This window comes from Streptococcus sp. SK140, assembly GCF_000259525.1.
Taxonomy (GTDB): Bacteria; Bacillota; Bacilli; order Lactobacillales; family Streptococcaceae; genus Streptococcus.
In genome coordinates, this window is sequence record NZ_AJML01000022.1 from 57,672 (window position 1) to 115,342 (window position 57,671).

Here is a 57,671-nt window from a genome sequence, read left to right on the forward strand (position 1 = left end):
AAGGCGCACAAATTATTCTCTTGCCCGAGTTGTTTGAACGTCCCTATTTCTGTCAGGAACGTCAGTATGACTACTACCAGTATGCCCAGTCGGTGTCAGAAAATACGGCTATCCAGCATTTTAAAGTAATTGCCAAGGAACTAAAGGTCGTTTTACCGATCAGTTTCTATGAAAAAGATGGTAATGTCTTATACAATTCTATTGCTGTCATTGATGCTGATGGGGAAGTATTAGGCGTTTATCGAAAAACACACATACCAGATGACCACTATTATCAAGAAAAGTTCTTCTTTACTCCTGGAAACACAGGCTTCAAAGTTTGGGATACTCGCTATGCGAAAATTGGTATTGGGATTTGTTGGGATCAGTGGTTCCCTGAAACAGCCCGTTGCCTTGCCATAAATGGTGCAGAATTACTCTTTTACCCAACAGCCATTGGTTCGGAGCCAATTTTGGATACAGATAGTTGTGGACATTGGCAACGTACCATGCAAGGGCATGCTGCAGCTAATATCGTTCCAGTTATCGCAGCCAATCGTTATGGTTTGGAAGAAGTCACTCCTTGCGAGGAAAATGGAGGGCAAAGTTCTAGCCTTAATTTCTACGGTTCATCCTTTATGACCGACGAAACAGGAGCTATTCTAACTCAAGCCGAACGACAAGGAGACGCTGTTCTGTTAGCAACTTATGACCTTGACAAAGGTGCAAAAGAGCGTCTGAACTGGGGTCTGTATAGAGATAGAAGACCAGATATGTATAAAGATATTGTGAGATGATAACAAAAAGTAGCCCACTCAGGCTACTTTTTAAAATTCTTTGTAAACATAAGGATTCTCTGGTTTATCGACTTTTACAAAGGATTGAATCTCAAGAGTTGGGAGGACTTGATTGAGTTCCTTGTGATATTGGTTTCTAATCTTCCCTTTTACTCTCACCCAGGTGTTATTGTCATACTGATTGGTATTTCCTGTGGTCAAGAGGCCGAAAACTCCCGAATCAGCGATGCAGTGCATGATACCGAAACGAAAAACGAACTGACTATTGGCATGATTTGGATCGTTGTAGACAAAGCCAATAAACTCGATTTCCTTGCCTTCAAATTCATTTGGATAATCATAGATAGCTTCCATGACTTCCAAGTAATTTTCATCCTTGATAACAATACTAGATTGAGCTAAATACTTATCAGCACTCTTACGGACAGTGTCTACATAAGCTGTGTGTGAATAAAACCTACTGGTATCCGGCTTAAGATATTGACTGCTCGTACCTTCGCTTGCTTGGATTGCCTTGTCCGTTCCTTCTGACAGAGGGAAATAATAGCCTTTTGCAGATACAGTTTGTGAGTCTAGTGCAACAGTTGGAAAGGCAAATCCAACTAACAAAGGTAAACTTAGGAGGACAAAACTAGCAAGCTTGGCTGAAAAACTATGTAAGTGGCTGTGTTCTTTCAAACGCTTGAAGCAAATATAGGCTTGAACAATGGCTAGCAAGAAAGACAACACCATTGTGATATAAGCCAGATAAGAGTAGTGGAGGTTTAGATATTGATTGAGCTTACCTGATAGGTGCAAATAAAAGGTTAAGACAAAATAACTCATCAAAATAAGAAATCGTATCATAGCATCACCCCGACTAGATAAGAATAGACAAGAACAACAAGAGTTACAATCGTCATGAACTGCCAAATAAAGCGAGTTTTAAGATAATTCTTCATCATGAGTAGGTTTTTGACATCAAGCATTGGTCCAATAACCAGAAAGGCAAGGACTGGCGCAAATCCGAAACTAGAGAGCAACGAAGAGCCAATAAAGGCATCCGCTTCACTACAAAGTGATAGAATGAAGGATAAGACCATCAATAGAATAATAGCAAGCAGTGGGGTAGCGCTGATAGATGTCAAGATTCGAGTTGGTGCATAGACTTGGACTATGCTAGCAAAAATACAGCCAAAAACCAAGTAACGTCCCATATCAAAGAATTCATCAATAGCTTGGATAAAGACCTGAAGGATTTTTTGACTTTTACTCAAGTGAGAAAAATCATGTTTATGACAAGCTAGCCTATTTTCCTTTTGAATCGATCCCTCCCAGACAAAACCAAGCAAGATTCCCAATATAGTAGCAACTAGAATTGCGCCCAAAATTCTTAGGAAAACCATTTGAATAGAATTACCAAAGGCCGAATAGGTCGCAAAGAGTACGATAGGATTGATGATAGGAGCGGTTACTAGAAAGGGAACAGCTGTATAGCTTGGAACCTTCTTCTCCAAGAAACGGTTGATGATCGGAACAATTCCACACTCACAAGAGGGAAAGAGAAACCCTATAAATGTACCAAAAAAGATCCTCCCCAAACGATTTTTAGGGAGAAATCTATATACTTTTTCAGGAGTCACATAGACTTCAATAGCACCTGAGATAATACTACCACTCAAGACAAAGGGTAGGGCTTCAATGATGATTGATAGAAAAATAGCGCCAGCTTGTAACACACTAGAAGGTAGACTTTGAAAGAGTGTCATCTATTTTTTCTTTTCAGCCTTATCTTTCTTTTCTTTATCATCTGGAAATGTCATTTGCTTCAAATCAGGTAGTTTAGCGAACTCTTCGAACATCTTATCTAAGTCATCAGTTTTTGTAAATTTAACAGCCATTGGGCATACCTCGATTCTTATTGTTTTCTCTATTATACTATTATTTCAGCCAAAAGGTTTAATTTTAAATTGACAAGACAAATGAATTTTTATCTTCAACAAATACCAAGCTAACTGTGACATTAATGAAAACAAGCTTTCTTCCTTATGGTATAATAGTTTCATGAATAAAAAATATGAAAAAATTTCCCAAGATTTGGGTGTAAGCTTAAAGCAAATTGATACGGTCTTGTCTTTGACAGCAGAGGGAGCGACTATTCCTTTTATCGCTCGTTATCGGAAAGACATGACTGGTAGTTTGGATGAGGTGGCTATCAAAGCTATTATCGACCTTGATAAAAGTCTTACCAACCTCAATGACCGTAAGGAAGCTGTTTTGTCAAAAATCAAAGAGCAAGGTAAGTTGACCAAAGAGTTAGAAGAAGCCATCTTAGCTGCTGAAAAACTAGCAGATGTTGAAGAACTTTATCTTCCTTATAAAGAAAAACGCCGCACCAAGGCGACAATTGCGCGTGAGGCAGGGCTTTTCCCTCTTGCTCGCTTAATCTTACAAAATGTTTCTGACCTAGAAAAAGAAGCAGAAGCATTTGTCTGTGAAGGATTCGAGACTCCACAAGATGCTTTAGCAGGTGCAGTTGATATTTTGGTTGAAGCTCTCTCTGAGGATGTCAATTTGCGTTCGATGACTTATCAAGAGGTCCTTAGACATTCTAAGATTACTTCACAAGTCAAGGACGAAAGTTTGGATGAAAAGCAAGTCTTTCAGATTTATTATGATTTCTCAGAGACGGTTGCTAACATGCAGGGATATCGTACTCTTGCCCTTAATCGTGGTGAGAAGTTAGGCGTCTTGAAAATTGGTTTTGAGCATGCGACTGATCGTATTCAAGCCTTCTTTGCTGCTCGTTTTAAGGTTAAGAATGCTTATATTGACGAAGTTGTTCAGCAGTCTGTTAAGAAAAAAGTCTTACCAGCTATCGAGCGCCGTATTCGTACTGAATTGACAGAAAAGGCAGAAGAAGGAGCTATTCAACTCTTCTCAGAAAACCTCCGTAATCTTCTTCTGGTAGCACCGCTAAAAGGGCGCGTGGTTCTTGGATTTGACCCTGCCTTTCGTACAGGTGCCAAGCTGGCGGTCGTTGATGCGACTGGTAAAATGTTGACGACACAAGTCATTTACCCAGTAAAACCAGCTTCAGCTCGTCAGATTGAAGAAGCAAAGAAAGATTTAGCAGATTTGATTGGCCAATATGGTGTTGAAATCATCGCTATCGGAAATGGGACTGCCAGTCGTGAAAGTGAAGCTTTTGTAGCTGAAGTACTTAAAGATTTTCCAGAAATTAGCTATGTCATTGTTAATGAGAGCGGTGCATCTGTCTACTCTGCTAGTGAACTTGCCCGTCAGGAGTTTCCAGAGTTAACTGTTGAAAAACGTTCGGCAATCTCAATCGCTCGTCGTTTGCAAGACCCGCTTGCTGAATTGGTTAAAATCGATCCAAAATCCATCGGTGTCGGTCAATATCAGCATGATGTCAGTCAGAAGAAATTGTCTGAAAGTCTCGACTTTGTTGTTGATACAGTGGTTAACCAAGTCGGTGTCAATATCAATACAGCTAGTCCAGCCTTGCTTTCTCATGTCGCAGGGCTTAACAAAACTATTTCAGAAAACATCGTCAAGTATCGTGAAGAAGAAGGTAAGATCACTTCACGCGCCCAAATCAAGAAAGTTCCTCGTTTAGGTGCTAAGGCTTTTGAGCAGTCTGCAGGTTTCCTTCGTATCCCTGAAAGTAGCAATATCCTTGACAACACAGGTGTTCACCCGGAAAACTATGTTGCTGTTAAGGAACTCTTCAAACGTTTGGACATTAAAGACCTAAATGAAGAAGCGCAAGCCAAACTCAAATCTATTTCAATCAAGGAAATGGCCCAAGAGTTAGATCTAGGACAGGAAACTCTTAAAGATATTATCGCAGACCTTCTCAAACCAGGTCGTGATTTCCGTGATTCTTTTGACGCTCCAGTTCTTCGCCAGGATGTTTTGGACATCAAAGACTTACAAGTTGGGCAAAAGCTTGAAGGAGTTGTGCGCAACGTCGTTGACTTCGGTGCCTTTGTTGATATCGGTATCCATGAGGACGGTCTCATTCACATCTCTCACATGAGTAAGAAATTTATCAAACATCCAAGTCAAGTAGTATCGGTCGGCGATTTGGTAACCGTTTGGGTTAAAAAAATCGATGCTGACCGCGAAAAAGTGAATCTGTCGCTTCTTGCACCTAATGAATCTAACTGATTACGTTAAACAGGTTTCTATAGAAGATTTTGGAAAACCTTTCAAACACCAAGCTCAATGGAATACTCGTCTACGGTCGACAGGTGGGCGATTTTTCCCTAAGGATGGTCATTTGGATTTCAATCCCAAAGTATATCAAGAACTTGGTTTAGAGGTTTTTCGTAAAATTGTTCGGCATGAGCTCTGTCATTACCATCTTTACTTTGAAGGCAAGGGCTATCAGCATAAGGATTTAGCCTTTAAGCAACTTCTAAAAGAGGTCGACGGTCTCCGCTTTGTTCCTCCCTTATCAAGTGCCAGTCAAAAGCCAAGCTTAGTCTATACTTGTCAGTCTTGTCAGCAAATCTATCAAAGAAAGCGAAAAATCGATACCAAGCGTTATCGTTGTGGTCTCTGTCGTGGAAAGCTCCTCTTGTTAAATCGGCCTAAGGACTGATGTAGCAAATCTAGCTTAGTGCTATACTAAGATTAAGAAATCCGAAAGAGGAATAAATTATGAATACAAAATTTTATAAAATGAGAAGAAATCGCATGATATCAGGTGTTCTTGCAGGCCTATCTGATAAGTGGAATCTTGATGTAACCCTAGTTCGTTTCCTTTTTGCAATTTTTACAATCGCAAATTTTGGACTCGGGATTATTATCTACATTATCCTGGCTTCGATCCTACCAACAAAAGAAGATATCGAAGCTGAAATGTATGGAACAGGCCCACGCAAGATTAAAGAAGTCCAACCTATCAATGATGACGAAGGTTGGTTTTGGTAATTTAAATTAACTGTCTATATTTTGATAGCAAAAAAAGATACCGTTCGGTATCTTTTTTAAATACTAAACAACTGTCCGAATAGATAGGTAACTCCCATAGTCAACAAACCGATACAAAGGTTACGGATCATGGCTGTTTTGGTTGGAGCTTTCCCAAGTTTGGCACTGGTGTAACCTGTAATCAATAGAGAAATGGCAACGATAAAAACAGTAGCAGGGATTCGATAGTCATTTGGAAAGATGGTAATGGAAAGCATTGGTGGTAAACTACCAAGAACAAAAGCGATGAAGCTAGATGTAGCAGCATGCCAAGGATTGGTAAACTCTTCATACTCGATTCCGTATTTTTCCTCAACTAAGGCTTTAAGTGGATTTTTAAGAAAAGCTTTATTGACTAAAAGTTGAGCTGAAGTTTCACACTCGCCATTTTGAAGATAAGCAGCATAAAGAGATTTCTTTGCGGCCTCGATATCCTTATCCAAAAGTAATTGTTCACGAGCTACAGCGGCTTCTTCAGTGTCTTTTTGAGTGGATACAGATACATACTCGCCACCAGCCATAGAAAAGGCACCAGCAAGAATTGCGGCTAATCCTGAGAGGAAAATAATCCAGATATTACTTGTCGCACTGGCAACCCCGATAACAACACCTGCGATGGAAATAATCCCATCATTAGCTCCTAGTACACCAGCACGCAAGATATTTAAACGCCCTGCAAAGTTTGAATCAATTTCATGAGTAATTTCTGTCATAGTCTTCTCCTTCATATTCATTATACAGTATGGGAGAAGTGAAAACAAACATTCTAAACTATCTGAAAAAAGTTCTACAATTCTAATAAAAGATTGCTATTTTTATCTATCAGGCATAGCTATTGCTTATGCCAATATATAACAAAGTTGTATTTGTAACCTAGTGAAATAGGTGATACAATAAACCTAATGAAATCTTTGGAGGTCTGATGATGACTCGTGAATTTAAATTTGAAACTCTGCAATTGCATGCAGGACAAGTGGTAGATGCTACTACCAAATCTCGTGCTGTACCAATTTACCAAACAACTTCCTTTGTATTTGAAGATACACAAGAAGGTGCAGAACTGTTTGCACTTCAGAAGGCTGGTAATATCTATACTCGTATCACTAACCCAACAACTTCAGCCTTTGAAGAGCGTATTGCAGCACTAGAAGGCGGAGTAGGTGCACTTGCTACAGCTTCTGGGATGGCGGCTCTTACTTATACTATCCTTGGACTTGCTCATGCAGGAGACCACGTGGTTGCAGCTTCAACTATCTACGGTGGGACCTTTAACCTTTTGAAAGAAACCCTTCCTCGTTACGGAATCACCACAACTTTTGTTGATATCGATAATCTAGAAGAAGTAGAAGCAGCGATTAAAGATAATACCAAACTTGTCTTGATTGAAACATTAGGTAATCCAGTTATCAACATTCCTGATATTGAAAAGATTGCTGAAATTGCTCACAAACATCAGATTCCTTTGGTTGCAGACAATACCTTTGCAACACCTTATCTCATCAATGTCTTTTCTCATGGTGTAGACATTGCGGTTCACTCAGCAACTAAGTTTATCGGTGGTCATGGTACAACTATCGGTGGTGTTATCGTTGATAGTGGGAAGTTTGACTGGGCTGCTTCAGGGAAATTCCCTCAATTAGTCGAAGAAGATCCAAGTTACCACAATATCAGCTATACTCGTGATGTTGGTGCTGCAGCTTTTATCGTTGCTGCTCGTGTTCAATTGCTTCGCGATATGGGAGCTGCCCTTTCACCATTTAACTCATTCTTGCTCTTGCAAGGGCTTGAAACACTTTCTCTCCGTGTAGAACGCCATGTTCAAAATGCTGAGAAAATCGTTGATTTCCTTGTGAACCATCCAAAGGTTGAAAAGGTCAACTATCCAAAACTTCCAGATAGTCCTTACCATGCCTTGGCTGAAAAATACTTACCAAAAGGTGTTGGTTCAATCTTTACCTTCCACGTTAAAGGTGGAGAAGCAGAAGCACGTAAAGTGATTGACAACTTGGAAATCTTTTCGAACTTAGCCAATGTAGCAGATGCTAAATCATTGGTCGTTCATCCCGCGACTACAACACATGCTCAGTTGTCAGACTCTGATCTAGAAGCAGCAGGAGTAACTAAAAATCAAATCCGTCTCTCAATCGGTCTTGAAAATGTCGATGATTTGATTGAAGATTTGCGACTAGCGCTTGAAAAAATCTAAAAATAACTAGTTTTTATTGAATTAATCATCCTTCTCACGAATAATAAAGTGAGGAGGATTTTTATGTACAGTATTTCATTTCAAGAAGATTCGCTCTTGCCAAGGGAACGCTTGGTGACAGAAGGAGTAGAGAGTTTGAGCAATCAGGAATTACTAGCCATTTTATTACGAACAGGAACTCGTCAATCTACCGTTTTTGAAATTGCACAGAAAGTATTGTCTCAATTGAACAGTTTAACTGAGTTAAAAAAAATGACCTTGCAAGAACTGCAGAGTTTATCAGGTATCGGTAGAGTGAAGGCTATTGAACTGCAAGCAATGATTGAGCTTGGAAGTCGTATTCACAAACATGAAACCATTGAGGCAGAGAGCATTCTTAGTAGTCAAAGACTGGCTAAAAAGATGCAACAAGAATTGGGAGATAAAAAACAAGAGCACCTAGTGGCGCTCTATCTGAATACACAAAATCAAATTATTCATCAGCAAACCATTTTTATTGGATCTGCTACTAGAAGTATTGCGGAACCAAGAGAAATTCTTCACTATGCCTTAAAGCATATGGCTACATCCGTGATTCTTGTTCATAATCATCCATCTGGTGCTGTTATGCCTAGTAGAAATGATGACCATGTTACGAAACTTGTTAAAGAAGCCTGCGAATTAATGGGTTTGGTCTTATTGGACCATCTCATTGTTTCACATTCCGATTATTTTAGTTACCGTGAGAAGACGGACTTGATATAGGTTTATTTTTTAAATTTTAGGGGACCCTGATCAATCTCTTGTAAAGCATAGGATTCTACTTGAGTCATATCTATGACAGGAAGTGGAGCTAATGTAGGGACTAGCAATTTTTCTTGCACGATAAAATCAACAATAGCATTAAAATCTTTTATTTTATAATACCTTTTTTTATGGATGAGGATATCCCTGTAAAAACCGACCGATGAGCGAAATTTACCTTTTAATTTAGCATCTGTTTTTTTACAAAATGGTTTTGCCTTTTTAGACCACTCTTTGAGTTGCTTTTGTTTTTCTTTTTGAGATAGTTTATCAAGATTCTCTTTATCCTTAGAAAATGCTTGATAGCTTTCGGCTGTTAAAAGTCTGTATAGATTAGAAAGTTGAAAATAAACTTCTATTTCCTTGCTCTTAAGAAAAGTGAAAATATTAGCTTCTAAATCTCTCAAAATATCATGAGTAGAAGGTGTTTTAAGTTCATTCACGATTTAATAACCTATTAGTAGCTTTAGAGTTCATTGACGACATAGTCGAAAAGTGTTTTATCTTTGGGGCGATTTTCAAAGAGAAATTCTGGATGCCATTGAACACCGAGGAAAGGGAAACCATCCGTTGTTGTAACAGCCTCGATAATTCCATCTTTAGGATCATGAGCTACAACCTTTAGATTTGGAGCTAGGTCCTTAATACTCTGATGGTGGAAAGAGTTGATATGGGAGATTTCTCCATAGATATCTCGAAGAATAGTATCAGGCTCGGTGACTAAACGTTGAGTTGTATACTCGGCTGAAGTATCCTGCCAATGGTCTTCAATATCTTGATAAAGAGATCCTCCCATAGCCACATTAAAGAGCTGGGTGCCTCGACAAACAGAAAAAATGGGTTTCTTCTGTTTAATGGCTTCTTTTATAAGAGCTAGCTCAAAAATATCTCTCTGAAGGTGGTAGTCATCGCTATCGATCTTTTTAGGCTCACCATAGAACTTTGGATCGACATTTTGTCCACCAGTTAAAATGAGTTTATCAATCAAGCCAATGTAGTAACTAGCCATTTCTTGATCACCAATTGGTAGGATAATGGGAATTCCCCCAGCTTCCTTGACTCCTTCAACAAAGCCTTTCGCAGCATAGCTCATCATAAGCTCATCATCAGGATGAGCTTTTTCGTTTCCTGTAATCCCAATAACTGGTTTTTTCATAAATGCTTTCGCTTTCTAATCCTCTTTTCTCATGAAATAGAGGAGAGTTTGCAATTCACTAGTTAAATCTACATACTGAGCTACCACATCTTTTGGTAGTTGGAGATGAACGGGTGAAAAGCTTAAAATTCCTTTAATACCTGCTTCGACAAGGAGATTAGCTACTTCTTGTGATTTGACACTCGGAACTGTTAAGATTGCAGTTTTAACATCTGCATTCTTTATTTTATCCTTGATTTGGGAAATTCCATAAATTGGGATTCCATCAGGAGTTTTTGTCCCAACTTCAGGATGATCATCCAAATCAAAAGCCATAATGATTTTCATTTTGTTTCGTTCGTGGAAACGGTAGTGAAGGAGAGCGTGCCCCATATTACCAATACCCACCAACATAACATTTGTAATAGAATTATCATTTAGAAGATCAGCAAAAAACGTCATTAGTTTTTTGACATCGTAGCCAAATCCACGGCGACCAAGTTCACCAAAGTAGGAAAAATCTCGTCTAACAGTAGCAGAGTCAATACCAATGGCCTCGGCAATTTGTTTTGAGTTGGCTCTTTCAATTTTTTCTGCATGAAATCTTTTAAAGATACGATAATAAAGAGAAAGTCTCTTTGCTGTTGCTTTTGGAATAGCAGACTGTTTTTCTTTCACAAAATCACAACCTTTCTAAATACTATTTTATAGAAAGATTGTGAAAAAATCAACAAAAACAAGAAAAAACTAAGAAAAATCTTAGCTTATCTTCGTAAAATCATAGTGAGATAGAAAACGATAGAGATTTCCCAGAAGCCCCTGATAGATTTCTTTTTCATTATAGGTCAGAGAAGTAATGACAGTAGTATCTGGAAGAGTCACACAACCTGAAAGTGATAGCATGAGTGCTTCATAATCTTCGTATTCTAAAACGCGATCGACTTGATAGGTGTCTTTGTAAGTTAATCGAAACATAATTGCCTTCTATCTTTCGCTTTTAGTAAAGACATCACGTTCAACAAGACTATCCATCAAGAAGTAAAATTTCTCTTGGTGGATATGAGTTTCTTCTGACTTAAAGATATCGACTAAACGTAGACCAAATTTATCAGTGATGTTGATTTTTGCACCTGTTAAGTCTTTGTTGATGATAATCTCAAGTTGGAAACCTTCCCCACTATTTGGAACTTTTTCAAGAAGACGTGTTAGTTCATAGTTACCAACCTTAGTTTCAAAAAAAGTGTTATCTTTTAGAGTGAACTTTTTGACGGTTGGGCTAAGTGTGTAATCATAACGGCAATTTTTAAGACTAATGGTTTTTTCGAATGCCATTGAGTTAACCTCCAATGATTTCTTTTAGAGTTTGTGCGAGAGTGATTATTTCTTGCTCTGTATTTTGAGGTGAAATGCTGACGCGAACGGATTCGTGTAAGCGAGGAGAGTCTTCACCGTAGAAAGCCTGAAGAACATGACTAACCTGAACGACACCTGCAGTACAAGCAGAGCCAGTTGAAATAGAAATACCTTCAAGATCTAGACGAAGGAGTAGTAGATCATTACGTTGACCTGGGAATCCAATATTAAGGACATAAGGTAGCTGGTCTTTCCCTTGATTGAGATAATAGTCTGTGTCAGCCATTTCCTTTAAGAATGTTTCTTTTAGTTTTTGAACCTTTTTAAAGTTTTGTTCTTGGTTTTCAAGATCATCCTTTAGAGCTGCTACCATTCCCACAATGGCAGGAAGATTTTCTGTTCCTGCTCTTTTTTTCTGCTCTTGATCGCCACCATGAAGGTAGGAGTCAAAATCTGTAGATGCAGCATAGAGAAAACCAACTCCTTTTGGACCATAAAATTTGTGTGCAGAAGCGCTAAGAAAATCAATTCCCAATTTTTCGGGAAGAATCTCAAATTTACCAACTGCCTGAACCGCATCGACATGATAGACGGCTGGATGATTTTTTAGAACTTCACCAATTTTAGCAATAGGTAAAAGTGTACCAGTTTCATTGTTTGCAAACATAGTAGAAACAAGAATGGTATCTTCACGCAGTGCATTTTTGACTTGGTCTGCAGTGATTTCTTGATGTTCAGGATGTAAAATAGTCACTTCAAAACCGAAATTTTCAACCAAGTATTTGATGGGTTCTAGAACAGCATGGTGCTCAATCGCAGTAGTGATAATGTGCTTTCCACGATTTTGATGGCGAAGGCAGTAGCCGATGATAGCAGTATTATTGCTTTCAGTACCACCAGTGGTAAAAAATATATGTTGTGGCTTTGTTCCTAGTAAACTTGCAAGTTCTTGACGAGCTTCTCGTAATAGTTTACCTGCTTGGCGCCCATGGCCATGAATACTAGAAGGGTTGCCATAAGTTTCTTGCATGACTTGAGTCATTGCTGAGATAGCTACTGAAGACATCGGAGTCGTTGCAGCATTATCCAAATAAATCAAAAACTCACCTAATTTCTATTTAAATAGTGGACTAACTGGTTTTCTTTCATGAATACGAACCATAGCATCACCAATCAATTCACTAGCAGTGATGTATTGTACGTTTTTAGGTTTTCTACTTTCTGTCACAACAGAATCTGTAACCAAGATCTCCTTGATATTTGTTGCATCTAATAACTCTGCAGCACCGTTAACGAATAGTCCATGACTTGAAACTGCATAGATTTCAGTTGCGCCGTCACGTTCTAAGATTTTAGCAGCTTCAGAGAAGGTACGGCCAGTATTCAGAATGTCATCGATTAAGATTGCTTTCTTACCTTCAACCTCCCCAATAATGTAACCTTGGCTACGTTCAGAATCATCTTGTGCATAATCAATGATAGCAATCGGAGCATCTAGGTATTCTGCAAGACTACGAGCACGTTTTACACCAGAGTTTTTAGGACTAACAACAACCACATCTGAACCAGTCAAACCTTTATCGCAGTAATGTTTTGCAAAAAGTGGAATTGTATAGAGGTTATCTACAGGAATGTCAAAGAATCCTTGAACCTGAACGGCATGGAGGTCAAGAGTCAATACACGACTAACTCCAGCTTTCACCAACATATTTGCAACCAGTTTTGCAGTAAGTGGTTCGCGTGAAGAAGCGATACGATCTTGGCGAGCGTAGCCGAAGTATGGAAGTACAACGTTAATGGTATTAGCACTAGCGCGAACACAAGCATCAACCATAATCAAGAGTTCCATCAAGTGGTTATTTACTGGATAACTAGTTGATTGGATGATATAAACATCATATCCACGAACACTTTCTTCGATGTTAACTTGGATTTCACCATCTGAAAATTGGCGTGAAGATACTTTTCCAAGTGGAACACCTGCAGCATCTGCGATTCTTTGAGCAATTTCCTGGTTGGAAGATAGTGCGAAAAGTTTCATGTTTTTTGTATCTGACATCGATAAACCGTCCTCTTTAAACTAAGTGAATCGCTGTAGTGAAACACTTTTAGTGATAAATGCTCTCTACAACAGATTCTATTATTTTTCATCCCTTTTATTTTATCAAAAAAAGAAGATTATTTCAGTATTTTTTCATATTTTCTATAAAACGAACCAATTTTGAAGGAGCTTTTTTGTAATGGATTTCATTGGCTTGTAAAAATTCTTGGAAATCAAGACTACCTTGGTTGCCATCTTCCACTTCTAATTCAAGCTCATAGTCAACAATATCAAAGTATTGGCTTTGATCAAGTGCCATGAGTCCGATAGGAGTTTGCTTTTCGTAGCGAACAGTAGTTAGGCAACCTAAAACTACCCAACCACTGGTTGAAAGTCCACGGCTAGTCAATTCGTCAAGAATCATTCCTTGCGGAAGTTTACATTCTTTAAGACAATGGTTTGCTTCCTCGAGGCTTAGATCTTGATTGTACTCCATATTTCCAACTTTTTGTGGGATTTTTATGGTCAATTCAGCGCTATTTTCAAAAGTACGAATGCGCATAGCGATTTTATGTTTGCGAAGGTAAAAATCTGGCGTGTCTAGGTAGTAATTTTTTTGTGTAATAGGTGTGACTCCTGAAAAGTGATCCTGCAATCTTTGATATTCATCCTTGTTTAGAAGTGTTTTCATTTCAATTTCTAAATGTTTCATTTTTTTTACTTTTTCCTTATCTTTGAAAGCGATTGTATGGTATAATAAGCATTGTATTTATTGTATAAGATTTTTCCTAGAAAATCAAAAACTAGATAAATCGAAGTGTATAGAGAATTGGATGAAAAAGATATATGATTACAGAATGGGAAGAATTTTTAGATCCTTACATTCAGGCTGTCGGAGAGCTGAAGATAAAACTCCGAGGTATTCGAAAACAATACCGCAAACAAAATAAACATTCTCCAATTGAGTTTGTAACTGGTCGAGTCAAACCGATCGAAAGTATAAAAGAAAAAATGGCTCGTCGAGGGATTGGATACGATACGTTGGAACAGGACTTGCAAGATATTGCAGGTTTACGCGTCATGGTTCAATTTGTAGATGACGTGAGCGAGGTTGTTGCCATCCTTCGTAAGAGGCAAGACATGAGAGTGGTACAAGAACGTGACTACATTACTCATCGAAAGGCTTCAGGCTATCGTTCTTACCATTTGATTATTGAGTATACAGTTGATACGATCAATGGGGCAAGAACGATTCTGGTGGAGATTCAGATTCGTACTTTGGCTATGAATTTCTGGGCTACCATCGAGCATTCTCTCAATTATAAATATCAAGGGGATTTTCCAGAAGAAATTAAGAAACGCTTGGAAATCACAGCAAGAATCTCTCACCAATTGGATGAAGAAATGAGTAAAATTCGTGATGATATCCAGGAAGCACAGGCACTCTTTGATCCATTGCATAGAAAGTTAAATGACGGGGTAGGTAATAGTGACGATACCGATGAAGAATACAGGTAAACGAATTGATCTAATCGCTAATCGCAAACCTCAAAGTCAAAGAGTCTTATATGAATTAAGAGATCGACTAAAAAAGAATAACTTTATATTAAATGATAAACATCCCGATATCGTGATTTCCATAGGTGGGGATGGGATGCTTTTGTCTGCTTTTCACAAGTATGAAGACCAGCTGGATAAGGTTCGCTTCGTTGGTGTTCACACAGGTCATTTAGGCTTCTATACGGATTACCGTGATTTTGAACTAGATCAATTGCTTACTAATTTACAGTTGGATACTGGGGCTCGTGTGTCTTACCCGCTTTTAAATGTAAAGATATTTTTGGAAAATGGAGAAGTGAAAATTTTCCGAGCTTTGAATGAGGCTAGCATTCGGAGAGCTGATAGGACTATGGTTGCCGATATTATCATTAACCAAGTGCCATTTGAACGTTTTAGAGGAGATGGCCTGACGGTATCGACGCCAACCGGGAGTACAGCCTATAACAAATCTCTTGGTGGAGCTGTTTTACATCCTACTATTGAGGCCCTACAATTGACAGAAATTGCGAGTCTTAACAATCGTGTCTACAGAACCTTAGGTTCTTCTATCATTGTGCCTAAGAAGGATAAGATAGAATTGATACCAACTCGTAATGACTACCATACGATTTCTGTTGACAATAGCATTTATTCTTACCGTAATATTGAAAGAATAGAATACCAGATAGACCATCATAAGATTCATTTTGTAGCAACACCAAGCCATACTAGTTTTTGGAATCGTGTCAAAGATGCCTTTATTGGTGAGGTGGATGAATGAGGTTTGAATTTATTGCTGACGAACACGTCAAGGTAAAGACATTTTTGAAAAAGCATGAAGTTTCTAAAGGATTGCTTGCCAAAATCAAGTTTCGAGGCGGAGATATTCGCGTAAACGGTCATCCACAAAATGCAACCTATCTCTTAGATATAGGGGATGTGGTTGTCATCGACATTCCTCCTGAGGAAGGTTTTGAGACACTGGAAGCAATTGATTATCCACTGGATATTCTGTTTGAAGATGATCATTTCTTAATTCTAAACAAACCCTTTGGTGTGGCCTCGATTCCTAGTGTCAATCATTCCAATACCATTGCCAACTTTATCAAGGGCTACTATGTGAAACAGAACTATGAAAATCAGCAGGTTCACATTGTAACCAGACTAGATCGCGATACTTCGGGTCTCATGCTTTTTGCTAAACATGGTTATGCTCATGCTAGACTAGACAAGCAGTTGCAAAAGAAAGCCATTGAAAAGCGCTATTTTGCACTCGTTAAAGGAGATGGGGTTCTGGAACCTCAAGGTGAAATTATTGCCCCGATTGCCCGTGATGAAGATTCAATCATCACTAGACGAGTGGCAAAAGGTGGTAAGTATGCCCATACTTCCTATCGTATTGTTGAGTCTTATGGCAATATTCATCTAGTTGATATTCGACTACATACGGGAAGGACACACCAGATTCGTGTTCATTTCTCCCATATCGGTTTCCCTTTGCTTGGCGATGACCTCTATGGTGGTAGTCTTGAACATGGCATAGAGCGCCAAGCTCTGCATTGCCATTACTTATCGTTTTATCATCCTTTTCTTGAAGAGCAGTTGGAGATGGAAAGTCCACTGCCGGATGATTTCAACACTCTTATAACTCAGTTATCAAATAATAATTTATCTTAAAAGGAGTCAAAACTCATGGAAGTTTTTGAAAGTTTAAAAGCCAACCTAGTTGGTAAAAATGCACGTATTGTCTTGCCAGAAGGTGAAGAACCACGTATTCTTCAAGCTACAAAACGCATCGTAAAAGAAACAGAAGTTATTCCCGTCTTACTAGGAAACCCTGACAAAATTAAAATTTATCTTGAAATCGAAGGAATCATGGATGGTTATGAAGTCATCGACCCAGTCCACTACCCTCAATTCGAAGACATGGTAGCATCACTTGTAGAACGTCGTAAAGGAAAAATGACTGAAGAAGAAGCTCGTGAAATCTTGGTTAAAGACGTGAACTATTTTGGTGTTATGTTGGTTTACATGGGCTTGGTAGATGGAATGGTTTCAGGAGCTATTCACTCTACTGCGGCAACTGTTCGCCCAGCCCTTCAAATTATCAAGACTCGTCCGAATGTTAGCCGTACTTCAGGTGCCTTCCTTATGGTTCGTGGTACTGAGCGTTACCTCTTTGGTGACTGTGCCATCAATATCAATCCTGACGCAGAAGCCTTGGCAGAAATTGCGATTAACTCTGCTATCACAGCTAAGATGTTCGGTATCGAACCAAAAATCGCTATGCTAAGCTATTCAACTAAAGGCTCAGGTTTTGGTGAAAGCGTAGATAAAGTTGTTGAAGCAACTAAGATTGCTCATGATCTTCGTCCTGACCTTGAAATCGATGGTGAATTGCAATTTGATGCTGCCTTCGTTCCAGAAACAGCTGCTCTCAAGGCACCAGGAAGCAAGGTTGCTGGACAAGCAAACGTCTTTATCTTCCCAGGTATCGAAGCAGGAAATATTGGCTACAAGATGGCAGAACGTCTCGGTGGCTTTGCAGCAGTTGGTCCAGTATTGCAAGGTTTGAACAAACCAGTTAATGACCTTTCTCGTGGATGTAACTCAGATGACGTCTTCAAACTTACACTAATCACAGCAGCACAAGCTGTACACCAATAAAATACAAGATAGCTCCTTTTCTGTTAAAGGAGCTTTTCGTTGAATTTCAAATCTAAAGATGATAAAATGTATTTACAAATCATCTTTACAAAGAGGTATTAATCATGGCAAGTACTCAACCAGTTAATTTTAGAGCAGATTCGACTTTTTACCAACAAACGAAAGAAATCATAGCTGATGAAAAGTTAACCCTGTCAGATATCTTTAATGCTGCACTTCGTAAAATTGCGACAGGTGCGGTTGATCCTAAAGAGTTCGTATTTAGTGATTTACAAGAGACTCAATATCAGGTTGCTTTTGAAGACTTGAAAAAGGAAATTTTGATGGGTCATCAAGAAGTTGAGCAAGGTAAACTAACGTCTTTGGCAGATGTAAGAAAGGAATTTGGACTTGACTAATCATAAACGTTACCATGTTTCTCTTACGGATCAAACTAAGAAAGACTTGAGAGAAATACATGATTATATTGTACTGAATTTTTACAGCCAGCAATCTGCCGATAGTAAACTAGACCTTATTCTAACGGCACTAGAAACTTTAGAAACCTTTCCAGAAGCATGTCCTTTGGTGTCAAGTCGAGGTTATGGTGAATTAACAGATGACGGAAAACGTTATCGATATATGCCAATTGAAAATTACTTAGCTTTTTATTATATCGACAAATATGAGGTTTATGTCTCCAGAATTTTAAATTCCAAGCAGAATTGGGCTAAGTTATTCAATAAGTAGAGGTAAAATTTTTTAAATTTTTTTGAATCATTTAGTCCCACTCTTTGTCCCCCCAAGAAAGGAAGTTTTTAAAATTGAAATACAAATTTCTATTATTCGACCTCGACCATACCTTACTCGATTTTGATGCTGCTGAGGATATAGCTCTGACGCAACTCTTAGAAGAAGAAGGAGTAGAGGATATCCAAACTTACAAAGATTATTATGTGCCCATGAACAAAGCCCTTTGGAAGGATTTGGAACAGAAAAAAATTACAAAGGCTGAGTTAATTAACACTCGTTTTGAAAAATTGTTTGCTCATTTTGGTATTGAAAAAGATGGGTCCTACTTAGCAGAGCGCTACCAGTTTTTCCTTTCAAAACAGGGGCAGACTTACCTAGGTGTGGAAGATTTATTAAAAAATTTGATAAAACAAGGCTATGAGCTCTATGCTGCGACAAATGGAATTACCCTTATTCAAACAAGACGTTTAGAGCAATCTGGTATCGCACCATTTTTCAAGGAGATTTTCATTTCTGAGCAACTCCATACCCAAAAACCAGATGCTGCATTTTATGAGAAAATTGGAGCTCGTATCCCTAACTTTGATAAAAATCATGCCCTTATGATTGGTGATTCCTTATCAGCTGATATTCAGGGTGGACAAAATGCAGGAATTGATACTGTCTGGTACAATCCTCAACATCTGGAAAATAAAACCCAAGTCCAGACAACTTATGAAGTCGACTCTTATCAGGCTCTGCTTGATTGCTTGGGAATCCTTTAAAAATCACAAAATATAAAAGATTCTGGAAAACATGGAGTTCAAGAAATTTTGGTAATATTTTGAAAACGCTTTATTTTTTGATATAATAAATCATGCAAGGATATAATGACAAGAATATTGTGATTGTCATGTACCGTTGAGCTCTCAATGGTCATTGAAGCGATAGTGCTGTTTATCAAATAGATGTTAAAAAAGGGGCATCAAAGCTAGTCTATCATTTGCCTATTAAGCTGCTAGATAAATTGGAAAACCTTATATAACCAAGAATTTTCAATAGTGATACTAGTAACAAATTTTACTCTTCTCAGTTAGTTTCAACAGGGATTAATGTGTGACTGGAGTAGATGTAGGTACCTAAGATTGGACTTATGCTATTCATCTGTTTGAACGTCTTAAATTGGTTGAAACAAACGATATAGGAGCAAATCAGTATGATATTGAAAAGAAATAAAAGAGCTATGAACTTCATGTTGATGTTAATAAGTGCTTGTTGTTGCCTTATTTGTCTAAGTGCCTGTCAGTCAAATCAGGTAAATTCGGTAGATGATTATAAAATGGCTATCTGGGATAGCGATAAAATAGCTGTCTTTGATGATTATGATTTAAATGAGTTCAAGGGTAATATAGCTAGAAAAGAAAAATATATCTATTGGGCTGAAAGTTTTTCGGAAGCAGGATCCTATTCAACTGCAAAAACAAAAGATACCCCTGCTCTAAAAAGATTTTTAGGTAGAATTAATAAGGAAAATTTAACTGAAACATTTAAAGTAGCAGAAGGAAATGATGCTTATGCCTCCATAACAGATGGAGATTATTTATATGCAACTGCTGTCTTTACAGATAGAATTGAATTTTATAAATATGATAACAATTTAGAAGTTGTCACTAATGTTACCATGAAAAATGATGGTCAACTAAATGCCAGTCAACAGTTTGTTATTGTAGATAATTATTTATACTTACTTGTAACCACATTGGATTTATCAACTCAAGTTCCTAATGCTGAAATTTGGAAAATGGATAAAGAATTCAACATCGTCGAAACATATAATCTAAACGAAACATCAGCATATATGAGAATGGTTAATGTAGGTGATGTCTTGTATATTGTGGAAGCACTTAGTGGGAGAAATTCTGATGGAGAATATAAGTCAGGAAATAAATTATTGGTTTTTGATTTAAAGAGTCAAAACAAGAATTATATCGATATTCCTGATAAGTATCCAACAAATATTCACTATGATGCTAAAAATAACCAATTGATTATAGAGAATGAGGGATTGTATAATGGCGAATTTTCCTTTACTACTGTCAATCTAGACAATTTAGAAGAAGATATTATTCATCTAGAAGGCTTTAGTACAGAGCAATATATTGCACCGTATTTTACATTTAAAGACAATATCTATTATTTTTTATTTAATGATTCTCTGGTTAAATATGATATTGTTGATAAGAAACAAACCATTATCAATCTAGAAAAATATAAGATAAAAGACGCCCATTATCTGATTGTTAAATAGTTTATTTAGAAAGTTTTAAAAATAAAAGTTTAATCTAAAAGATTTAATTAAGTATAATTCTAGTAATCTAGTTTATTACTGATGATATAGAAAATTATGCAAGGAAAAGACTTTTAAGATTATATGATAGTTTTTGAAATGCTTAGCTATCTTTCTGATTGGTGAAGCTGTTATGGCGAAGCTTTTGTAAGATTTTTGTATTATCGACAAAAATTAACTGATGAATTTAAGACCCGTGTCACAAAGAAATTGAATAAATAGTTTAATGAAAATCTAAATAATCGAACTCAAATGATTTTCTATGAAATTGGCAAAGAATTTATCCTTACTAATACTTCACAGGGTATTGAACAAATGCTCTTTTGTATAGATTCTTTGCAAAACCTAACAAAATATTTAAAACTGTTAAAAAGTAGATTGGAGTCTATAAATTATGGGAACATGGGATGCAACGATTTTTGGAAATGACACTTCCTTAGATATTAAAGAAGAATTCTTCGAGAGATACAATCAAGGAGAAGATGCAAATACAATCAAAAATGACCTGACATCGGATTTATATGATGACGATATGTATGATGTCTTGTTCGCCTTAGCACACTGTTTATGGGAAGTTGGGCAATTAGATGATGAATTCTTGCTTGAAATTAAAGAAATCATTCTTAACAAAGAAGATTTAGAACTAGCCCAAGAATTAGGTGCTGATAGTGAATTTTTAGAACAAAGAGCTGAAAATCTAGAAAAGTTTTTAGAAAAAATTAGTGTAAAAAATAAAAACTTAAATAACTAATTGCTTGTCTACCTCAGTCTGATATTAAAATGACCACAAAACCCACCATGAAAGATGTGCGATCAGCACGAATTCTTGATCCAAGTTTTCATAGTGCAGAATACAATTCATTTCGTGACTCTAAGTATTACTACTCTTTTGTAAATTGTATTTCAGGCTATCTAAAAAGTTCTGCAACTAAAAAATTTGAAAAATACAATGATAGTTTTTTTGAAATAATAGGCTATCTTTCAAATTGGAGGACTTGCTGTAGTCTTGAATCTTTATAAAATTTATCGAGACGTTTATAGATACTGTAAAAAGTGGTTTAGATAGCCACTTTTTGCTATAATAGAGGCAGTATAAACGAAGGAGAAAGCAATGGAACACTCATCCTGGCATGCTTTGATTAAAGAGCAATTACCTGAAGGTTATTTTGGGAAAATCAATCACTTTATGGAGCAGGTTTATGCTCATGGGATTGTTTATCCGCCTAAGGAAAAGGTTTTTCAGGCTCTTTTAACAACTCCTCTAGAAGAGGTTAAGGTGGTGATTCTGGGGCAGGATCCTTATCATGGGCCAGGTCAGGCGCAGGGATTGAGTTTTTCCGTTCCAGATTCTATTCCAGCCCCTCCTTCTTTGCAAAATATTTTAAAAGAACTTGCGGATGATATTGGGGTAAAACCGTCTCATGACTTGACCTCTTGGGCTGAGCAGGGAGTCTTGCTTCTCAATGCTTGCTTGACTGTCCCTGCTGGCCAGGCTAATGGTCATGCTGGTCAGATATGGGAACCATTTACAGATGCTATTATTAAGGTCGTCAATAACCTAGATAGACCAGTAGTTTTTGTACTTTGGGGAGCCTACGCCCGTAAGAAGAAGTCCTTGGTTAAAAATCCTCAGCACTTGATTATCGAATCAGCCCACCCAAGTCCTCTTTCTGTTTACAGAGGATTTTGGGGTTCTAAGCCTTTTTCTAAGGCCAATGCATTCTTAAAAGAAACAGGACAAGAGCCAATCGATTGGCTTAGATAAGGAGAGAATATGCCTCAGCTAGCGACAATTTGCTACATTGATAATGGAAAAGAATTGCTCATGCTTCATCGCAATAAAAAGCCTAATGATGTCCATGAAGGAAAATGGATCGGTGTAGGTGGAAAGATAGAACGCGGCGAAACTCCACAAGAATGTGCTGCTCGTGAGATTTTAGAAGAAACTGGTCTAAAAGCAAAACCAGTATTAAAAGGAGTGATCACCTTTCCAGAGTTTACTCCTGACTTGGACTGGTACACCTACGTCTTTAAGGTAACAGAATTTGAAGGAGAATTGATTGACTGTAATGAAGGTACCTTAGAATGGGTTCCTTACGATGAGGTTCTGAGTAAGCCGACTTGGGAAGGGGACCATACCTTTGTCGAGTGGCTTTTAGAAGATAAGCCCTTCTTTTCAGCTAAGTTTGTCTATGATGGTGATAAATTATTGGACACTCAAGTGGATTTCTACGAATAAAGGAGTAAAGTTATGTTAGTAATCAAAAACGGCCGTGTGATGGATCCAAAGTCTGGTTTGGATCAAGTTTGTGATGTTTTGGTTGATGAAGGGAAAATTGTTCAAATTGCTCCTGAAATTCAGGAAGAAGATGCTCAAGTAATAGATGCTACTGATCTTGTGGTTGCGCCTGGATTGGTAGATATCCATGTCCATTTCCGTGAACCAGGTCAAACGCATAAAGAAGACATTCATACCGGAGCACTAGCAGCAGCTGCAGGTGGATTTACAACTGTCGTAATGATGGCTAATACTAATCCAACTATCTCAGATGTTGAGACTTTGCAGGAAGTTCTTCAATCTGCGGCAAAGGAAAAGATCAACGTTAAATCTGTAGCAACGATTACCAAAAACTTTAATGGTCAAGACCTAACTGACTTTAAAGCTCTTTTAGAAGCAGGGGCAGTTGGTTTTTCTGATGACGGGATTCCTCTTGAAAGTAGTAAAGTTGTCAGGGAAGCCATGGAAAAAGCTAAAAAACTCAACACCTTTATCAGCTTGCACGAAGAAGATCCTGGCTTGAATGGTACGCTTGGTTTTAACGAAAATATCGCTAAAGAGCATTTTCATATTTGCGGTGCAACAGGAGTTGCGGAGTACGCTATGATTGCTCGTGATGTCATGATTGCCTATGCAACCAAGGCTCATGTTCATATCCAGCATTTGTCTAAGGAAGAAAGTGTTAAAGTTGTAGAGTTTGCTCAAAATATGGGAGCAAACGTAACTGCAGAAGTAGCACCCCAGCATTTTTCTAAGACTGAAGCTCTGCTTTTGACTAAAGGAAGTAACGCTAAGATGAATCCACCTCTTCGTTTGGAATCAGACCGTCGCGCCGTCATTGAAGGTTTAAAATCTGGAGTCATTTCTGTCATTGCTACTGACCACGCGCCTCACCATGCTGACGAAAAAAATGTTGAGGATATTACCAAAGCTCCATCAGGTATGACAGGTTTGGAAACTTCTTTGTCACTAGGTTTAACCTATCTGGTGGAAGCTGGCGAGTTGAGTTTAATGCAATTGCTAGAAAAAATGACCTACAATCCAGCCAAACTTTATAATTTTGAAGCAGGTTATCTAACTGAAAATGGTCCAGCTGATATTACGATTTTTGATGATAAAGCTGACCGAATCGTTGACACACATTTTGCTTCTAAAGCAGCTAATTCACCATTCATTGGTGAACAATTAAAAGGGCAGGTTAAATATACTATCTGTAAGGGACAAATCGTTTATCAAGCAGATTAGGAGCTTGAGGATGAATTATTTTCGTAAACTTAGAAATCGTAAACGAAATGCTTGCCATGGAGTATATTGTCCAGCCGCTAACCGTGCTAAAATTCAGTATGAAACCAAGGAAAAAGCTGACCATGCTGTAGAGTATGATAATGGTGGTTTGGTTAGAAGCTATTATTGCGCCTCATGTAATTGTTGGCACACGACATCAAAAGCTAGTAATCCACCCTTGAGCTTGAGAAAATATGGCTTAAAGCTTTTTGGCTTGGATGAAAAGGAGTAGAAAGAGTAGGTATGCATACAACAAAAACTATTAAAGACAAAATCATCTTATTTTTAAAAATTTTCTTTCCTATTCTAATTTATCAATTCGCTAATTTTTCCGCATCTTTTGTCGATACCACGATGACAGGCCAATATAATACACTGGATCTAGCGGGTGTTTCAATTGCAACTAGTTTGTGGAATCCTTTCTTTACCTTCCTGACAGGGATTGTCTCGGCCTTGGTCCCTATTATTGGTCATCATTTGGGACAAGGAAAAAAGAAAGAAGTTTCTTCGGATTTTTATCAATTTCTTTATTTGGCTTTAGCCTTATCTGTCGTACTTTTTGGCTTGGTTTTCTTTTTAGCACCAATTGTCTTACAATTCATGGGGCTGGAAGTGGCTGTATCCAGTGTTGCCATACGTTATCTGTGGCTCCTAGCCATCGGTATTATTCCTCTCTTGCTTTTTAGTGTTATTCGATCGCTACTTGATACGCTAGGACTAACAAAGTTGTCTATGTATCTTATGCTTCTTTTACTTCCTTTAAATAGTGGATTTAACTATTTACTAATATATGGAGCTTTTGGTTTTCCTGAGTTAGGAGGTGCAGGAGCAGGTCTGGGAACTTCCCTCGCTTACTGTGCCTTGTTGCTGATTTCGACTTTGGTCTTAATAAAGCATAAAAAGCTTAAGGAATATCAACTCCAAAAACCTATGCCCCTACAAATCAAAAAAATCAAGGAAGCTATTTATCTTGGTCTACCAATTGGTGGGACGGTATTTGCTGAAGTAGCCATTTTTTCAGTTGTTGGTTTGATTATGGCGAAATTCTCATCACTTATTATTGCCAGTCATCAGTCAGCTATGAACTTTTCAAATCTGATGTATGCTTTTCCTATGAGTATTTCAACTGCCATGGCCATTGTGATTTCTTATGAGGTAGGAGCTAAACGGTTAGACGATGCTAAACAGTATATCCATATTGGTCGTTTAACAGCAATGGTATTTGCGGTTTTAACACTTAGTTTTCTCTACATTTATCGTGAAAATGTAGCCAGACTATATGGTCAAGATTCAGAATTTATCCAACTGACAGCATCTTTTATGACCTATAGCTTGTTCTTCCAGTTAGCTGATACCTTTGCGGCACCTTTACAAGGTATTTTAAGAGGTTACAAGGATACGATTGTTCCTTTTTGTCTTGGTCTTATCGGATACTGGGGTGTTGGGATTCCGCTTGGGTTATATCTTGATTATTCGACTAGTTTAGGTGCGTATTCCTATTGGATTGCTCTTATCATTAGTTTAATGGTAAGTGGAATTCTTTATCAGTGGCGTTTACAAGTTATTATGAAAAGATTCAAATAATTTGTTGAAAAATGATGAAAAAAATTTGTGAAATTTGTATTTTACACAAAGAAAAGTCTCGATTTTATTGACTTTTCTTTTTTATATTGTGAAAAATTACAGGCATATTTTTTGACACTAATTAACCTATAAAGTAAAATAGAACTATAAGAATTTAAACTTAGAAAGGCAAGATTATGTCAACTTTAGATAAAAATCTTTTGCTTGAGATGTTCCGTAAGATGGAAGAAATTCGTCGTATGGACTTAAAAATTGCTCAATTAGTAAAAAAAGGAAAAGTGCCCGGTATGACGCACTTTTCTGTTGGTGAGGAGGCTGCTAACGTCGGGGCTATGTTAGCTCTAAACGCAGATGATCTGATCACTTCAAATCACCGTGGTCACGGTCAAGCTATTGCTAAAGGTATTGACCTTAATGGCATGATGGCTGAAATCCTAGGTAAGTATACCGGAACTTGTAAAGGTAAAGGTGGATCAATGCACATCGCCGACCTTGATGCAGGTAACCTTGGTGCCAACGGTATTGTAGGTGGTGGTATGGGAATCGCAGTAGGTGCTGCCCTTACTCAACAAATGAAAAACACTGGTAAAATCGTTGTCTGCTTCTTTGGTGACGGTGCAACAAACGAAGGTGTCTTCCACGAAGCGGTGAATATGGCGTCAATCTGGAATCTCCCAGTAATTTTCTACTGTATCAATAATGGTTACGGAATTTCAGCAGATATTAAGAAAATGACCAATGTTCAACATATCCATGAACGTAGCGCAGCTTACGGTATTCCTGGTATGTTTATCGAAGATGGTAACAATGTAATCGATGTCTACGAAGGATTTAAGAAAGCAGTGGACCATGTTCGTTCTGGTAAAGGTCCTGTCTTGATTGAGAGTGTAACCTACCGTTGGCTTGGTCACTCATCTTCAGACCCAGGTAAATATCGTACACGTGAAGAAGTAGAAGAGTGGAAACAAAAAGATCCAATCGAAAATCTTCGCAAGTACCTTGTTGAGAACAAGATTGCAAGTGCAGAGGAACTTGAAGAAATTCAAGCACAAGTTAAGGAAGCAGTGGAAGCATCTGTTAAATTTGCAGAAGAAAGTCCATTCCCTCCACTAGAATCAGCATTTGAAGATATTTACGCAGACTAAGGAGAAGTAGAGAAAATATGGAAACTAAATTAATGTCTTTCCGCGATACCATTATCCTTGCAATGTCTGAGGAAATGCGTCGTGATGAAAATGTGCTTTTGATGGGTGAAGATGTCGGAGTTTTCGGTGGAGACTTCGGTACTTCAGTAGGTATGCTTGAAGAATTTGGTCCAGAACGTGTTCGTGACTGTCCAATCTCTGAAGCTGCAATTTCTGGTGCTGCTGCTGGTGCTGCTATGACTGGACTTCGTCCAATCGTTGATATGACTTTCATGGACTTTTCAGTTATTGCCATGGATAATATCGTCAACCAAGCAGCTAAAACTCGTTACATGTTTGGCGGTAAAGGTCAAGTTCCTATGACAATCCGCTGTGCGGCCGGTAATGGAGTTGGTTCTGCAGCTCAACACTCACAATCCTTGGAATCTTGGTTTACTCATATCCCAGGATTGAAAGTTGTAGCGCCAGGTACACCAGCGGATATGAAGGGTCTTCTCAAGTCATCTATCCGTGATAACAACCCAGTCATTATTCTTGAATATAAATCAGAATTCAACCAAAAAGGTGAAGTCCCAGTTGATCCAGACTATACTATCCCACTTGGTGTCGGAGAAATCAAACGAGAAGGAACTGATGTAACAGTAGTAACATACGGTAAAATGCTTCGTCGTGTCATGCAAGCAGCTGAAGAATTGGCTGAGGAAGGCATCTCAGTAGAAGTAGTAGACCCACGTACTTTGGTTCCACTTGATAAAGACATCATTATTAATTCAGTTAAGAAGACTGGAAAAGTAGTTCTTGTAAACGATGCCCACAAGACAAGTGGTTTTATCGGTGAAATCTCAGCTATTATTTCAGAATCAGAAGCATTCGATTATTTAGATGCACCTATTCGCCGTTGTGCAGGTGAGGATGTACCAATGCCTTATGCACAAAATCTTGAAAATGCAATGATTCCGACAGTTGAAAGCATCAAAGATGCCATTCGTAAAACATATAATAAACAATAATACATAACATAAATTATGTAACAATCAATAAATCAAACGAAGAAACTTTGTATCTATGGATGCAAAGTTCTCTGCGTCCTTGATATCTTAGATTAGAGCATGGGCTAAAAGCTCGGAAAAAAGATAAATCTCCTTGACTTCATCGAAGTCTGCGTAGATTTCCTATTTTTCAGTCGCTTTTAAACGCCCTTTGCATCATAAAATTGAACTCGGGCTAAAGTCTTTGTGAAAAAGATAAACTTTCCTAGAAACTAATGTTTCTTCGTCAAGTTTCCTATTTTCACTGTGACTTTTGACACCCTTAGTATCTTATAATAGAATAGGAGAGGTCATGGCTGATGATAAGCTAAGAGCGACTCCTGCGGCTAGAAAATTAGCAGATGATTTAGGGATAAATCTCTACGATATTTCTGGCTCAGGCTCAAACGGTCGTGTCCACAAAGAAGACGTGGAAACATATAAAGACACTAACGTGGTTCGCATTTCACCACTCGCAAAACGAATTGCACTAGAGCATAATATTGCTTGGCAAGAAATCCAAGGAACTGGTCACCGTGGTAAGATTATGAAGAAGGATGTTTTAGCCTTTCTTCCTGAAAATATCGAAAACGATACGATTAAATCACCTGCTCAAATTGAGAAAGTCGAAGAAGTTCCAGATAACGTGACACCATACGGCGAAATCGAGCGTATTCCGATGACACCGATGCGTAAAGTTATTGCTCAACGTATGGTTGAGTCATACTTAACTGCTCCAACCTTTACGCTTAACTACGATGTTGATATGTCTGAAATGCTTGCCCTTCGTAAGAAAGTTCTTGATCCAATTATGGAAGCAACTGGTAAGAAAATCACTGTTACAGATTTGCTTTCACTTGCGGTTGTCAAAACTCTTATGAAACATCCATATATCAACGCTTCGTTGACTGAAGATGGTAAGACAATCATCACTCACAATTATGTCAACCTTGCGATGGCAGTTGGTATGGATAATGGATTGATGACACCAGTTGTCTATAATGCAGAAAAAATGAGCTTGTCTGATTTGGTGGTTGCATTTAAGGACGTTATTGGACGTACCTTGGAAGGAAAACTAGCTCCTAGCGAATTGCAAAATTCAACCTTCACCATCAGTAACTTGGGGATGTTTGGTGTTCAATCATTTGGTCCTATCATCAATCAACCAAACTCAGCAATTCTCGGGGTTAGCTCAACAGTTGAGAAACCAGTTGTAGTTAATGGTGAAATCGTGATTCGTCCAATTATGAGTCTTGGATTGACAATTGACCACCGTGTCGTAGATGGTATGGCTGGTGCTAAGTTTATGAAAGACTTGAAAGCTTTAATTGAAAACCCAATCTCAATGTTGGTTTAAAATATTTGTTTTAGAAATATAGATAGAGGAAGTAAGATATGGCCTTAGAAGTAATTATGCCAAAAGCCGGCGTGGATATGACAGAAGGACAAATCGTCCAATGGAATAAAAAAGTCGGAGAATTTGTAAAAGAAGGAGAAATCCTTTTGGAAATCATGACTGACAAAGTCAGCATGGAATTGGAAGCAGAAGAAGACGGTTACTTGATCGCTATCCTTAAAGGTGATGGTGAAACAGTTCCAGTCACAGAAGTTATCGGTTATCTTGGTGAAGAAGGGGAAAATATTCCTACAGCTGGAGCAGCTGCATCAGAAGCTAGCCCAGCACCTGCAGCAAGCGCCTCAAACGATGATGGTAAGAGCGATGATGCTTACGACATCGTTGTTATCGGTGGTGGACCTGCTGGTTATGTATCTGCCATCAAAGCTGCTCAATTGGGTGGTAAGGTTGCTCTTGTTGAGAAATCTGAACTTGGTGGAACATGCTTGAACCGCGGATGTATCCCAACTAAGACTTACCTTCACAACGCTGAAATTATTGAAAATATTGGTCACGCTGCAAATCGTGGTATCGTGATTGAAAATCCTAACTTCACTGTTGACATGGACAAACTTTTAGAAACAAAATCTAAAGTTGTTAATACTCTTGTTGGTGGTGTTGCAGGACTACTTCGTAGCTATGGAGTTGATGTTCATAAGGGTATCGGTACTATTACTAAAGATAAGAATGTCTTGGTAAATGGTTCTGAATTGCTTGAAACTAAGAAGATTATCCTTGCTGGTGGTTCAAAAGTCAGCAAGATCAACGTTCCTGGTATGGAATCATCACTTGTGATGACGAGTGATGATATCCTTGAAATGAACGAAGTACCAGAAAGCCTTGTGATCATCGGTGGTGGAGTTGTCGGTATCGAACTTGGACAAGCCTTCATGACCTTCGGTTCAAAAGTAACTGTTATCGAAATGATGGATCGTATCGTTCCAGCTATGGATTCTGAAGTATCTAAGAACCTTCGCTTAATCCTCGAGCGCAAAGGTATGACTATCTTGACGGGTACTAAACTCCAAGAAATCATTGAAGAAGATGGCAAACTCCGTATCAAAGTTGAAGGAAAAGATGATATCATCGCGAATAAGGCCCTTCTTTCAATCGGTCGTGTTCCAGACCTTGAAGGTATCGGTGAAGTCGAGTTTGAATTAGAACGTGGTCGTATCAAAGTCAATGAATACATGGAAACTTCTGTTCCAGGTATCTACGCACCAGGTGATATCAACGGTACTAAGATGTTGGCTCACGCTGCCTTCCGTATGGGTGAAGTTGCGGCTGAAAATGCGCTTAAAGGAAACCACGCTGTTGCCAAATTGAACTTGACTCCTGCAGCTATCTATACACTTCCAGAAGTAGCAGCAGTTGGTTTGACTGAAGAACAAGCTCGTGAGAAATATGATGTAGCAATTGGTAAATTCAACTTTGCAGCAAACGGTCGTGCAATTGCTTCTGATGCTGCTCAAGGTTTTGTTAAAGTTATTGCCGATAAGAAATATGGTGAAATCCTTGGTGTTCATATAATTGGTCCAGCAGCAGCTGAATTGATCAACGAAGCGTCAAGTATCATTGAAATGGAAATCACTGTTGAAGAAATGCTTAAGACAATCCACGGTCACCCAACATACTCTGAAGTTATGTACGAAGCATTTGCTGATGTTCTTGGAATGGCTATCCATTCACCTAAGAAAAAATAAAAATAGATAGACTAGACTGGAATTATTTTCCAGTCTCTATCGTATTAGAAGGTATCTTATGAAATATATTATCAATCATTCAAACGACACTGCCTTTAATATTGCTTTAGAGGAATATGCTTTTAAACACCTTTTGGACGAGGATCATATTTTCCTGCTTTGGATTAACAAACCATCTATCATTGTAGGTCGTCACCAAAATACCATCGAAGAAATCAACCGAGACTACGTTCGTGAACACGGAATTGAAGTAGTACGTCGTATCAGTGGTGGTGGAGCAGTTTATCATGATTTGAACAACCTCAACTATACAATCATTTCAAAAGAAGATGAAAACAAGGCCTTTGACTTCAAGAGCTTCTCTACTCCAGTTATCAATACCTTGGCGGAACTTGGTGTTAAAGCTGAGTTCACAGGTCGTAATGATCTTGAGATAGACGGTAAAAAATTCTGTGGAAATGCGCAAGCCTATATCAACGGACGTATCATGCACCATGGTTGTCTTCTCTTTGACGTTGATTTGTCTGTCCTTGCTAATGCACTCAAAGTTTCTAAAGACAAGTTCGAATCAAAAGGGGTTAAATCAGTCCGTGCTCGAGTAACTAATATTATCGATGAATTGCCAGAAAAGATCACTGTTGAAGAGTTCCGTGACTTGCTTTTGGAATACATGAAAAAAGAATACCCTGAGATGACTGAGTATGTATTCTCAGATGAAGAATTGGCTGAAATCAATCGAATCAAAGAAACTAAGTTTGGAACTTGGGACTGGAACTATGGCAAATCACCTGAATACAATGTCCGTCGTGGAACTAAATTCCCAAGCGGTAAGGTTGAAATCTTTGCTAATGTTATTGAATCAAAAATTCAAGACATCAAGATTTACGGTGACTTTTTCGGTATCGAAGATGTTGCAGCAGTAGAAGACGTTCTTCGTGGTGTCAAATACGAACGTGAAGATGTCCTCAAAGCACTTCAAACCATTAACTTAGGCCGTTACTTCGCAGGAATTACTGCTGAAGAAATTGCTGAAGCAGTTGTTGAATAAAATCAAAAGAGATCCATGTAATATGGATTTCTTTTTTGTTTAAACTTGATATTAAAATTTGATGGGAGTATAATATAGTGGAAATTTAAAATAATTAGGAAAAAGTAAATAATGATAAAAATTCCAATTGAAAATCTCGGACTATTTGAACAGTTAGATCGTACTGTGGTAGCTTTTTTTAAAAACCAAGAATCTACAAATCCTTACGATTTGAATATTAGTATCACCCAAGAACACTTCGATAAGAAAAGACAAGAGTTAGAACCATTAGGTTTGCAAGCTGTCCAAATCCCACTGGGAATGGCTTTAGACAATGTTATTCAGCAAGAACATTTTAAAGCCCTAATTATTGGTGGTCTTGCTCCTGAGGAAATTATCGTTAGCAAAGAAGCATTAATGCCTATGAAAGACATTGTTGATAGTTTTTGTATTATGTATGCTGCAGCTAATAACCGCCTTGAAAATAGTAAAGCTTATGAATTAATGAAAAATAAAACGGTCTACTTTATTGGAAAACTTCTTACTGACATTCCACAAAAAGATGATGAAATTGCTTATATGGGTATTGATAGAACAGCTAACGATGGTACGCCATATGAAGCTGTTAAATGCTTTTTAACGAAAGAAAGTGCTGAGAAGTACAACGAAGAGAAAAGACCCATCAGCCCTGCGAATCTGGCTTATCTAAAGTCATTTTTGGGAAAACCAGTTATCATTGAGCCACACAGAAATTATTGGATTGAATTTTTATAGAATAATAAAAGAGCGTTAGATAATAAAAAATCTATCGCTTTTTCAAAACTATTTTACATAATTTATATTATGTATTATCAAAGACTGTCCAAGGCATTCTTTTGCTCATCATTGACAATATGGGTATACAAGTCGGTAACTTGTGTGCTAGCATGTCCTAGCTGGTGACTGACCAAAACTTGTGATTTAGTAGCATCATAGAGACGCGTTGCTAATGTGTGGCGTAGCTTGTGGGGCGTCACGCGGACTTTGAAGTCTTTTGAATACTTGGCGACCATTTTTTCAACACTTGAAGCATCAATCCGGTTTGGAACACCTCGATACAAGGTTAGAAAGAGGGCTGTATCAGTCTTTTCTGTCTTGTAACGTTTGTCTCGAATAGCAAGATATTGCTCCAGATAAGGCTTCGCAAAGGCAGCAACATTGACCGAATCTCGTTTTCCACCTTTTCGAGTGACATCAATGACCATCATCTTGAGATTAAGGTCTCGAAGGTCCAGATTTACTGCCTCAGAGAGACGAACACCAGAGGCAAGAAGGAGTGAAATGATGGCTAAATCTCGCTCTTTATTCTTATTAAAGGAGGATAAGGCGCGATTTGAGAGAGTTTTAGGGTATTCCTCATCTATATAATTCAAAAAACCTTCTGTTTCATCACCTAAAAAGAGTTTTTGCTTGATATTTTCAGCTCGGGCAGCCAAGGTTTCTTTCTTTTTCTTGGTAGCAACCTTCTTCATGACATTGCGATAGAAATAAGGTTCACCTTGTTCATTTTCAACTTCCTCGGTCAAATATTTATAAAGACTAGACAATGCAGATAAAGTACGGTTAATGGTTGTTTGAGAAACTCCTTGTTTAGTTGTATTGGCATTCAGCAACGGTCGTTCACGCAAGTAAAGAATAAAAGATTCCATGTCTTTCTTGGTCATATTCTCAAGTACATCTAAAGGTATATTTGCCATGGTGTCAGCATTCGATATACCAGATTCTAAAACCCAGCTGAAAAATCGATCGTATTCCTTTAAGTATTCGTACAAGGTTGTAAAACTGTAGGGAACAGCTAATTTCGATTGGTAGTATTCCAGAACGTACCAGGGCATGACTTGTTTGAGTTTATCAATACGTTCTAATAAGATCTCGCGTTTCATGTTTTTCTCCAAATCTTTCTATACTAGTAGTATAGCATAGCCAGATATATTTTTCAAGAAAATTATAGTTTTTCGGAAAGAAGTTATAGGAGATATATCGGATTGTCTTAGTAAAAACACATAACCAAAAAAATTTTTAAGCCAATTATACTCAATTATGTACTTTATTTAAGTGAACACTGGAATTTTTTACTACTCTCAATTCAGGTGAAAATGTACTTTATTTAAGTGAAAACTAAAAATATTTCAAATGTACATTTTGACAATAAAAAAACACTCTAATATCAATTTAATGAAATTTAGAGTGTTTTTATTTATCTATATTTTTTTAAACTGTACAAAGTGTTCTTGCAAAATACCACTCCAGAATAATGTACAAAACAAACATAAAGTACACTTTTTAAAGAATGTACTTTATGTTTCTAATTCAGTTATATCAATGGTTTAGTTCATGTTAAGTCGATTGTACATAAACTTTTAGTTTTGCTATATAATGGAAAAATCGCTTAAAATTTGGTAATTCATTGCTTCATTGAACTTATAGTTTTAAAATTTCTAATCTTCTTCAGTCTATTCGAATATAATATAAAAACTCGATCTCATCATCTAGAGACCGAGATTTTGTTTTTATATAGTTTTCATCTATAAGAATCTGTCGGGTCAAATAAATCTGAAAAGAATTTTTCTTAAATCATCAACAGATACAACATAACATAAATTATGTAAACAAATACTGCTATAAAAGCAAATCTTTCACTTTTCCAATTTCACTTTTTGGAATTACGAGATGAATCATATCACCTAGATACATCCTTGTAGATCCATTAACTGTCTTACTCTTACCATTATGTACCTGGGTTGTGATAAGCACATTATGAGGTAAATTGAGTTCGTGTACTTGTTTTCCAGCTATTTTGTCTGAAACCGGAATTTCTATCAGTGTAACTTCTCCATCATCAGTTGCTGATTCAGGTAGCATTTTCTCCAGCATGGCTTCATAAACCGGTGCCCCTTTGAGCAAATCCATGACGATGTAAGCTACTAGGGTAACCATCCCTAAAGGCATGAGATTTCGGATGTCACCAACCATTTCAGTCACAAGAATCATAGCTGTCAAAGGTGCTTTTGAGATAGCCCCAAAATAACCACTCATTCCAAGGATAACAAAGATAGGAAATTGCTGCTGGCTAACAAGTCCAAGATTGACACAAATAACGCCTACTAGGGCACCAAGTAAGGATCCTAATGCTAAAATCGGTAAGAAAATACCACCTGGCAGTCCACTTCCGTAACTAATCATGCTCCAGATAAAGCGAATGATGAAGTAAATTAAGAGAATTTGAAAACTATAATCTTGTTCTGTTAAGGATAAGACAACCTGATTGCCCCCACCAAGTATTTGAGGTAGAAAAATTCCTACTGGAATAATAAGAATAAAGGCAAAGATCGGATGATATGCTTTATCAATGTGAACCTTTTGGCCAATCCAATCATAAACTTTTCCGACATTCAGAACGGCTTTTTCATAAAGAAAACCTGAGAGCCCAAGAAAAATTCCCATCACCAGATAAATCCAATATTGATTCAAGCTCATGAGAGGGATATCATCTGGCATATCCAGAACGGGTGTTAAGCCAAAGATGAGAAGAGAAACAAAGTTTGCTACCAGACTAGCTGCCAAAGTAGATACCCAGAAAAATCTTGAAAAATGATGGTAAACTTCTTCTACTACAAAAAGCAGACCTGCTATTGGAGCGTTAAAGGCTGCAGCAAGTCCAGCAGCAGCTCCACTCGCGATTAAAGAACGTTCTTCGACAGGGCTAGACTTGAGCCACTTAGCAATTCCTTTACCTCCAACAGCACCTAGTTGAATACTTGGACCTTCACGCCCTAACATGAGTCCACTCGCAATTGCGAGAATACCAAGAACATATTTCTTCCATAGCACACTCCACCAGTTGAGAGACATGAGACCTTTTAACTCTGCCTCAACTTGAGGAATACCAGAACCTTTGATATCTTTTTCCGAGCGTGTTAATTTGGCGCTAAGCCAGCAAATAACAAGATAAAGCAGGGAGATAATCAACAGGTTACGTACAAGATTATCTTGATCATGATAAAGCCCTTGGATGACATGAAATCCTTTTTCAATAGAAAACCGAAAAGACCCAACAATAAGGCCTACGACTAATCCAACGATAATACCTCGCCCTACTTGAGATAGAATTGTACTAGATGCAAAGGCAAATTCTTTCTTGGAACTAAGTGTTTCCGACTGTTCCTCCATAATTTTCTCCTTTAATTATCTTTTTCAGCTTCTGAAACGATCGTTTTAATCGGTTCAAAGCTTGTGCGATGAATGGGTGTAACACCGTGCTTTTCTAAACCTTCTAAATGTTTAGCCGTTCCATAACCAGCATTTTGAGAAAAATCATAACCTGGAAATTCCTGATCATAGTTTTCCATGATCTTATCTCTGGTAACCTTAGCAACGATCGATGCTGCGGCAATAGAAAGCGAGTTCGCATCTCCTTTGATGATGGATGTTTGAGAAATCGGCAAATCCAATTTCATAGCATCAATCAAAAGATGTTCTGGTTGAGGTTCAAGCTGAGAGATAGCTTCTTTCATGGCTAGTTTAGTCGCTTCATAGATATTGACTTGATCAATGACATGATTGTCCATAATGCCAATACTGATTGCAAGAGCCTTATCTTTAACGGCTTGAAAAATCTCCTCATGTTTTCTCTTAGGAATCTTCTTACTGTCATTCAAGCCTTTTATCTTACAATTATTTGGCAGAATGACTGCTGCAGCAACAACAGGCCCAGCTAAAGGCCCACGTCCAACTTCATCTACACCTGCAATTAAGCTAATACCTTGAGCATAAAACTCTTTTTCATAGCTAAGCATGGCTTCTAAGCGGAGATTTTCATCAATTTTAGCTTGAATGGCTTTCTTACGCTTTTCAATTTCCTTTTGTACACCTGAACGAGAATCTTTTTCAAATTCCTTAAACAAGGGACTTTCAAGTTCAGTTATCTTTGCTAATTCTTCTTTTATTTCTTTAATCGTTGCCATTGAGGTCTTCCAATGTATCTAATGTATAGTTACCTAGTTTTCCATCACGAACTTCTTTGACGAAAAGATTGTAAAAGCGATCATAATCATCACGGAAACCAAGGATACGAGTCATGTCCATGATAATTTCAGGAGCTTCATCGTCCAGATTCATTTGTTTAAAACGTTCTTGAAGCTTATCGGGATAATGGGTTTTAAAGTAATTAAGACCGAAAATCGTCACTTCATCCATTGGAAGCAACTGATCTTTGATAGCTCCAGTTAATGCGAGTTTAAGGGCGACAGTTTCATCTTCAAATTTTGGCCAGAGAATCCCTGGAGTATCCAAAATTTCCAAATCCTTATTGGTTTTAAGCCATTGTTGACCCTTAGTAACACCAGGTTTATTACCAACTACAGCAATTTTCTTACCAGCCAAACGGTTCATCAGTGTTGATTTACCAGCATTTGGAATACCGATTATCATGGTACGTAAGGTTTCGATTTGAATCCCACGTTCCTTTTGACGAGCAATCTTATCTGCCATGAGTTTCTTAGCAGCGTCCGTTACAACTTTTACCGTAATTTGCTCTTTAGAATTGATTGCCAGTGTTTGAATGCCTTGTGATTCAAAATGCTGACGCCATTCTTTTGTTAATGCTGGGTCTGCTAGGTCTGCCTTGTTCAAAATCAATAGTCTTGGTTTATCTCCGATGATTTTCGTCAGCATCGGATTTTGACTTGACAAGGGCAAACGTGCATCTACTAAAACTGTCACAAAATCAACGAATTTTAAATTTTCCTGAACCTGACGACGCGCCTTGGACATATGTCCAGGAAACCATTGAATAGTTGCCATGAGAGTATAATTCCTTTCTCTTATTGGATTTGTATCTATTTTTCCAGTTTCAAAAATTAAATACAAATCTTTTTCTAAAATAAATCACTGTCTTTTATTATAACATGATTTCTCGTATTTGACGCTTGATTCAATGCCGATTGTAAAATGTTTTCTAAGTGAATCAGTCACAAATGAAATTCCTCATTGTCTAAAACGATTGAAAAATAAGAGTGTTCACCATGATTTTTAACATAGTTGCTGATATACTTTTCTGTTTGGAAAATGGATTCACTGCTATCAATAGTTGGATCTTGTTTCTCGTAATACCAATTATCATAAGTATGTGTCAATTGGCCATTCTTGTAGCAAAAAGCATCCCCACCTAGTATAATTTGATTATTGGCTTTGAGATTATTAAGTAAGTCTGGGATTACTGAATAATCATAAGCGTATGCATCAATTCCTAAGTCACGTAAATCAATTCCTCATTTATTTCTATTCTCGAAATTCTGCTTCACAAAGTTCATTTTTCAAGTTTTCTTGATAAGCAAAATCGATAACCACTATACAGTCGTTATCGATTTTAATGATTTTTAATCTTTTTCACCAAGCTTGCTGTTAATTGACATCATGATGCTTGCAATTTTTTCTCCCCAGTATGGATCTGAAGCATAAAGGACATTCATACCTGATGATTTATTTCCTAGGTATGTTCTCCCATTATCGATGTAATTTTCGCGAATCCACTTGGCTGCACCTAAGATACCCTTATCAACATCGTCAAAGCTTTTAGCTGAATCATATGGCGTTGTATCATAAGCAGCGATACCAAAGAAGTTATTTTTATCCTTAGCAATTTGGCTACGTCCCCATGAACTTTCAAGAGCACTATGGGCGATTAGATAGAGAGCGTTGATCTGATAGCGTTCTTCAGCTTCTTTAAAGATTGCACCCTTACCTGCCAGACGACTTCCCTTGATATTCATAAGAGAATAGACTTTATCTAATTCTTCAGCTGTGTAATTGCTTGGTTTTCTTAAATCTCTAAATAAGAAAGGATTTTCAACTGTAAAGTTTTCAAAATTGATACCATCAGCTGAATAGTATTTTTTGCCAATTGCCATTGATGAACTATGAGGTGCTACACGGATACTTGCGTATGGTGACAATTCATGGTAGAGATAGTTACCATCAGTGGCATAGTGAGGAATAAAGTCACTATCAGAGCTGACTGCTACTAGATCACTCTTGTTCATATATCCTGAAAGACCTGAAATTTTGACTGGAAGTCGACCGTCTTTGGCTTCTGCTCCATCAATCGCTACAATACTTCCTTGCGAAATATAGCTGAGTTTCTCACCAGAAGCGCTATATACATTTGCTGTAATTGGTTTTACTTTATAGTATGCTGCTGTATCAGAAATCCATTTCCCATTGCTTTGGAACGTATAGTCTTTCCCGTTAATGGTGAAGTTACCAGTTACATAAGCTCCGTCTTCTTTTAGATAATACCAAGCATTGTAGTCCTTATCGAAAATCCATTCATTTTTGGCCATATAACCAAAAGGTTTGAGATAGTAAGAACCTACCCATTGATTTTCAGCATAGGTGCCGTCTGATTTGAGATAGAACCAGCTCTTGAATTTTTCATCGAAAATCCATTCACTTTTGGCCATGGCCCCACTATCTTTTAGATAGTATTTCTCTTTCCATTGGCTACTTAACATGACACCGTCTTTATTAAAATAGTACCATGAACCGCTGATTTTCTCCCACTTGTCGCGAATAATTTTTCCTGATGCTGTAGCATAATACCACTTATCTTCGAGTTTTGCCCAGGCATTTTCCGCCATAGCTCCACTAGTCTTGAGAAGATAGTCTTTATAAATAGTAGCACTTAGCATGACACCAGATTCATCAAATCGATACCATTGTCCATCAATCTTTGCCCACTTGTCACGATTGATTTTTCCTTCTTGATCGCCGTAGTACCATTTATCACCAATTTTTACCCAGCTATTTTCAGCTAAGACACCACTTGCTTTGAACAGATAATCATCGTAAACTGCATTGCTGATCATGATACCATTTTCATCGAATCGATACCAAACACCCGCTATCTTTTTCCAATTATTACGAGTAACTTTCCCGTCCTCAGTGGCATAATACCATTGGTTGTCAATTTTTACCCAAGAAGATTCTGCCAAAGCACCGCTATTATTCAATAGGTAATCATTAAAAATAGTATTACTAAGCATGATGCCATCTTGATTGAAATAGTACCAGACTCCTGCTATTTTTTTCCAATTTGAAACGGGCTGATTATCCTCATAATAACGCCATTGGTTATTTTCTTTTTGCCAACCTTCTTTGTTAACTACTTCTACTACTGTTTCTTTTGAAGGTTTTTCTTTGGTCTCTGGAGTTTGAGAAGTTGCTTTTTCAGCTTCGCTTTGATTTTTCTTCTCATTGCTTACTGTATTGGTAGCAATCTTTTCTGATGATTGAACATTATTGGTAGCTTGAGAATCCTCGGCATAGACGGTCGTTTTTGCAAAACCTGCCATAGAGAGGGCAACTGTACTTGCCAGCAATATTTTTTTCATTCTTTTCTCCTTACGAATACCTAGATATTGTATTTGGTGTTTCTATATATTGTGTAAAAAACAGTATTTATCCACTATATTATACAATATTCTGTTAAATATAAAAGTAGTATCTTTCAGAAGAAAAGAACTTGTAATATTTTTAAAATATTTTAGAAATAAAAATCAATAAAAAGTAGTCGAACATAAGTTGAACGACTACTTTTTTATAACATTATACCTGACTGTAGACTTCTTTGCGATTCGTTTTGGTTGCTTTAGGAGAATTATTCCAAAGGTTTGGATTGATGAAAATAGTGACGATCGCTAGTATTGCAAACCCAATCCCAACGTACCAGTAGGGTGCATCCAAGGTTGTTGAGCGTCCAGAAAGATTGACAATCCCGCGGAAAAGTATACCTGCCGTAATAATCGCTACTGCCGAATTCCATAGATTTAGACTAATACGAGAGAAATGTGGGAGAACCTGGAGAAAGATTGCTAGTAGAATTCCTCCAATAAGAGGTACTGCAAATAAATAGTGCATATGAATAGAAGTTTCTCCAAAGCTGAATGCTTCGTAAATTCTAGAAAATGCAAAGAAGAAAATAGTGATTAGTGTATAAGAAATGACCGTTTTTTTAAATCGTTTTTTGCTAAAATTAGTAACCGATGTAGACAATGTCACTCACCGCCCTTTCTGAAATTTTGTTTCCACCAGTCGTTGGTTTATTGATAACCTGACCGTTGAAGTAAAGTGTAGATGATCCACCACCATCAAGGTTGTAGGCTGTTTTTGCTCCATATGATTTCATGACCTCAGCAAGCTGATAAAGAGAGAGACCTTCACTTTCAGAGGTACGTCCATCTGAAACCACGATGATATAGTGGTTTTCATCGATAATACCAATAGCTGTACGAGGATTTGAAGCCATGGCCTGTCCTACTTCTGTATTGGTATCAACTGCAATCTCACCATTTTCGACCAAGGCTGGTCCAAAAGCCAAGAGATTGACGACACCGTCATTTACTAGTTGCTCAGCTGAGATTTGATCTTCGTAAATAACCTTGAAAGAGCCGTCTTTATAAATAGCTAGGTCGCCATTACTAGAATCTTCACGAACAGTATCACGATAAACTACTCCATTACGGATAACATAACCTGTAGAGTTAGCACCATAGTAGTCCCCGTTTACCGCTAAAATGGCATTGTTGTCAGCTGCGGTAACAGAGGTTTTTGCAGTTACATTAGTTCCGTAGGCATTTTGAGCGAAGGCAGTTTTCAGATAATCCGATGAGCTCAGAGAAATATCAGCAACGTAGACTTGGGTATTATTGACCGTCGTTTCAGACAAATTGACAGTAATATTGTCATCTTTATAACTAGAGTCAGTGACAGTAGCTGTCTTAGCAGCTTGACTTGCTGCTGCTGCATTGGAACTTGTGCTAGTTGTAGCAACTGTCGAGATAGTTTCAGCGAGGACAAAGGTCTTTAGCATTGAGTAACTAAAGGATCCTGTCAAGAGTAGGCCAATAACTGAGGCGTAAGCATAGCGTTTCTTTAAAAATTTCATAATACAGTTGATGTCCTTTCCTTAAAGATGAATTTCTTCTGAACTGTCCAAGAGACAGCGAAGAGAAGGATGCCGACGATAACTTTAGCAATCAGAAGGTTGATACCAAAGACTGTAAAGAAGAGACGAATCAGTAGCGTGTCTAAGACAAAGAGTCCAACTGCTAGACCAAAGTATCCCATCCCTGTTTTCACAAGGCTATCGTCATTTTTAAAGACTAGTTTCTTATTTGTAGAATAGTTGAAAATAGAGCTAGTCACACGAGCTACTCCGTTTGCTAGAAAGATTCGTAGACTCGTCGGAACTGTCGGTAAAATCAAGATTGCTAGAGCGTAAACGACATAGTCTACAACAAAGCTACTAAGAGATGATAAGGCAAATTTAAAGATATTTTTATAAATCATGAGCCCATCTTGGATTGGACGGAAGTGTGAAGCCTCATTATCGTTGATATAGACAGTTTCAATAGGTACTTCTAGAATCTCGTATTCTTTTGTTGCTTCGAGCAACATATTCATTTCATATTCGTAACGTTGGCCTTCAATCTTAAGCATAAACGGTATCAAGTTTGTAGTAAAAGCACGAAGACCTGTCTGCGTATCTGTTACTCCTACTCCTGTTTGAAGCTTAAAGAGAGCTTTGGTTAAGCTGTTACCAAAACGGCTACGAAGGGGAACTTTTCCAGAAAAGGCACGTACACCCAAGATTAGCTTGTTTGGATTTTCGGAAGCTTTATTAGCCGTTCGGAAAATATCCCATACCTTGTGCTGTCCATCCGCATCTGCTGTGACAACCGTACCATAAATGTTTTGTTCTTGGATATAAGTAAAGGCTGTTTTTAGAGCCTGCCCTTTACCTTGGTTCACCTGGTGACGAATGACAGTAGCAAATTGTTTTGCTTTATCAAAGATTTTTTTGCACTCTGATGAACTGCCGTCGTCTATGACTAAGATATGAAAATCACTCTTTTCGTGAATTTTTTCGATGAGTTTGATAAGTTTATTATCTGGTTGATAAGCTGGAATGACTATGTAGTTCATATCGATACCTCTTTCTTTGATGATGGAATAACTATACAGAACATCACTTTAAAATACCTTATATCAGTTTTCTTTAAGAAAAAGTTTAAAAAAACTTTAATCTTAAAAAAGGGCTTATCACCTAATAAGAAATTTAGTTTGAATTTTCAGATAAAAATAAATATACAAAAATCCTCAAATAGCAACTGTATTTGAGGATGAATCTTATCATACAATGAAAGTACTTAGTCTATTTTCTCTCTTAATCTTTCAACAAAGAGATAGGCTGCGGGGCAGGTTAGAGTATTTTTAATAGTAAGATTATTGATTTGGTAAATCTTCTTACGGTCAGTATGTGGAAATTCACGACAGGCTTTGGGACGGACATCGTAGATGGAACAGAGATTATCGCCACCTAAAAATGGACAGGGCATAGATTTGAAGACCTTATCTCCATCCTCGTCTACCTGCAAAAACTCAGCTTCAAAGGCTGGCAATTTCATTTTAAAGTACTTTGCAATACGTGTGATATCTGCTTCTTTGAAGTCTGGACCAAGACTCTTGCAGCAGTTAGCGCAGGCTGTACAATCAATTTCATTAAAAACTTCTTGATGGATTTCAAGCGCAATTTTATCTAAATTTTTAGGAGCTTTCTTCTTTAGATTTCCTAAAAACTTACGATGCTCTTTTTGTTTTTGCAAGGCTAGTTGGTGATAATATTCGATATCGATTTCTTTTGACATAGTTTCTTTCTAATTTTTAATATTGGTACATAAATAAAATTATGTCAAATGGTTTAGAGACATAATTTTAACAATAATGAGTTTCTCCATTCAGGACGAAAACTACCGCTATACTATCATTCTTTCTAAAAAAGGTTTGATGCAGTTGGTTAAAATGCCTTCTATCCAAGATTTTTGAGCGGACGATAGATTTTCTTCACATAAACATTCCTTTAGAAAATCACGTACCTGATCAGGTGCTATTTCAAATTCAAAAGCCTTCATTTTGTAGAAAAAGTCAAACAAAGTGTTAGAGAGATAGTCAGTTGAAAATGGAATTTCTCTAGTTTTTCGATACATGATTAGAAGTCGGGAAAAGCGAGCTTTTTCTTCGGGTATATCCTTAAAATACGAGTTAAGCAACCAGACTTGCTTTTGTTTTCTTTCAAGATGATCTTGACTAGCAATGCGTTGATCCTTTTCAAGTTCTCTTTGGTACTGTTTTGATTTTATAGAACGTTCTGCACAATTTTTTCCAAAAAGAATTTTTTCCCACTGGCGCTCTTCTAGTGTCAGTGTTTCGCTCAATCCAAAGTAATCCTGATAGGCACGTTCAGCTGGTCCCATTGCTAGAACCAGGTTATCCGCATATTGTTTAGCAATCTTGTCTCGCTTCTTTCGCTCCTTTTCAGCTTTGATGCGAAGTTCCTGTTCATAGTCAATTTTCTCTTTTCCTAGTTTAACAAGATAGAGCTGATCGTCTGATTTTCCAAGTAGAAAGGGTTTGATAAATTTTTCAAGGACTTCCTCCATACGAGCTTTCTTTAAAGGCTCTGCCCTACTCCAACTTCCACCTTTAAATACCTCCAAAAAGAGTTGATAATCCTTTTCTGGTGAGAATTGATTACCTCGATTTGACTTAAAAGCTCCCTTTTCCCATAGCCAGTTGATCAGTCGCTCATCAAAATCCGTTTTATTAACTCGAATGGCTTCTTTTTTCTAGGCCTTTCTGGTTAGATTTTCAAGCTTTCTGAGAAGTTTTTCCTCCTCTTCTAGCTGTTGATCTAGGCTAATTCTTTGGAAATGACGCACACAGTCACTCCCAATGGGAAAAAGTCGTTTGCCAGTAACTCCGTTAAAAAGTTCATAAGCATACTTAATAGCATTACCGCAAACACAATTGCTTCGACCGATTCCATTAAAAATCAAGGAAACTTCACTCCACTCTTTGGTAGCTTGTTCCCAAGTATCGGCTTTAGAGGCCTCTAAAACTGCATCATATAAGTTTTTTCTAACAGGAATGGACATGATGTCTCCTTTCTTTTTAAAGTTTAACGACTTCTACAGTATCCTTGCCAAGTAAAATTAGATGTTTCTCAATTCTATCTATCTGATAAGAACGAGATAGAGCCTCAGCATATAATTCTAATTGACCACGATAACGTTCAATCAGTTGACTAGCGTAATCGTATCGGTCTGTCTTGTAGTCAAACAGAACAATCTTATCATCATAAAGCAAATAACCATCTAAAATACCACGGACAACAAAGTCTTCCTGACTCTTTTCGTCTCTTTTTAACATAGAGAAGGGTTGTTCACGATAAAGCTTGTCCTGGTTTGCAAGAATTTCCTGACCGAGTTGAGTATCGAAAAAGGACAAGATTTTATCTAGATTAACTTTATCTTTAACAGCAGGGCTTGCTTGCACTTGCTCTAAAGCCTCTGTCAAAGTCTCTAAAGTAGGTTTCTTATTGAGATTAATTCGCTGCATGAGTTCGTGAGTTGCACTACCAATCTCAGCCCCTGTAACTTTTTCAGTTTTTGAAAAATCTGGAAGCTCAAACTGAACAGTAGTCTCTTTTGGTTTGCTTTGACCAGCTACTATAACTCCTTCCATATCCATGACCGGTTCATAGAACTTTTTAATCTGACTCGGTGTCTGAACACTTGGAAGATTGATTGCTGCACGGTGGATTTCGTTATACACTTCCACTTCTTTTAGCATTTCCAACGCATCTTTGATGGTTTCTGACTGACGGTTGTCTGCTTGGGATAGATCTTGAAGTTGACTTTTATGTTCCAATTTTCCGATAGCTTCTTTGGTTAGGTCTTCTTCACCTTCAAAGCGCACACTAAAGTGCAAATCCTCTTTAGAAAATGCTTGATAGATGGCCCAAATCCAGTCCTGGAAATTACTAGCATCTAGTCTCGTTTCTCGAGTCAAAATACCTTTTCCATTTGTCGGATATTCTTTAGATTCTAATTTTTCACGTGATCCTTTTCCGACTAGATAGAGTTTCTTCTCAGCACGTGTCATGGCTACATAGAGCAAACGCATGAGTTCAGAATAACTTGCTAATTGGAGTTCTTCCTTATTTTGAGTATATGTCAAGCTAGGAATAGATAATTTAATGGTAGATGGAACATATTCCTCTTTTGCATTTGTAGCGACTCTAGCTACATAATTTAACCCAATTCCATTTGTGCGACTGAGGATAACCTCAGACATAGTATCCTTCTTATTAAATTTTTGATCAATATTGAGGATAAAGACATAAGGAAATTCAAGCCCCTTACTCTTATGAATACTCATAAGTTCTACAGCATCCTTTGGTGGTGCTACAGCAACATTGGCAAGATCATGCTGGGCTTCCAGGACTTGGTCAATCATTCGAATAAAACGGGATAATCCCTTGTAATTACTCTTTTCAAACTGATCTGCTCTTAGAGCAAGGGCATAGAGATTTGCCTGTCTGGCCAGTCCATTTGGCAAGGCACCAACATAATCATAGTAAAATCGGTCACTATAGATTTTCCAAATGAGATCATAAAGAGAATGTGTTTTGGAATATAAACGCCAAGCCTGGACGGTTTCCATGAAAAATTCTATTTTTTTATGAAGTTCAGACTTAATTAAATCCTTTTGAAGACCCGTATTTGCTTGAGCATTGACTAGTTTCTCATAAAAGTTCTCTTGAACTTTATCCTCAGATTTTTGAAGAGCGAGACGAGCCAATTCATCCTCATCAAAGCTAAACATCGGAGACTTCATCAGAGCAACCAAAGCAAAGTCTTGAAGAGGGTTGTGGATGACACGAAGAGTATCCAACATCACCTGGACTTCTAGGGATTGCAAATAGTTTGCTTGAGCACCGTCTGTCTTGACAGGAATACCATATTCAGACAAGGCGAGCAGAACTTGATCATTACGACTTCGACTAGCAGTTAAGAGAGCCATGTCCTTGAAAGGTACACCCTTATCATTATGAAGGTGAATTATCTCCTTAAGCACCATCCGCATTTCACCAGTCAGTTTGTTAGTTGCAAGTTCCTCCTCATCATCAGAATCGCTATCATCATCCTTATCGTACAAGAGAACTTCTGCCTTGTTTTCTGGATTTGATTGAATATCAGTATTTCCAAAAACAAGCTGGTGCATACCGTCATAAGATATCTCTCCAACTTCCTCGTCCATGAGGTGTTTAAAGACATCGTTCGTAGCATCAAGAACCTCTGAACTGCTTCGGAAATTTTCTTTAAGCAGAATTAACTGACCTTCTTTGTCATCTTGAGCGAAGCTGTGGAATTTTTCGTTGAAAATTTGTGGGTCGGCCTGTCTAAAACGATAAATAGACTGCTTAATATCTCCTACCATAAAACGATTATGACCGTTTGAGAGGAGTTCTAGCATTCTTTCCTGGATATGGTTGGTATCTTGGTACTCATCAACCATGACTTCATGGAAGCGTTCCTGATACTCTTGACGAACCTGTGGGAAGTTTTCCAAAATCTCAATGGTATAGTGGCTAATATCAGCAAATTCGAAGGCATTTTCTTCGCGTTTTCGTTGTCGATAGGCATCAACAAAATCTCTCATGAACACTTGGAATGTCTTTGCCAAGTCCCAGGACTCTTGATGATAATCTTCTTGGAATTTTAGTAAAGTGATTTGATCATTGAGTGCAATCAGCTTCTCAAATTTTGCTTTTCTCTCTTGGTTGTAGGTTTCTTTCAAGTCTTGCAGTTCGGCCTTACGACTAGCATTTGTAAGAGCACGACCTCCCTTATCCTTAGAGATACTAACAACTCGTTCTAAAACTTCTTGGTATTGATTAAAAGTTGATTCGTTGGTTAAAGCTCCGATTTCATCAAGAACTTGTTGAACAGATTCTAAATAAGCTGCTTTACCAAATTCCTTGGCATCATTATCCAAATGGTAACGGAAAAAGCTTTCTAAATCACAGAGTTTCTCCTTTATATCGTCTACAAGGTTTTCTTTAGCAACTGTAAAATCAGCCTTTTCAAAACCTTTTAGGAAAGATTCCTCTAGCCAAGCCTGAGGATTGCTAGTAGATTGCAAAAAATCATAAATCATATAGACCTGTTTACGTAGTCCACGCGCGTCTTTGCTTCTACCTGCAAAGTTTTTGACCAAGCGACTAAAATTATCTTTATCCTGGCCTTGGTAGTGCTGTTCAAAAACTTGTCGAAAAACCTCATTTTTTAAGAGGAGTTGCTCACTTTCATTCTGAAGAATGCGAAAATTTGGAGACAGGTCAAGAAGATAGCCGTGCTTGGTCAGGAATTTCTGGGTAAAAGAGTCCATGGTCCCAATCGCGGCATTGGGTAAATCAGCTAATTGTCTGCCGAGGTGTTTTTTTAGTTCCACATCTTGCGTTTCTTGGATTTGTTGGCTAATTTTCTTTTCCAAGCGTTCTTTTAACTCGGTTGCTGCCTTTACCGTAAAGGTTGAGATAAAGAGTTGGCGAATCTCAACACCACGTGCTAGTTGGTCAAGAATTCGTTCAGCCATGACAAAAGTTTTTCCCGAACCAGCTGAAGCTGAAACCAAAATATTTTGACCAGAGCTATAAATAGCTTGAATTTGTTCAGCTGTTTTCTTTGGTTTCTTGTTAGACTGAGCTTCTGCTACTTGCAAGGCTGCAATCTCTTCTTGGGTTAAAAATTTCATCGCTCCAACTCCTCTCTGATTTTATTAAACCAAGCTTCCTTGGCATTGCTCTTGGCAACTTTCTCTAAAAATCTCGCCTGACCTAGATGGTAATTGGCTTCAAAACCTGTAATAGCTTGATATTGTTGAACATAGGGTGCAATGCTTCTACCGTTTTCTGTATAAGGGTTGATCGCAAATTCACCAGATAAAATCTTCTCTGCCGCTTTTTTGTAGAGAAGGGCATTATAGTCCAACAATAACTGGAATTCCTCATCAGACAACTGATAAGTCTTGTTTTTATTGTAAAACTCTCCAAGGTTTTTTATCTCTTTCTCAAGAAAGAGTCCTTGATACTTCATGCTCTTATTCGCTTCTGCTACAGCCTTTGAAAGAGTTTTATTGGCTTGTAGAGTTTGAATCGGTTCAGTCATCTCTAAATACATGGCACCAAAGAAGTCTCTATTCCCTTCTTTTTTAAGTGCAGCTAGATAGGTTGGTAATTGCGAGTTAAGACCGTTATAAAAGAGAGGAAACTTAAACTGAGTCAAAGAAGACTTATAATCTACAACACCAATAGCTCCATCTGATTTTAGACGGTCGATACGGTCGACTTTACCACGGACATAGACATTTCTGCCGTTTTCTAACTGAACAAAAGCTTGTTCCTTGCTACCAAAGACTGCTTCTTCCTGAATCGTTTCAACATCCGCATTATGTCGAAGAATGTGTCCTGTAGCATGTGCGACATCCAATAGGACTTCCTTGGTGAATTGAGCATCCAAACTTTCCTGATAAATGGCTTGAAACTCACGTTCTTGACTAGTTTCAGAGATTGCTTGTTCTAAACGACGATCAAAGGATTCATTAGGCGAAAGTTTCATTGCTCGTTCAAAAATACGATGCAAGAAATTACCGTGACTTCGTGCATCAGGACGCAAACGCAATTCTTCCTGCAAACCTAAGACATAACGGAGATAGTAACTGTATTCATTACGGTAAAATTCTGTTAATCCAGAAGTAGATAGATAGAAATCTTGATCTTCAGGATACAAGACTTTCAAAGTTTCAGAATCTAAAATCTTGCTCTTTGGACTTGTTGGTAAAACTGGATTTTCTAAACCTTGGTCTTCCAACTTTTTACCCATCACACGAGCCAGAACTTTTACAAAAGTTAAGTCTTGGTCACTTGTCTCACTCTCACCTTGCTGATGATAGGCAACAAGACTAGACAAAAGGCTGTGATAAGAACCAATATCATCCTTTGTTAGATTTTTTCGGTCAATTCTCTTTTCAATCTTGCTAAAACCAAAGTCCTGTAATTCTTTCAGATATACCGACTCTTTACTCTTATTTTCATTGAGTAAACTTGGCGCCGATAAGACTAATTGTTTCCTAGCAGAGTTGACCAACGAAAGCATAGTATAGCGATTCTTCTTGAGGTTTTCTTGACTTGCAATCAGTAATTGAGAACCTTCTTGAGTTGCTCGGTTCAGCACTTCTCTTTCTTCATCGCTCAACAAACTGGTGTTTTGAGCAATTTTAGGCAAGTGATCTTGAGTTAAACCAATTGCATAGATGTAATCAGCTGTCAAGGGTGCAATCAAATCATAACTCTGCACCAGGACAGTATCTACCGTTGCTGGAATTGTACGATAATTGGACAAGCTCATGCCTGAATGAAGAAGAGCTAAGAAATCATCCAAATTGACCTTAGAACCTTCAAATACAGTTGCAAATTGCTCCATTACGTGGCAAAATGCTTTCCAGACTTCCTCTTGTCTTTCTTGCTCTGCTACTTCCATCGTTGCAGATAAGGTTTGTAACTGCTTGGTCAAATGAGCATCTTTCAAAAAGTTGTTCCATTTTGAAAGAAGATTCTCAGCTTTTTGCTTACGACTAGATAATAAAGTTTCTAATGGATTTAGAACACGAAAACGAAGCTTGTTTAACTTCTCTAAATCAAATTTCCCATGATGATTTTTGGTAAATTCTTGTTTAAAACTAGAGAGACCATCAATTCCTAGATAACGAAGATATTGCTCAAAGCTATCGATTTCCTCTTGACTAAGGTCGGTATATAAGCCGGTTCGTAGGAGATTAATCAAATCTTCTTGACGGAAATTGTATCGTTTCAAACGCCCGATGGATTCTGCATATTGAGTCAAAGGGTGGTGAGCCATAGACTCACTCTTACCTAGATAAAAAGGAATTTGATATTGATTAAAAATTGTCTGCAGAGACAGTTTATAAGACTCTACGTCACCTAATAGGATTCGAAAATTTTTATAGCTTAGTTCTGGCTCTTGGTGCAATTTCTGGCGAATACTACGAGCAACTAACTCCAGCTCTTCTTTTTGGGTTAGACAAGACCAAATTTGCAAATCTTCTCTATCCTTATCATCCACTTCTAAGCTAATTTCAGAATAATCATAAGCACTTTCGAGTAGTCTTGAGGCTTTGGCAAAGGCATCAAGTTTCTCATGTTCTTGACAAGTATTTTCTGCCTTAGTCTGATATTTAAAAGCTAAATGGCGTAGAAACTCAACACTGGCTTGGTAGAGGTTCCCTTCACTAAATGGGCTAGTATAAGATTTCTTAGACGCATATACACCAATAACAATCTCAACACCCTTACGATAAAGTAGATCCACTAGGTGTTCTTCTTCTGCAGAAAATCGGGTAAAACCATCAATGACTAGGGCAATCTTACTAAAATCACTACTTACCTTGTTTTCTTCGATAGCATTGATCAGATATGATAATTGACTCCCTTGCGAAACTTGACCTTGATTCAGATAAGCTGTTACCTTTTCAAAAATCATGAGCAAATCAGAACGTTTATCAGCGTCAGATAGACTTTCTAAATCCAAAAAACTCATCTTAGCAGTTGTCATTTCATGGTAAATCTCAATCAATTGTTGGATGAATTGCGGATCTTGCTTAATAGCCCCGTAAACACGTAAATCCTTAGGGTCTATCTCAGACAGACATTTATAGAAAGCCATACCAAGACCGATATCATCGAGACTTGACTTCGCGGGTATATCGTTTAAAACCAGATAACGAGCCATCTGAGCGAAGCGCGTGACTGTGATCGCAAAAGAAGCCTGCTGACTCAAGCACTCCAGGACGGCACGTTCCTTTTCAAAAGAAAGAGAGTTAGGAGCTATGTAAAAGACTCGTTTGCCTTGGGCAACCAGTCCTTGAGCCTCCTTGGTCAGGATTTCTGTCAAAGAAGTCCGAATATCGGTATAAAGTAGTTTCATCTCTGCCTCGTTTGATTTTTTCATTACCTTTCATTATACCATTTTTTGACTGCTAATCCTATAAATAGAGAGTTCTTAAACTACTGATAAAAAGTAAAATGCCAGAAATTTCCGGCATTGATCGATAAGCACTATCTTCATGAAAATACAAGCATCCATAAATCCCAAAATGCTGTAATGTTAATCATGATATGGAGTAAAATGGGATAATAGAGAGAGTGAGTTTTTCGGTAGAGCAATGCTAAAATCGTTCCTCCACTTGCATAGGTGAAAAAGGCGAGTGGTGTTAAACCTGAACTGACATGCACATAGCCAAAGACGCAGGCTGATAGTAAAACATCTCCATACCAAGGTGAATCTTTCAAAAATGTATTCATCAGAACTCCACGGTAAACCAATTCTTCTGTAATTGGTCCTAGTAGACAAACAATAAGTAAAAGATAAGGTAACTCTTGTCGCCCTGTCATCTCAGTCAATTCATTTAAAGCGATTTGATTGGACGTTGCTGGGGTTAAAAAAGAAAACACAATATCTGAAAGATAACTGACTCCATAAGCAAGAAGCAAATAAACTAGATATCTCCATTTCTACTTCAACTCAAGCATTTTTCTACCTTCGAATACTAGTAAATATAGCATAGCTAGAAGAATAACGATAAACTCTAAAAAAGCAAGAATTTGAAAAAATTCTCGACTAGCAGCTACAAATCTAGCTGTAAAGTGATTAAAAATCCACCAAAACCAAGTCTTCCTATAAATAATTACTAACAAGGCTAGTAAAATCTGTACTGCTCTTTTTTTCATGATAAGTCCTCTGCTTTTTTATCCATTATCAGTATATCGCAAGTTTAGTATAGCATATATTTGCCAAAAAGCTTCTTCAAATCATGAATTGTAATTGAAACGTCCTAAATTGACATAGTAATCCTTATTTCCACTAAATTATGCTATAATATAGACAAAACACGTGAAAAGGAACTACTATGATTAAACTACTTGCCCTTGATATGGACGGAACTCTGCTCAACGAAGCCAAGGAAATTCCTCAGGCTCATATTAATACCATTCATAAGGCTGTCGAAAAAGGCGTCAAACTGGTTCTCTGTACTGGTCGTCCTCTCTTTGGGGTTCTTCCCTACTACAAGAAACTCGGACTTGATTTGCAGAATGAATACGTCATCGTCAACAATGGATGTTCTACCCACCAAACTAGTGATTGGGGCCTTGTTGACTGGAGAGAACTTAGCAAATCAGACATTGAATACCTAAATGAACTTGCTGAAAAGAGTGAGGTCCAATTGACTCTCTTTGACGAGGAACACTACTTCGTTCTCGGAGGCGAACCAAATCCTATCGTAAAATACGATGCGACACTCGTCTTTTCTGACCTGACTGAAATTTCACTAGAGGAAGCTACCAGTGGTAAATATCGCATGTTCCAGGGTATGTTCTTAGGTACAAAAAAACAAACAGATGATTTTGAACAACGATTTGCTGATGAACTTTGTCAGAGATTTAGCGGAGTTCGTTCACAACCAGTTATCTATGAAGCAATGCCACTCGGTACAACCAAGGCTTCTGCTCTTTCTCGTTTGGCTGAGATTTTGGATATCCAACCTTCTGAAATCATGGCAATGGGTGATGCCAATAACGACATTGAGATGCTAGAGTTTGCAGGGCTTGGGATTGCCATGGGAAATGCTAGCGACTATGTCAAATCTCTCGCGGATGCCGTAACTGCCAGCAATGAAGAAGATGGTGTTGCACGCGCTATTGAGAAATATATTTTGTAGAAAATAAGCCCAGTCAACTAGCATTTCTAGCCAACTGGGCTTTTTATTTTTTAGAAACTTAAAAACTTTAGAAACACTTTAGAAATGCTTGACGATTCTTTGATATCTATGCTTTATACTAGAATTATAAAAATAAAACATCTTAAAGGTTAAAGGAGAAAACTATGAAAACAGTCCTCGAAATCCATGGCTTGTCCAAACAATTTGGCAAACAACCCATTCTACAAGATCTTAACCTCTCAGTGAAAGAAGGAGATATCTATGGGCTTATCGGAAAGAATGGTGCTGGTAAAACTACTCTGATTAAAATTATTACTCAATTATTATCTGCTGATCATGGAACCATCTCCCTCTTTTCCAGTCAAGGGTATAAGGAGTGCACAAAAGCCCTATCTCGAGTAGGTTCAGTCATTGAATCTCCAGTAGCTCATAATCATTTAACGGCCTATCAAAATCTTAAATATTATTGTACCATTCGACATATCCCAAATACTGATCAAGTCATTCAGGAAACATTAAAGTATGTCGGGTTAACAGATACAGGTAGAAAAGTTTTTCGAGATTTCTCTCTTGGGATGAAACAACGTCTAGGTATTGCTATTGCCCTCCTATCAAAACCAGACTTTCTCATCCTTGATGAACCCATCAATGGTCTTGACCCAATCGGTATCAAAGAGTTTCGTCAAATGATTCAACGTCTGCATCAAGAGAAAGGAATGACCATTCTCATCTCTAGTCATATCTTGTCAGAACTTTATCTTGTTGCCAATCGCTTTGGAATTCTGGACCAAGGAAAAATCATTCGAGAAATCAGTAAGGCTGAATTTGAGACACTGAATGAAGACTATATCGTTCTGAAAACAAGTGAAAAAGAAAAAGCTAGTCAAATCTTAAAAGACAAAGTGCGTCTTGAATTTAAAGTTGTGAATTCAGATAATGAGATTCATATTTTTAGTCATGAACAAGATGTCAAACGAATTCTCAAAGAACTTACTCTAGCAGATGTCGCTGTTGATGAGATTTACTATGCTCGTCAAAATCTTGAAGAATACTTCACACAATTAGTAAAATAGGAGAAAGATCATGATTCATACAATTCAAGCAGACTTTTACCGTCTTTTCCGTTCCAAAGGTTTTTGGATTACAGAGATTGTTCTCTTTGCACTCATGTTAATGGGAGCTACTATTGGGGCTACAGGACATCTAATGTCAGTTGATACAACGCCCCCAGAATCAGAAATTCCAACCCAAGGTTGGAATGGTGTGCAAGCCCTGATTAACGCATCTAGTCAAGGTTCAAACCTCGTTTTTCTCTGTATTATCCTTGCTTGCCTCGTTCTGGGAGTTGACCTTATCGGAAAACTCTATAAAAACAGTTTGACAGTGGGGGTTTCTCGTACAGAATTCTTCCTAGCCAAGTCAGTTGTATTAGCCAGTATCGCTCTAATGCAAATTCTTATTAGCCTAGTTATTGCTTTCGTACCAGCAACTATCCTAAACGGGGTAGGAACGATGCCAGAAGGATTTATTGGCAATCTCCTTCTAACGATTGGCCTTCAATTCCTCTGCCTTCTTGCTTGGCTTTCCATTATATCTTTCATTCTCTATGTGACTCATTCCTATTTGGCTGTTTTCATTGGCTATTTAATCAGTTCTATCTTACTTTCAACGCCGATGCTTATCTTTCCAGATATCGAAATTTTACGCTATTTGTCCTTGAATGTTGCCTATGCCATGACTGCCTATAGTCAGGCTGTTCTATACACCGTTATCGTTACAGTGACTGTTATTCTATTCTTTACCATTAGTGGACTTGCTGTTTTCAAGAAGAAAAGCTTATAAAAATGACCTCCTCTATTTAAAAAGAGGAGGTTTCTTGTTTTAAAAGAGTATCTTAACTGTAAACCAAGCACCATCTGTACTTAGTTGTAGTTCTGCTCCAAGGAGATGGGATAGTTCTTCAGTAATATAAAGACCTAAACCAGAGGATTCTTCTGTATCTGAGAGGTTTTCAGAGTAAAATCGTTGACTGAGATTTTCAATTTTGCGAATGGGTTGTTTGACCAGATTTGAAATTTCCAAATAAATGTGATTATCCACTTCCTTCAAAGAAAATCTCGCTTCATCCTTCCCATGTTTTAAAACATTGCCAATGAGATTTTGCAACATACGGTCTAATAAATCCGAATCTGTCAGTAAATACAAACCAGATTCTACTTGCAAATCAAGGTCAATCTTTGCCGTTTGAAAAGAATCATAATAGGTTAGTAATTTTTGCGTCATAAATGTCGAGACTTCTAACTCAGATAAGTCAGGTTTAACTGCTCCTTCCATTAACCGACGATAGTCCAAAAGAGCCTCTAGACGTTTTGAAACTTGATTGAGATGATGGGCAATTTTTTTCAAACTCTCAGACTCAGGATTTTCTGTTTTAAGCAATTGCTGAGTATAACCGGACGCAATCGTTAAAGGCGTCCGAATATCATGTGCAATATTGCTAATAGCCATGTCCAAAGTCTGCTTTTCACGTTTCATAATCAAGCGTGACTGCTCAACTTCTTGAAAGAGATGATTGATTTGCTGGTAAAGATGTAAAAAATCCTTGGAGAAAGTTGACACTCCGATTCTCTTCATACTTCCAGTCAGAATCTTATCTTCAATCTGTTGGCTCAAGTTAACGAGTGCTAGATGATAGCGAATCAACCATATCGTCAATAGGATAATGACCAGCACTAGCAAAGATAGTAAAATGTAGATCATTGCTCATCTCCTTTTAACCGAACACCAACTCCCCAGATAGTTTCAATATACTCTTGCTCTGGATCCAGTTGGCCTAATTTTTTACGGAGATTACTTAAATGAGTATTGAGAGTATTATCGCCTGGTAAATAAGTATCCTCCCAGACCAATTCATAGAGTTCTTCCTTCGTGAAAATTTTCTTAGGATGTCCCAGTAAGGTTTGGAGAATCAAACATTCTTTCTTAGCTAGGCGAATAGTTTCCTGGCTATTTTTGATTTCAAAACTATCTGCATCAAATTGAATATTTTTTAACTCTTGAATCAACTTGTCAGGATGTTCGATTTCAGCTGCTTGCTTGTCACTATTTTGACGTAATTGAACCGTAACCCTGGCAAAAACTTCATCCAAATCAAAAGGCTTTACGATATAATCATTAGCACCATCTAAGAGATATTGGCTGATGAGCTTTTTATCGCTTAGAGCAGTTAGCATGATGACAGGAACTGAACGATCTTGTCTAATGGCTTTTAAAACCTGATCGCCATTTTTTCCAGGAAGCATAATATCTAGCAAGATTAGATCAATGCCGCCTTGCTCAAATCGAATCATCCCTTCGGTACCAGAAAAAGCTTGAATCACCTCATGTTCCTCAGAAAGAAGAGTTCTCAAAATTTCTTGAATCTCATTATTATCTTCAATGATAAGTATTCTAGCCATAAACACCAACCTTTCTAATAGTATTATATCATGTTTTTTTAGGAATTTCGGATAAAGAAAAACTCTCCCTCATAACTAGATACGAAGAAGAGTTTACTTTATGTTTTAGAATAAAGCTGTCAATGCGGTAATAATCCCAAAAACAATACCTGGTGCATTGGCTGCTGCCAAAGGAATATCACGTTCTTTTTTAAAGAGTCCGTAGTATACCCAAAGACTGCAGTTAATTGCAGCTACTGCTGGTTGGATAAAGTTTCCTTTTTGACCCGCAAGGTTGTTCATAATTTGAGGAATATATGAGATATACATCATAATAGACATAAAGGTTGCAATCCAACCTAATGTTTTCATTTGTTTTTCAGTCATTTTCTTCTCCTTTCAAAAACAGTTTCAATTATACACTATTTGTATTAATCGTGTAAGCAAAAAACTTATTTGTTAAGAAAATGTAAACTATCACAATCTTGTGATAAGAGTAACAGAAAAAATCCCCCT

At 37.7% G+C, this 57,671-nt stretch carries 56 protein-coding genes and 2 pseudogenes (1 of these 58 only partly in view); 29 read left to right on the forward strand and 29 right to left on the reverse strand.

Annotated features, from left to right (window positions below):
* A protein-coding gene (gene aguB, locus HMPREF1116_RS06135) for an N-carbamoylputrescine amidase (RefSeq protein WP_001246771.1) crosses the window boundary here: on the forward strand, positions 1 to 776 show its 3' portion. It extends 100 nt beyond the left edge of the window; 776 of the gene's 876 nt are visible here — the last part of the coding sequence; its start codon lies beyond the left edge, outside the window; it ends in the stop codon at positions 774 to 776.
* Positions 777 to 806: 30 nt separating this feature from the next.
* On the opposite strand, the gene HMPREF1116_RS06140 is transcribed toward aguB, so the two are convergent.
* From HMPREF1116_RS06140 to HMPREF1116_RS12440, 3 genes are read right to left on the reverse strand one after another with little or no spacing between them, the layout of a single operon-like run.
* The gene (locus HMPREF1116_RS06140; RefSeq protein ID WP_000617820.1) at positions 807 to 1,622 is read right to left on the reverse strand and encodes a TIGR03943 family putative permease subunit; all 816 of its coding nucleotides are present in this window, start codon (positions 1,620 to 1,622) and stop codon (positions 807 to 809) included.
* Positions 1,619 to 2,524 carry a permease gene (locus HMPREF1116_RS06145; protein ID WP_000171954.1) on the reverse strand — a complete coding sequence of 302 codons (906 nt, stop codon included), beginning with the start codon at positions 2,522 to 2,524 and terminating at the stop codon, positions 1,619 to 1,621. The genes HMPREF1116_RS06140 and HMPREF1116_RS06145 overlap by 4 nt, the downstream gene beginning before the upstream one ends.
* Positions 2,525 to 2,656 (reverse strand): SPJ_0845 family protein, encoded by a 132-nt coding sequence (locus HMPREF1116_RS12440; RefSeq protein ID WP_000268694.1) that lies wholly within the window; start codon positions 2,654 to 2,656, stop codon positions 2,525 to 2,527.
* Positions 2,657 to 2,819: 163 nt separating this feature from the next.
* Between HMPREF1116_RS12440 and HMPREF1116_RS06155 the strand changes: the two genes are divergently transcribed.
* From HMPREF1116_RS06155 to HMPREF1116_RS06165, 3 genes are read left to right on the forward strand one after another with little or no spacing between them, the layout of a single operon-like run.
* Positions 2,820 to 4,949 carry a Tex family protein gene (locus HMPREF1116_RS06155; protein ID WP_001037008.1) on the forward strand — a complete coding sequence of 710 codons (2,130 nt, stop codon included), beginning with the start codon at positions 2,820 to 2,822 and terminating at the stop codon, positions 4,947 to 4,949.
* A complete protein-coding gene (locus tag HMPREF1116_RS06160; RefSeq protein WP_001054505.1) occupies positions 4,936 to 5,385 on the forward strand; it encodes a SprT family protein in 450 nt (149 codons plus the stop codon). The genes HMPREF1116_RS06155 and HMPREF1116_RS06160 overlap by 14 nt, the downstream gene beginning before the upstream one ends.
* Positions 5,386 to 5,444: 59 nt before the next feature.
* Positions 5,445 to 5,717, forward strand: a complete 273-nt coding sequence (locus HMPREF1116_RS06165) for a PspC domain-containing protein (protein WP_001092788.1) — start codon at positions 5,445 to 5,447, stop codon at positions 5,715 to 5,717.
* Positions 5,718 to 5,773: 56 nt separating this feature from the next.
* Here HMPREF1116_RS06165 and HMPREF1116_RS06170 read toward each other — a convergent pair whose 3' ends face one another.
* The gene (locus tag HMPREF1116_RS06170; protein ID WP_000136264.1) at positions 5,774 to 6,469 is read right to left on the reverse strand and encodes a VIT1/CCC1 transporter family protein; all 696 of its coding nucleotides are present in this window, start codon (positions 6,467 to 6,469) and stop codon (positions 5,774 to 5,776) included.
* 212 nt (positions 6,470 to 6,681) lie between these two features.
* Between HMPREF1116_RS06170 and HMPREF1116_RS06175 the strand changes: the two genes are divergently transcribed.
* Positions 6,682 to 7,962, forward strand: a complete 1,281-nt coding sequence (locus tag HMPREF1116_RS06175; protein ID WP_025171264.1) for an O-acetylhomoserine aminocarboxypropyltransferase/cysteine synthase family protein — start codon at positions 6,682 to 6,684, stop codon at positions 7,960 to 7,962.
* Between the two features lie 63 nt (positions 7,963 to 8,025).
* Positions 8,026 to 8,706 carry a RadC family protein gene (gene radC, locus HMPREF1116_RS06180; protein WP_000286951.1) on the forward strand — a complete coding sequence of 227 codons (681 nt, stop codon included), beginning with the start codon at positions 8,026 to 8,028 and terminating at the stop codon, positions 8,704 to 8,706.
* A 2-nt stretch (positions 8,707 to 8,708) separates the two neighbouring features.
* Here the strand turns inward: radC and HMPREF1116_RS0102165 are convergent, their stop codons facing one another.
* The 8 genes from HMPREF1116_RS0102165 to HMPREF1116_RS06215 form a co-directional block, all read right to left on the reverse strand.
* Positions 8,709 to 9,188, reverse strand: a complete 480-nt coding sequence (locus HMPREF1116_RS0102165) for a hypothetical protein (protein ID WP_001004203.1) — start codon at positions 9,186 to 9,188, stop codon at positions 8,709 to 8,711.
* A 23-nt stretch (positions 9,189 to 9,211) separates the two neighbouring features.
* Positions 9,212 to 9,901 carry a gamma-glutamyl-gamma-aminobutyrate hydrolase family protein gene (locus HMPREF1116_RS06185; RefSeq protein WP_000743329.1) on the reverse strand — a complete coding sequence of 230 codons (690 nt, stop codon included), beginning with the start codon at positions 9,899 to 9,901 and terminating at the stop codon, positions 9,212 to 9,214.
* 15 nt (positions 9,902 to 9,916) lie between these two features.
* Positions 9,917 to 10,558: a redox-sensing transcriptional repressor Rex gene (locus tag HMPREF1116_RS06190; RefSeq protein ID WP_000660647.1), complete on the reverse strand. Its 642-nt coding sequence runs from the start codon at positions 10,556 to 10,558 to the stop codon at positions 9,917 to 9,919.
* A gap of 81 nt (positions 10,559 to 10,639) precedes the next feature.
* Positions 10,640 to 10,855 carry a DUF4649 family protein gene (locus HMPREF1116_RS06195; protein ID WP_000489417.1) on the reverse strand — a complete coding sequence of 72 codons (216 nt, stop codon included), beginning with the start codon at positions 10,853 to 10,855 and terminating at the stop codon, positions 10,640 to 10,642.
* Positions 10,856 to 10,864: 9 nt separating this feature from the next.
* Complete coding sequence (locus tag HMPREF1116_RS06200) at positions 10,865 to 11,212, reverse strand: DUF1831 domain-containing protein (protein WP_000863541.1); 348 nt, start codon at positions 11,210 to 11,212, stop codon at positions 10,865 to 10,867.
* A 4-nt stretch (positions 11,213 to 11,216) separates the two neighbouring features.
* Positions 11,217 to 12,332 carry a cysteine desulfurase family protein gene (locus tag HMPREF1116_RS06205; RefSeq protein ID WP_000639691.1) on the reverse strand — a complete coding sequence of 372 codons (1,116 nt, stop codon included), beginning with the start codon at positions 12,330 to 12,332 and terminating at the stop codon, positions 11,217 to 11,219.
* Between the two features lie 15 nt (positions 12,333 to 12,347).
* Positions 12,348 to 13,292, reverse strand: coding sequence for a ribose-phosphate diphosphokinase (locus HMPREF1116_RS06210; protein WP_001285421.1), 945 nt, complete (start codon positions 13,290 to 13,292; stop codon positions 12,348 to 12,350).
* Between the two features lie 124 nt (positions 13,293 to 13,416).
* The gene (locus HMPREF1116_RS06215; protein ID WP_000681314.1) at positions 13,417 to 13,986 is read right to left on the reverse strand and encodes a CYTH domain-containing protein; all 570 of its coding nucleotides are present in this window, start codon (positions 13,984 to 13,986) and stop codon (positions 13,417 to 13,419) included.
* A 134-nt stretch (positions 13,987 to 14,120) separates the two neighbouring features.
* On the opposite strand from HMPREF1116_RS06215, the gene HMPREF1116_RS06220 reads away from it, so the two are divergent.
* From HMPREF1116_RS06220 to HMPREF1116_RS06310, 20 genes are all read left to right on the forward strand, one after another.
* Positions 14,121 to 14,792 (forward strand): GTP pyrophosphokinase, encoded by a 672-nt coding sequence (locus tag HMPREF1116_RS06220; RefSeq protein ID WP_000627444.1) that lies wholly within the window; start codon positions 14,121 to 14,123, stop codon positions 14,790 to 14,792.
* Positions 14,776 to 15,594, forward strand: a complete 819-nt coding sequence (locus tag HMPREF1116_RS06225) for an NAD kinase (RefSeq protein ID WP_025171265.1) — start codon at positions 14,776 to 14,778, stop codon at positions 15,592 to 15,594. Before HMPREF1116_RS06220 ends, HMPREF1116_RS06225 begins: the two co-directional genes overlap by 17 nt.
* Entirely contained in the window at positions 15,591 to 16,490 is a 900-nt protein-coding gene (locus HMPREF1116_RS06230) for an RluA family pseudouridine synthase (RefSeq protein WP_001210018.1), read from the forward strand. The genes HMPREF1116_RS06225 and HMPREF1116_RS06230 overlap by 4 nt, the downstream gene beginning before the upstream one ends.
* A gap of 15 nt (positions 16,491 to 16,505) precedes the next feature.
* Complete coding sequence (gene pta / locus HMPREF1116_RS06235; protein WP_000451567.1) at positions 16,506 to 17,480, forward strand: phosphate acetyltransferase; 975 nt, start codon at positions 16,506 to 16,508, stop codon at positions 17,478 to 17,480.
* 104 nt (positions 17,481 to 17,584) lie between these two features.
* On the forward strand, positions 17,585 to 17,878 hold the full coding sequence (gene relB, locus HMPREF1116_RS06240) for a type II toxin-antitoxin system RelB/ParD family antitoxin (protein ID WP_000168947.1): 294 nt from the start codon (positions 17,585 to 17,587) through the stop codon (positions 17,876 to 17,878).
* A complete protein-coding gene (locus tag HMPREF1116_RS0102170) occupies positions 17,871 to 18,209 on the forward strand; it encodes a type II toxin-antitoxin system RelE/ParE family toxin (RefSeq protein WP_025171266.1) in 339 nt (112 codons plus the stop codon). The genes relB and HMPREF1116_RS0102170 overlap by 8 nt, the downstream gene beginning before the upstream one ends.
* A gap of 74 nt (positions 18,210 to 18,283) precedes the next feature.
* Complete coding sequence (locus tag HMPREF1116_RS06245; protein ID WP_000875421.1) at positions 18,284 to 18,976, forward strand: YjjG family noncanonical pyrimidine nucleotidase; 693 nt, start codon at positions 18,284 to 18,286, stop codon at positions 18,974 to 18,976.
* Between the two features lie 554 nt (positions 18,977 to 19,530).
* Complete coding sequence (locus HMPREF1116_RS06250; RefSeq protein WP_025171267.1) at positions 19,531 to 20,499, forward strand: hypothetical protein; 969 nt, start codon at positions 19,531 to 19,533, stop codon at positions 20,497 to 20,499.
* Positions 20,500 to 20,932: 433 nt separating this feature from the next.
* The gene (locus tag HMPREF1116_RS11695; protein WP_007555120.1) at positions 20,933 to 21,289 is read left to right on the forward strand and encodes a hypothetical protein; all 357 of its coding nucleotides are present in this window, start codon (positions 20,933 to 20,935) and stop codon (positions 21,287 to 21,289) included.
* A gap of 360 nt (positions 21,290 to 21,649) precedes the next feature.
* On the forward strand, positions 21,650 to 22,303 hold the full coding sequence (locus HMPREF1116_RS06260; protein ID WP_000401334.1) for a uracil-DNA glycosylase: 654 nt from the start codon (positions 21,650 to 21,652) through the stop codon (positions 22,301 to 22,303).
* A 9-nt stretch (positions 22,304 to 22,312) separates the two neighbouring features.
* Complete coding sequence (locus tag HMPREF1116_RS06265) at positions 22,313 to 22,777, forward strand: NUDIX hydrolase (RefSeq protein ID WP_001135761.1); 465 nt, start codon at positions 22,313 to 22,315, stop codon at positions 22,775 to 22,777.
* 12 nt (positions 22,778 to 22,789) lie between these two features.
* Positions 22,790 to 24,061: a dihydroorotase gene (locus HMPREF1116_RS06270; RefSeq protein ID WP_000960225.1), complete on the forward strand. Its 1,272-nt coding sequence runs from the start codon at positions 22,790 to 22,792 to the stop codon at positions 24,059 to 24,061.
* Positions 24,062 to 24,071: 10 nt separating this feature from the next.
* Entirely contained in the window at positions 24,072 to 24,332 is a 261-nt protein-coding gene (locus HMPREF1116_RS06275) for a hypothetical protein (RefSeq protein WP_001105917.1), read from the forward strand.
* Between the two features lie 11 nt (positions 24,333 to 24,343).
* Complete coding sequence (locus HMPREF1116_RS06280) at positions 24,344 to 25,684, forward strand: MATE family efflux transporter (RefSeq protein WP_000557544.1); 1,341 nt, start codon at positions 24,344 to 24,346, stop codon at positions 25,682 to 25,684.
* Positions 25,685 to 25,860: 176 nt separating this feature from the next.
* Entirely contained in the window at positions 25,861 to 26,829 is a 969-nt protein-coding gene (locus HMPREF1116_RS06285; protein ID WP_000105346.1) for a thiamine pyrophosphate-dependent dehydrogenase E1 component subunit alpha, read from the forward strand.
* Positions 26,830 to 26,846: 17 nt separating this feature from the next.
* On the forward strand, positions 26,847 to 27,839 hold the full coding sequence (locus HMPREF1116_RS06290) for an alpha-ketoacid dehydrogenase subunit beta (RefSeq protein WP_000448506.1): 993 nt from the start codon (positions 26,847 to 26,849) through the stop codon (positions 27,837 to 27,839).
* Between the two features lie 331 nt (positions 27,840 to 28,170).
* Positions 28,171 to 29,214, forward strand: coding sequence for a dihydrolipoamide acetyltransferase (locus HMPREF1116_RS06295; RefSeq protein ID WP_000752690.1), 1,044 nt, complete (start codon positions 28,171 to 28,173; stop codon positions 29,212 to 29,214).
* A 38-nt stretch (positions 29,215 to 29,252) separates the two neighbouring features.
* On the forward strand, positions 29,253 to 30,956 hold the full coding sequence (gene lpdA / locus HMPREF1116_RS06300) for a dihydrolipoyl dehydrogenase (RefSeq protein ID WP_001162889.1): 1,704 nt from the start codon (positions 29,253 to 29,255) through the stop codon (positions 30,954 to 30,956).
* Positions 30,957 to 31,014: 58 nt separating this feature from the next.
* Positions 31,015 to 32,004 carry a lipoate--protein ligase gene (locus HMPREF1116_RS06305; protein ID WP_000873974.1) on the forward strand — a complete coding sequence of 330 codons (990 nt, stop codon included), beginning with the start codon at positions 31,015 to 31,017 and terminating at the stop codon, positions 32,002 to 32,004.
* A gap of 111 nt (positions 32,005 to 32,115) precedes the next feature.
* Positions 32,116 to 32,757 carry a hypothetical protein gene (locus tag HMPREF1116_RS06310; protein ID WP_000590819.1) on the forward strand — a complete coding sequence of 214 codons (642 nt, stop codon included), beginning with the start codon at positions 32,116 to 32,118 and terminating at the stop codon, positions 32,755 to 32,757.
* A gap of 77 nt (positions 32,758 to 32,834) precedes the next feature.
* Here the strand turns inward: HMPREF1116_RS06310 and xerS are convergent, their stop codons facing one another.
* The 14 genes and pseudogenes from xerS to HMPREF1116_RS12340 form a co-directional block, all read right to left on the reverse strand.
* The gene (gene xerS, locus HMPREF1116_RS06315; protein WP_000817891.1) at positions 32,835 to 33,905 is read right to left on the reverse strand and encodes a tyrosine recombinase XerS; all 1,071 of its coding nucleotides are present in this window, start codon (positions 33,903 to 33,905) and stop codon (positions 32,835 to 32,837) included.
* A 736-nt stretch (positions 33,906 to 34,641) separates the two neighbouring features.
* Positions 34,642 to 36,192 carry a ClC family H(+)/Cl(-) exchange transporter gene (locus HMPREF1116_RS06320; protein WP_000392581.1) on the reverse strand — a complete coding sequence of 517 codons (1,551 nt, stop codon included), beginning with the start codon at positions 36,190 to 36,192 and terminating at the stop codon, positions 34,642 to 34,644.
* Between the two features lie 11 nt (positions 36,193 to 36,203).
* Positions 36,204 to 36,986 carry a ribonuclease HII gene (locus HMPREF1116_RS06325; protein WP_000201094.1) on the reverse strand — a complete coding sequence of 261 codons (783 nt, stop codon included), beginning with the start codon at positions 36,984 to 36,986 and terminating at the stop codon, positions 36,204 to 36,206.
* Positions 36,973 to 37,824 (reverse strand): ribosome biogenesis GTPase YlqF, encoded by an 852-nt coding sequence (gene ylqF / locus HMPREF1116_RS06330; RefSeq protein WP_000201329.1) that lies wholly within the window; start codon positions 37,822 to 37,824, stop codon positions 36,973 to 36,975. The genes HMPREF1116_RS06325 and ylqF overlap by 14 nt, the downstream gene beginning before the upstream one ends.
* 167 nt (positions 37,825 to 37,991) lie before the next feature.
* Complete coding sequence (imm40, locus tag HMPREF1116_RS12570; protein WP_081478789.1) at positions 37,992 to 38,288, reverse strand: Imm40 family immunity protein; 297 nt, start codon at positions 38,286 to 38,288, stop codon at positions 37,992 to 37,994.
* A 111-nt stretch (positions 38,289 to 38,399) separates the two neighbouring features.
* Positions 38,400 to 40,412: a glucosaminidase domain-containing protein gene (locus HMPREF1116_RS06335; RefSeq protein ID WP_000722156.1), complete on the reverse strand. Its 2,013-nt coding sequence runs from the start codon at positions 40,410 to 40,412 to the stop codon at positions 38,400 to 38,402.
* A gap of 214 nt (positions 40,413 to 40,626) precedes the next feature.
* Positions 40,627 to 41,073 carry a hypothetical protein gene (locus HMPREF1116_RS0102185; protein WP_025171268.1) on the reverse strand — a complete coding sequence of 149 codons (447 nt, stop codon included), beginning with the start codon at positions 41,071 to 41,073 and terminating at the stop codon, positions 40,627 to 40,629.
* Positions 41,054 to 41,965, reverse strand: coding sequence for a phosphodiester glycosidase family protein (locus tag HMPREF1116_RS06340; RefSeq protein ID WP_000670356.1), 912 nt, complete (start codon positions 41,963 to 41,965; stop codon positions 41,054 to 41,056). Before HMPREF1116_RS06340 ends, HMPREF1116_RS0102185 begins: the two co-directional genes overlap by 20 nt.
* Positions 41,962 to 43,005, reverse strand: coding sequence for a bifunctional glycosyltransferase family 2/GtrA family protein (locus HMPREF1116_RS06345; RefSeq protein WP_001106818.1), 1,044 nt, complete (start codon positions 43,003 to 43,005; stop codon positions 41,962 to 41,964). The genes HMPREF1116_RS06340 and HMPREF1116_RS06345 overlap by 4 nt, the downstream gene beginning before the upstream one ends.
* 224 nt (positions 43,006 to 43,229) lie before the next feature.
* Positions 43,230 to 43,727: a YkgJ family cysteine cluster protein gene (locus HMPREF1116_RS06350; RefSeq protein ID WP_000031465.1), complete on the reverse strand. Its 498-nt coding sequence runs from the start codon at positions 43,725 to 43,727 to the stop codon at positions 43,230 to 43,232.
* Between the two features lie 108 nt (positions 43,728 to 43,835).
* A pseudogene (locus HMPREF1116_RS12335) lies at positions 43,836 to 45,014 on the reverse strand (hypothetical protein).
* Positions 45,015 to 45,030: 16 nt separating this feature from the next.
* Positions 45,031 to 48,678 carry a helicase-exonuclease AddAB subunit AddA gene (gene addA / locus HMPREF1116_RS06360; protein WP_000670874.1) on the reverse strand — a complete coding sequence of 1,216 codons (3,648 nt, stop codon included), beginning with the start codon at positions 48,676 to 48,678 and terminating at the stop codon, positions 45,031 to 45,033.
* Positions 48,675 to 51,926 (reverse strand): ATP-dependent nuclease subunit B, encoded by a 3,252-nt coding sequence (gene rexB, locus HMPREF1116_RS06365; RefSeq protein ID WP_025171270.1) that lies wholly within the window; start codon positions 51,924 to 51,926, stop codon positions 48,675 to 48,677. Before rexB ends, addA begins: the two co-directional genes overlap by 4 nt.
* A 137-nt stretch (positions 51,927 to 52,063) precedes the next feature.
* Positions 52,064 to 52,729 (reverse strand): annotated as a pseudogene (locus tag HMPREF1116_RS12340) (CPBP family intramembrane glutamic endopeptidase).
* A 179-nt stretch (positions 52,730 to 52,908) separates the two neighbouring features.
* Between HMPREF1116_RS12340 and HMPREF1116_RS06375 the strand changes: the two are divergent.
* From HMPREF1116_RS06375 to HMPREF1116_RS06385, 3 genes are all read left to right on the forward strand, one after another.
* Positions 52,909 to 53,718 carry a Cof-type HAD-IIB family hydrolase gene (locus HMPREF1116_RS06375; protein WP_000593567.1) on the forward strand — a complete coding sequence of 270 codons (810 nt, stop codon included), beginning with the start codon at positions 52,909 to 52,911 and terminating at the stop codon, positions 53,716 to 53,718.
* A gap of 164 nt (positions 53,719 to 53,882) precedes the next feature.
* Positions 53,883 to 54,791, forward strand: a complete 909-nt coding sequence (locus HMPREF1116_RS06380; RefSeq protein WP_000859670.1) for an ATP-binding cassette domain-containing protein — start codon at positions 53,883 to 53,885, stop codon at positions 54,789 to 54,791.
* A 10-nt stretch (positions 54,792 to 54,801) separates the two neighbouring features.
* A complete protein-coding gene (locus HMPREF1116_RS06385; protein ID WP_000581978.1) occupies positions 54,802 to 55,560 on the forward strand; it encodes an ABC transporter permease in 759 nt (252 codons plus the stop codon).
* Between the two features lie 39 nt (positions 55,561 to 55,599).
* Here the strand turns inward: HMPREF1116_RS06385 and HMPREF1116_RS06390 are convergent, their stop codons facing one another.
* The 3 genes from HMPREF1116_RS06390 to HMPREF1116_RS06400 all read right to left on the reverse strand — a co-directional run bounded on the left by HMPREF1116_RS06390 (position 55,600) and on the right by HMPREF1116_RS06400 (position 57,542).
* A complete protein-coding gene (locus HMPREF1116_RS06390) occupies positions 55,600 to 56,478 on the reverse strand; it encodes a sensor histidine kinase (protein WP_000639372.1) in 879 nt (292 codons plus the stop codon).
* Positions 56,475 to 57,176, reverse strand: a complete 702-nt coding sequence (locus HMPREF1116_RS06395) for a response regulator transcription factor (protein WP_000101095.1) — start codon at positions 57,174 to 57,176, stop codon at positions 56,475 to 56,477. The genes HMPREF1116_RS06390 and HMPREF1116_RS06395 overlap by 4 nt, the downstream gene beginning before the upstream one ends.
* A 105-nt stretch (positions 57,177 to 57,281) precedes the next feature.
* A complete protein-coding gene (locus HMPREF1116_RS06400) occupies positions 57,282 to 57,542 on the reverse strand; it encodes a SemiSWEET family transporter (RefSeq protein WP_000136961.1) in 261 nt (86 codons plus the stop codon).
* Positions 57,543 to 57,671 lie beyond the last annotated feature (129 nt).

Bases quoted from the DNA above. Each gene is read 5' to 3' on its own strand.
- HMPREF1116_RS06340 (WP_000670356.1), bottom strand. From the start codon at position 41,965: ATGAAATTTTTAAAGAAACGCTATGCTTACGCCTCAGTTATTGGCCTA.
- HMPREF1116_RS06160 (WP_001054505.1), top strand. From the start codon at position 4,936: ATGAATCTAACTGATTACGTTAAACAGGTTTCTATAGAAGATTTTGGA.
- HMPREF1116_RS06230 (WP_001210018.1), top strand. From the start codon at position 15,591: ATGAGGTTTGAATTTATTGCTGACGAACACGTCAAGGTAAAGACATTT.
- HMPREF1116_RS06165 (WP_001092788.1), top strand. From the start codon at position 5,445: ATGAATACAAAATTTTATAAAATGAGAAGAAATCGCATGATATCAGGT.
- HMPREF1116_RS06345 (WP_001106818.1), bottom strand. From the start codon at position 43,005: ATGAACTACATAGTCATTCCAGCTTATCAACCAGATAATAAACTTATC.
- pta (WP_000451567.1), top strand. From the start codon at position 16,506: ATGGAAGTTTTTGAAAGTTTAAAAGCCAACCTAGTTGGTAAAAATGCA.
- HMPREF1116_RS06215 (WP_000681314.1), bottom strand. From the start codon at position 13,986: ATGAAACATTTAGAAATTGAAATGAAAACACTTCTAAACAAGGATGAA.
- HMPREF1116_RS06380 (WP_000859670.1), top strand. From the start codon at position 53,883: ATGAAAACAGTCCTCGAAATCCATGGCTTGTCCAAACAATTTGGCAAA.
- HMPREF1116_RS06250 (WP_025171267.1), top strand. From the start codon at position 19,531: ATGGCTATCTGGGATAGCGATAAAATAGCTGTCTTTGATGATTATGAT.
- HMPREF1116_RS06295 (WP_000752690.1), top strand. From the start codon at position 28,171: ATGGCTGATGATAAGCTAAGAGCGACTCCTGCGGCTAGAAAATTAGCA.
- radC (WP_000286951.1), top strand. From the start codon at position 8,026: ATGTACAGTATTTCATTTCAAGAAGATTCGCTCTTGCCAAGGGAACGC.
- HMPREF1116_RS06175 (WP_025171264.1), top strand. From the start codon at position 6,682: ATGACTCGTGAATTTAAATTTGAAACTCTGCAATTGCATGCAGGACAA.
- HMPREF1116_RS06220 (WP_000627444.1), top strand. From the start codon at position 14,121: ATGATTACAGAATGGGAAGAATTTTTAGATCCTTACATTCAGGCTGTC.
- HMPREF1116_RS06320 (WP_000392581.1), bottom strand. From the start codon at position 36,192: ATGGAGGAACAGTCGGAAACACTTAGTTCCAAGAAAGAATTTGCCTTT.
- HMPREF1116_RS11695 (WP_007555120.1), top strand. From the start codon at position 20,933: ATGGGAACATGGGATGCAACGATTTTTGGAAATGACACTTCCTTAGAT.
- HMPREF1116_RS06270 (WP_000960225.1), top strand. From the start codon at position 22,790: ATGTTAGTAATCAAAAACGGCCGTGTGATGGATCCAAAGTCTGGTTTG.
- HMPREF1116_RS06200 (WP_000863541.1), bottom strand. From the start codon at position 11,212: ATGGCATTCGAAAAAACCATTAGTCTTAAAAATTGCCGTTATGATTAC.
- HMPREF1116_RS06400 (WP_000136961.1), bottom strand. From the start codon at position 57,542: ATGACTGAAAAACAAATGAAAACATTAGGTTGGATTGCAACCTTTATG.
- HMPREF1116_RS06395 (WP_000101095.1), bottom strand. From the start codon at position 57,176: ATGGCTAGAATACTTATCATTGAAGATAATAATGAGATTCAAGAAATT.
- HMPREF1116_RS06290 (WP_000448506.1), top strand. From the start codon at position 26,847: ATGGAAACTAAATTAATGTCTTTCCGCGATACCATTATCCTTGCAATG.
- HMPREF1116_RS06170 (WP_000136264.1), bottom strand. From the start codon at position 6,469: ATGACAGAAATTACTCATGAAATTGATTCAAACTTTGCAGGGCGTTTA.
- lpdA (WP_001162889.1), top strand. From the start codon at position 29,253: ATGGCCTTAGAAGTAATTATGCCAAAAGCCGGCGTGGATATGACAGAA.
- HMPREF1116_RS06325 (WP_000201094.1), bottom strand. From the start codon at position 36,986: ATGGCAACGATTAAAGAAATAAAAGAAGAATTAGCAAAGATAACTGAA.
- addA (WP_000670874.1), bottom strand. From the start codon at position 48,678: ATGAAATTTTTAACCCAAGAAGAGATTGCAGCCTTGCAAGTAGCAGAA.
- HMPREF1116_RS06145 (WP_000171954.1), bottom strand. From the start codon at position 2,524: ATGACACTCTTTCAAAGTCTACCTTCTAGTGTGTTACAAGCTGGCGCT.
- HMPREF1116_RS06265 (WP_001135761.1), top strand. From the start codon at position 22,313: ATGCCTCAGCTAGCGACAATTTGCTACATTGATAATGGAAAAGAATTG.
- HMPREF1116_RS06310 (WP_000590819.1), top strand. From the start codon at position 32,116: ATGATAAAAATTCCAATTGAAAATCTCGGACTATTTGAACAGTTAGAT.
- HMPREF1116_RS06350 (WP_000031465.1), bottom strand. From the start codon at position 43,727: ATGTCAAAAGAAATCGATATCGAATATTATCACCAACTAGCCTTGCAA.
- rexB (WP_025171270.1), bottom strand. From the start codon at position 51,926: ATGAAACTACTTTATACCGATATTCGGACTTCTTTGACAGAAATCCTG.
- HMPREF1116_RS06390 (WP_000639372.1), bottom strand. From the start codon at position 56,478: ATGATCTACATTTTACTATCTTTGCTAGTGCTGGTCATTATCCTATTG.
- HMPREF1116_RS06275 (WP_001105917.1), top strand. From the start codon at position 24,072: ATGAATTATTTTCGTAAACTTAGAAATCGTAAACGAAATGCTTGCCAT.
- relB (WP_000168947.1), top strand. From the start codon at position 17,585: ATGGCAAGTACTCAACCAGTTAATTTTAGAGCAGATTCGACTTTTTAC.
- HMPREF1116_RS06140 (WP_000617820.1), bottom strand. From the start codon at position 1,622: ATGATACGATTTCTTATTTTGATGAGTTATTTTGTCTTAACCTTTTAT.
- HMPREF1116_RS06195 (WP_000489417.1), bottom strand. From the start codon at position 10,855: ATGTTTCGATTAACTTACAAAGACACCTATCAAGTCGATCGCGTTTTA.
- HMPREF1116_RS06210 (WP_001285421.1), bottom strand. From the start codon at position 13,292: ATGTCAGATACAAAAAACATGAAACTTTTCGCACTATCTTCCAACCAG.
- HMPREF1116_RS06225 (WP_025171265.1), top strand. From the start codon at position 14,776: ATGAAGAATACAGGTAAACGAATTGATCTAATCGCTAATCGCAAACCT.
- HMPREF1116_RS06375 (WP_000593567.1), top strand. From the start codon at position 52,909: ATGATTAAACTACTTGCCCTTGATATGGACGGAACTCTGCTCAACGAA.
- HMPREF1116_RS06185 (WP_000743329.1), bottom strand. From the start codon at position 9,901: ATGAAAAAACCAGTTATTGGGATTACAGGAAACGAAAAAGCTCATCCT.
- HMPREF1116_RS06155 (WP_001037008.1), top strand. From the start codon at position 2,820: ATGAATAAAAAATATGAAAAAATTTCCCAAGATTTGGGTGTAAGCTTA.
- HMPREF1116_RS06305 (WP_000873974.1), top strand. From the start codon at position 31,015: ATGAAATATATTATCAATCATTCAAACGACACTGCCTTTAATATTGCT.
- HMPREF1116_RS06335 (WP_000722156.1), bottom strand. From the start codon at position 40,412: ATGAAAAAAATATTGCTGGCAAGTACAGTTGCCCTCTCTATGGCAGGT.
- xerS (WP_000817891.1), bottom strand. From the start codon at position 33,905: ATGAAACGCGAGATCTTATTAGAACGTATTGATAAACTCAAACAAGTC.
- HMPREF1116_RS06280 (WP_000557544.1), top strand. From the start codon at position 24,344: ATGCATACAACAAAAACTATTAAAGACAAAATCATCTTATTTTTAAAA.
- HMPREF1116_RS06285 (WP_000105346.1), top strand. From the start codon at position 25,861: ATGTCAACTTTAGATAAAAATCTTTTGCTTGAGATGTTCCGTAAGATG.
- HMPREF1116_RS06385 (WP_000581978.1), top strand. From the start codon at position 54,802: ATGATTCATACAATTCAAGCAGACTTTTACCGTCTTTTCCGTTCCAAA.
- HMPREF1116_RS06260 (WP_000401334.1), top strand. From the start codon at position 21,650: ATGGAACACTCATCCTGGCATGCTTTGATTAAAGAGCAATTACCTGAA.
- HMPREF1116_RS12440 (WP_000268694.1), bottom strand. From the start codon at position 2,656: ATGGCTGTTAAATTTACAAAAACTGATGACTTAGATAAGATGTTCGAA.
- ylqF (WP_000201329.1), bottom strand. From the start codon at position 37,824: ATGGCAACTATTCAATGGTTTCCTGGACATATGTCCAAGGCGCGTCGT.